This is a genomic window from Novipirellula galeiformis, assembly GCF_007860095.1.
Classification (GTDB): domain Bacteria; phylum Planctomycetota; class Planctomycetia; order Pirellulales; family Pirellulaceae; genus Novipirellula; species Novipirellula galeiformis.
On sequence record NZ_SJPT01000001.1, the window covers coordinates 62,544 to 120,214 of the forward strand.

49 protein-coding genes and 1 other RNA gene (1 of these 50 only partly in view) are annotated in these 57,671 nt (G+C 55.4%); 23 read left to right on the forward strand and 27 right to left on the reverse strand.

Annotation, left to right across the window (positions count from 1 at the left end; all coding sequences use genetic code 11):
• Nucleotides 1–199, forward strand: a 199-nt coding sequence (locus Pla52o_RS26545; RefSeq protein ID WP_197168908.1) for a hypothetical protein, incomplete at its 5' end; no start/stop codon positions are given.
• 316 nt (nt 200–515) lie between these two features.
• On the opposite strand, the gene Pla52o_RS00185 is transcribed toward Pla52o_RS26545, so the two are convergent.
• Complete coding sequence (locus Pla52o_RS00185; RefSeq protein WP_146592591.1) at nt 516–1,361, reverse strand: sugar phosphate isomerase/epimerase family protein; 846 nt, start codon at nt 1,359–1,361, stop codon at nt 516–518.
• A 449-nt stretch (nt 1,362–1,810) separates the two neighbouring features.
• Here Pla52o_RS00185 and Pla52o_RS00190 point away from each other — a divergent pair, with 449 nt between their 5' ends.
• Nucleotides 1,811–2,407, forward strand: coding sequence for a DUF2141 domain-containing protein (locus Pla52o_RS00190; protein ID WP_197168909.1), 597 nt, complete (start codon nt 1,811–1,813; stop codon nt 2,405–2,407).
• A gap of 18 nt (nt 2,408–2,425) precedes the next feature.
• Here the strand turns inward: Pla52o_RS00190 and Pla52o_RS00195 are convergent, their stop codons facing one another.
• Nucleotides 2,426–3,553 carry an EF-hand domain-containing protein gene (locus Pla52o_RS00195; protein WP_146592593.1) on the reverse strand — a complete coding sequence of 376 codons (1,128 nt, stop codon included), beginning with the start codon at nt 3,551–3,553 and terminating at the stop codon, nt 2,426–2,428.
• Between the two features lie 278 nt (nt 3,554–3,831).
• Nucleotides 3,832–4,578: a hypothetical protein gene (locus Pla52o_RS26550; protein WP_197168910.1), complete on the reverse strand. Its 747-nt coding sequence runs from the start codon at nt 4,576–4,578 to the stop codon at nt 3,832–3,834.
• A 253-nt stretch (nt 4,579–4,831) separates the two neighbouring features.
• Here Pla52o_RS26550 and Pla52o_RS00205 point away from each other — a divergent pair, with 253 nt between their 5' ends.
• The 3 genes from Pla52o_RS00205 (at nt 4,832) to rfbB (ending at nt 8,171) form a co-directional block, all read left to right on the forward strand.
• Complete coding sequence (locus tag Pla52o_RS00205) at nt 4,832–6,109, forward strand: prolipoprotein diacylglyceryl transferase (RefSeq protein WP_146592595.1); 1,278 nt, start codon at nt 4,832–4,834, stop codon at nt 6,107–6,109.
• A 15-nt stretch (nt 6,110–6,124) separates the two neighbouring features.
• Complete coding sequence (locus tag Pla52o_RS00210; protein ID WP_146592596.1) at nt 6,125–6,859, forward strand: methyltransferase domain-containing protein; 735 nt, start codon at nt 6,125–6,127, stop codon at nt 6,857–6,859.
• 253 nt (nt 6,860–7,112) lie between these two features.
• Complete coding sequence (rfbB, locus tag Pla52o_RS00215) at nt 7,113–8,171, forward strand: dTDP-glucose 4,6-dehydratase (protein WP_146592597.1); 1,059 nt, start codon at nt 7,113–7,115, stop codon at nt 8,169–8,171.
• A gap of 148 nt (nt 8,172–8,319) precedes the next feature.
• Here the strand turns inward: rfbB and rnpB are convergent.
• Nucleotides 8,320–8,754, reverse strand: an RNA gene (gene rnpB / locus Pla52o_RS00220) — RNase P RNA component class A.
• 239 nt (nt 8,755–8,993) lie between these two features.
• Between rnpB and Pla52o_RS00225 the strand changes: the two genes are divergently transcribed.
• Complete coding sequence (locus Pla52o_RS00225; RefSeq protein ID WP_231611983.1) at nt 8,994–10,376, forward strand: MerR family transcriptional regulator; 1,383 nt, start codon at nt 8,994–8,996, stop codon at nt 10,374–10,376.
• A gap of 26 nt (nt 10,377–10,402) precedes the next feature.
• Here Pla52o_RS00225 and Pla52o_RS00230 read toward each other — a convergent pair whose 3' ends face one another.
• The 4 genes from Pla52o_RS00230 to rsfS all read right to left on the reverse strand — a co-directional run bounded on the left by Pla52o_RS00230 (nt 10,403) and on the right by rsfS (nt 15,480).
• Complete coding sequence (locus Pla52o_RS00230) at nt 10,403–11,905, reverse strand: serine/threonine-protein kinase (RefSeq protein WP_146592598.1); 1,503 nt, start codon at nt 11,903–11,905, stop codon at nt 10,403–10,405.
• A gap of 246 nt (nt 11,906–12,151) precedes the next feature.
• Nucleotides 12,152–12,523 carry a hypothetical protein gene (locus Pla52o_RS00235; protein WP_146592599.1) on the reverse strand — a complete coding sequence of 124 codons (372 nt, stop codon included), beginning with the start codon at nt 12,521–12,523 and terminating at the stop codon, nt 12,152–12,154.
• Between the two features lie 165 nt (nt 12,524–12,688).
• Nucleotides 12,689–14,668: an arginine--tRNA ligase gene (gene argS, locus Pla52o_RS00240; protein ID WP_146592600.1), complete on the reverse strand. Its 1,980-nt coding sequence runs from the start codon at nt 14,666–14,668 to the stop codon at nt 12,689–12,691.
• A 287-nt stretch (nt 14,669–14,955) separates the two neighbouring features.
• Nucleotides 14,956–15,480 carry a ribosome silencing factor gene (rsfS, locus tag Pla52o_RS00245; RefSeq protein WP_231611984.1) on the reverse strand — a complete coding sequence of 175 codons (525 nt, stop codon included), beginning with the start codon at nt 15,478–15,480 and terminating at the stop codon, nt 14,956–14,958.
• A 597-nt stretch (nt 15,481–16,077) separates the two neighbouring features.
• Between rsfS and Pla52o_RS00250 the strand changes: the two genes are divergently transcribed.
• On the forward strand, nt 16,078–16,674 hold the full coding sequence (locus Pla52o_RS00250; protein WP_197168911.1) for a thioredoxin family protein: 597 nt from the start codon (nt 16,078–16,080) through the stop codon (nt 16,672–16,674).
• Between the two features lie 254 nt (nt 16,675–16,928).
• On the opposite strand, the gene Pla52o_RS00255 is transcribed toward Pla52o_RS00250, so the two are convergent.
• The 3 genes from Pla52o_RS00255 to nadB all read right to left on the reverse strand — a co-directional run bounded on the left by Pla52o_RS00255 (nt 16,929) and on the right by nadB (nt 20,748).
• Entirely contained in the window at nt 16,929–17,957 is a 1,029-nt protein-coding gene (locus Pla52o_RS00255) for an AAA family ATPase (protein ID WP_146592601.1), read from the reverse strand.
• Nucleotides 17,954–18,973 (reverse strand): lipase family protein, encoded by a 1,020-nt coding sequence (locus tag Pla52o_RS00260; RefSeq protein ID WP_146592602.1) that lies wholly within the window; start codon nt 18,971–18,973, stop codon nt 17,954–17,956. The genes Pla52o_RS00255 and Pla52o_RS00260 overlap by 4 nt, the downstream gene beginning before the upstream one ends.
• Nucleotides 18,974–19,089: 116 nt before the next feature.
• Entirely contained in the window at nt 19,090–20,748 is a 1,659-nt protein-coding gene (gene nadB / locus Pla52o_RS00265) for an L-aspartate oxidase (protein ID WP_146592603.1), read from the reverse strand.
• A 634-nt stretch (nt 20,749–21,382) separates the two neighbouring features.
• Here nadB and pssA point away from each other — a divergent pair.
• Nucleotides 21,383–22,417 carry a CDP-diacylglycerol--serine O-phosphatidyltransferase gene (gene pssA / locus Pla52o_RS00270; protein ID WP_231611985.1) on the forward strand — a complete coding sequence of 345 codons (1,035 nt, stop codon included), beginning with the start codon at nt 21,383–21,385 and terminating at the stop codon, nt 22,415–22,417.
• A 507-nt stretch (nt 22,418–22,924) separates the two neighbouring features.
• Nucleotides 22,925–23,584, forward strand: coding sequence for a class I SAM-dependent methyltransferase (locus tag Pla52o_RS00275; protein WP_146592604.1), 660 nt, complete (start codon nt 22,925–22,927; stop codon nt 23,582–23,584).
• A gap of 237 nt (nt 23,585–23,821) precedes the next feature.
• Here the strand turns inward: Pla52o_RS00275 and Pla52o_RS00280 are convergent, their stop codons facing one another.
• The 7 genes from Pla52o_RS00280 to Pla52o_RS00310 all read right to left on the reverse strand — a co-directional run bounded on the left by Pla52o_RS00280 (nt 23,822) and on the right by Pla52o_RS00310 (nt 32,862).
• Nucleotides 23,822–24,634: a tetratricopeptide repeat protein gene (locus tag Pla52o_RS00280; RefSeq protein WP_146592605.1), complete on the reverse strand. Its 813-nt coding sequence runs from the start codon at nt 24,632–24,634 to the stop codon at nt 23,822–23,824.
• A gap of 1 nt (nt 24,635) precedes the next feature.
• Nucleotides 24,636–25,259: a hypothetical protein gene (locus tag Pla52o_RS00285; protein ID WP_146592606.1), complete on the reverse strand. Its 624-nt coding sequence runs from the start codon at nt 25,257–25,259 to the stop codon at nt 24,636–24,638.
• A gap of 104 nt (nt 25,260–25,363) precedes the next feature.
• Nucleotides 25,364–27,262, reverse strand: coding sequence for a polyprenyl synthetase family protein (locus Pla52o_RS00290; RefSeq protein WP_146593462.1), 1,899 nt, complete (start codon nt 27,260–27,262; stop codon nt 25,364–25,366).
• A complete protein-coding gene (locus Pla52o_RS00295; RefSeq protein WP_146592607.1) occupies nt 27,249–29,231 on the reverse strand; it encodes a prenyltransferase/squalene oxidase repeat-containing protein in 1,983 nt (660 codons plus the stop codon). The genes Pla52o_RS00290 and Pla52o_RS00295 overlap by 14 nt, the downstream gene beginning before the upstream one ends.
• Nucleotides 29,232–29,472: 241 nt before the next feature.
• Nucleotides 29,473–30,870 carry an O-antigen ligase family protein gene (locus tag Pla52o_RS00300; protein WP_197168912.1) on the reverse strand — a complete coding sequence of 466 codons (1,398 nt, stop codon included), beginning with the start codon at nt 30,868–30,870 and terminating at the stop codon, nt 29,473–29,475.
• On the reverse strand, nt 30,867–32,033 hold the full coding sequence (locus Pla52o_RS00305; protein WP_197168913.1) for an acyltransferase family protein: 1,167 nt from the start codon (nt 32,031–32,033) through the stop codon (nt 30,867–30,869). The genes Pla52o_RS00300 and Pla52o_RS00305 overlap by 4 nt, the downstream gene beginning before the upstream one ends.
• A gap of 175 nt (nt 32,034–32,208) precedes the next feature.
• Nucleotides 32,209–32,862: a redox-sensing transcriptional repressor Rex gene (locus tag Pla52o_RS00310; protein WP_231611986.1), complete on the reverse strand. Its 654-nt coding sequence runs from the start codon at nt 32,860–32,862 to the stop codon at nt 32,209–32,211.
• Nucleotides 32,863–33,507: 645 nt separating this feature from the next.
• Between Pla52o_RS00310 and Pla52o_RS00315 the strand changes: the two genes are divergently transcribed.
• Nucleotides 33,508–33,759 (forward strand): hypothetical protein, encoded by a 252-nt coding sequence (locus Pla52o_RS00315; protein WP_146592610.1) that lies wholly within the window; start codon nt 33,508–33,510, stop codon nt 33,757–33,759.
• A gap of 120 nt (nt 33,760–33,879) precedes the next feature.
• Here the strand turns inward: Pla52o_RS00315 and Pla52o_RS00320 are convergent, their stop codons facing one another.
• Entirely contained in the window at nt 33,880–35,148 is a 1,269-nt protein-coding gene (locus tag Pla52o_RS00320; RefSeq protein WP_146592611.1) for a D-mannonate epimerase, read from the reverse strand.
• A 346-nt stretch (nt 35,149–35,494) separates the two neighbouring features.
• On the opposite strand from Pla52o_RS00320, the gene Pla52o_RS00325 reads away from it, so the two are divergent.
• Nucleotides 35,495–36,511 (forward strand): exo-alpha-sialidase, encoded by a 1,017-nt coding sequence (locus tag Pla52o_RS00325; protein WP_197168914.1) that lies wholly within the window; start codon nt 35,495–35,497, stop codon nt 36,509–36,511.
• A 328-nt stretch (nt 36,512–36,839) separates the two neighbouring features.
• Here Pla52o_RS00325 and Pla52o_RS00330 read toward each other — a convergent pair whose 3' ends face one another.
• Nucleotides 36,840–37,037 carry a hypothetical protein gene (locus tag Pla52o_RS00330; protein WP_146592612.1) on the reverse strand — a complete coding sequence of 66 codons (198 nt, stop codon included), beginning with the start codon at nt 37,035–37,037 and terminating at the stop codon, nt 36,840–36,842.
• 29 nt (nt 37,038–37,066) lie between these two features.
• Here Pla52o_RS00330 and Pla52o_RS00335 point away from each other — a divergent pair, with 29 nt between their 5' ends.
• The 6 genes from Pla52o_RS00335 (at nt 37,067) to mutY (ending at nt 43,712) form a co-directional block, all read left to right on the forward strand.
• Nucleotides 37,067–37,384, forward strand: a complete 318-nt coding sequence (locus Pla52o_RS00335) for a TraR/DksA family transcriptional regulator (protein ID WP_146592613.1) — start codon at nt 37,067–37,069, stop codon at nt 37,382–37,384.
• Nucleotides 37,385–37,487: 103 nt separating this feature from the next.
• Nucleotides 37,488–38,324: a phytanoyl-CoA dioxygenase family protein gene (locus tag Pla52o_RS00340; RefSeq protein ID WP_146592614.1), complete on the forward strand. Its 837-nt coding sequence runs from the start codon at nt 37,488–37,490 to the stop codon at nt 38,322–38,324.
• A gap of 128 nt (nt 38,325–38,452) precedes the next feature.
• Complete coding sequence (locus tag Pla52o_RS00345; protein ID WP_146592615.1) at nt 38,453–39,559, forward strand: Gfo/Idh/MocA family protein; 1,107 nt, start codon at nt 38,453–38,455, stop codon at nt 39,557–39,559.
• A gap of 188 nt (nt 39,560–39,747) precedes the next feature.
• Nucleotides 39,748–40,956 carry a hypothetical protein gene (locus tag Pla52o_RS00350; protein WP_146592616.1) on the forward strand — a complete coding sequence of 403 codons (1,209 nt, stop codon included), beginning with the start codon at nt 39,748–39,750 and terminating at the stop codon, nt 40,954–40,956.
• Nucleotides 40,957–41,313: 357 nt separating this feature from the next.
• Nucleotides 41,314–42,501: a PDZ domain-containing protein gene (locus Pla52o_RS00355; RefSeq protein WP_146592617.1), complete on the forward strand. Its 1,188-nt coding sequence runs from the start codon at nt 41,314–41,316 to the stop codon at nt 42,499–42,501.
• The gene (gene mutY / locus Pla52o_RS00360; RefSeq protein ID WP_146592618.1) at nt 42,498–43,712 is read left to right on the forward strand and encodes an A/G-specific adenine glycosylase; all 1,215 of its coding nucleotides are present in this window, start codon (nt 42,498–42,500) and stop codon (nt 43,710–43,712) included. The genes Pla52o_RS00355 and mutY overlap by 4 nt, the downstream gene beginning before the upstream one ends.
• Before the next feature lie 71 nt (nt 43,713–43,783).
• Here the strand turns inward: mutY and Pla52o_RS00365 are convergent, their stop codons facing one another.
• The 4 genes from Pla52o_RS00365 to Pla52o_RS00380 all read right to left on the reverse strand — a co-directional run bounded on the left by Pla52o_RS00365 (nt 43,784) and on the right by Pla52o_RS00380 (nt 49,785).
• Nucleotides 43,784–44,098, reverse strand: a complete 315-nt coding sequence (locus tag Pla52o_RS00365; RefSeq protein WP_146592619.1) for an ATP-binding protein — start codon at nt 44,096–44,098, stop codon at nt 43,784–43,786.
• A gap of 224 nt (nt 44,099–44,322) precedes the next feature.
• Nucleotides 44,323–46,767 carry a glycosyltransferase gene (locus Pla52o_RS00370; RefSeq protein ID WP_146592620.1) on the reverse strand — a complete coding sequence of 815 codons (2,445 nt, stop codon included), beginning with the start codon at nt 46,765–46,767 and terminating at the stop codon, nt 44,323–44,325.
• Nucleotides 46,768–47,226: 459 nt separating this feature from the next.
• Complete coding sequence (locus tag Pla52o_RS00375) at nt 47,227–48,498, reverse strand: DUF4832 domain-containing protein (RefSeq protein WP_146592621.1); 1,272 nt, start codon at nt 48,496–48,498, stop codon at nt 47,227–47,229.
• An 87-nt stretch (nt 48,499–48,585) separates the two neighbouring features.
• Entirely contained in the window at nt 48,586–49,785 is a 1,200-nt protein-coding gene (locus tag Pla52o_RS00380; RefSeq protein WP_146592622.1) for a tRNA-uridine aminocarboxypropyltransferase, read from the reverse strand.
• Between the two features lie 862 nt (nt 49,786–50,647).
• Here Pla52o_RS00380 and Pla52o_RS26555 point away from each other — a divergent pair.
• Nucleotides 50,648–50,797: a hypothetical protein gene (locus tag Pla52o_RS26555; RefSeq protein ID WP_197168915.1), complete on the forward strand. Its 150-nt coding sequence runs from the start codon at nt 50,648–50,650 to the stop codon at nt 50,795–50,797.
• A 41-nt stretch (nt 50,798–50,838) separates the two neighbouring features.
• Here the strand turns inward: Pla52o_RS26555 and Pla52o_RS00390 are convergent, their stop codons facing one another.
• The 3 genes from Pla52o_RS00390 to Pla52o_RS00400 form a co-directional block, all read right to left on the reverse strand.
• A complete protein-coding gene (locus Pla52o_RS00390) occupies nt 50,839–51,261 on the reverse strand; it encodes a hypothetical protein (protein ID WP_146592623.1) in 423 nt (140 codons plus the stop codon).
• Nucleotides 51,248–51,754: a putative molybdenum carrier protein gene (locus Pla52o_RS00395; protein WP_146592624.1), complete on the reverse strand. Its 507-nt coding sequence runs from the start codon at nt 51,752–51,754 to the stop codon at nt 51,248–51,250. The genes Pla52o_RS00390 and Pla52o_RS00395 overlap by 14 nt, the downstream gene beginning before the upstream one ends.
• 102 nt (nt 51,755–51,856) lie before the next feature.
• Nucleotides 51,857–52,597 carry an RluA family pseudouridine synthase gene (locus Pla52o_RS00400; protein ID WP_146592625.1) on the reverse strand — a complete coding sequence of 247 codons (741 nt, stop codon included), beginning with the start codon at nt 52,595–52,597 and terminating at the stop codon, nt 51,857–51,859.
• Between the two features lie 315 nt (nt 52,598–52,912).
• Here Pla52o_RS00400 and Pla52o_RS00405 point away from each other — a divergent pair, with 315 nt between their 5' ends.
• From Pla52o_RS00405 to Pla52o_RS26560, 5 genes are all read left to right on the forward strand, one after another.
• On the forward strand, nt 52,913–53,161 hold the full coding sequence (locus Pla52o_RS00405; RefSeq protein ID WP_146592626.1) for a FeoA family protein: 249 nt from the start codon (nt 52,913–52,915) through the stop codon (nt 53,159–53,161).
• Nucleotides 53,162–53,305: 144 nt separating this feature from the next.
• Entirely contained in the window at nt 53,306–55,666 is a 2,361-nt protein-coding gene (feoB, locus tag Pla52o_RS00410; protein ID WP_146592627.1) for a ferrous iron transport protein B, read from the forward strand.
• Nucleotides 55,667–55,679: 13 nt separating this feature from the next.
• Nucleotides 55,680–55,886, forward strand: a complete 207-nt coding sequence (locus tag Pla52o_RS00415; RefSeq protein WP_146592628.1) for a hypothetical protein — start codon at nt 55,680–55,682, stop codon at nt 55,884–55,886.
• Between the two features lie 192 nt (nt 55,887–56,078).
• Nucleotides 56,079–57,083 (forward strand): AAA family ATPase, encoded by a 1,005-nt coding sequence (locus tag Pla52o_RS00420; RefSeq protein ID WP_146592629.1) that lies wholly within the window; start codon nt 56,079–56,081, stop codon nt 57,081–57,083.
• 85 nt (nt 57,084–57,168) lie between these two features.
• Nucleotides 57,169–57,671: the beginning of a WD40 repeat domain-containing protein gene (locus tag Pla52o_RS26560; RefSeq protein WP_197168916.1), read on the forward strand. 856 nt of this gene lie beyond the right edge of the window; only the first 503 of its 1,359 coding nucleotides appear in the window; its start codon is at nt 57,169–57,171; its stop codon lies off the right edge, out of view.

Consider the following 57,671-nt stretch of genomic DNA (forward strand, 5'->3'; position numbering starts at 1 on the left):
TCGAGAGAATCGCGAATCCCAACAGATCAATTCCGAAGGCGGCAGCGAATTGCTGCAAATGCTGTTCGATCCAGACTTTGCGATGGTCGAAGTTTTTTCCCGAGTAAGGATCATCCCCCATCAAGAAACATCGCCGGACAGTTCGATTGTGAACGTGAGCGATCGCGATTTCGCCAGGATCGAAGACTTCGCAGCGTGACAAGCGCCCCATCTTGCACCTCGCCAGAGTTGAAGGAACCGTCCAATCTCCGCTAAGAGAATGGTTCCCCTGGCCCTGTCCAAAGTCAACCCCCGAAATGATGCTCTGTCCCTCAGATTCTGTCCCTCAGGTTCTGGTCCCTCAGGTTCGAGGAACGAGTTCCCCGGTGGGTGGCCACCCCCGAGAAAAGTGCTCTGTCCCTTCGCGACAGTCCCTTCGCGACACGTTTGCCGCAACGAAATTCGATTGAATTTCGTTAATTCTAATACATGGCGACAACCCGCGGCCGAAAACCGCGGAGCGTTTGTCGGCTGATTTAGCCTAGCAATTCCGCTTTTAGCGAAGTCAAAAGCTCGATTGCGTGACCGATTTCTTGCTTTTGACGCACTGGATCTTGCGGAATCTCACGCTCAATCGTCAACGGGCCGGTGTAGCCAATTTCCTTGAGCGTTTTCAAATACTCGCGGAAATTCACCGCTCCCTGCCCCAACGGCACCTCGGCTCCCCAAGTCTTGCCAGGCTGATCACTCCAGGTTCCATCTTTACAGTGGATGCTGCGAACGTGCTTGGCGACCTTCTTCAGCGCTTCGATTGGCTCACCGCTACCGTACAGGATCATGTTGGCGGGGTCGAAATTGATTTTCAAGTTTTCACGTTGCACTTGATGAATGAATTCGATCAATCCATCGGCCGTTTCTTGCCCCGTTTCGAGGTGCAGGTATTGTCCGTTTTTGCTGCAATAATCGCACAGTTTTCGCGTCACTTCCACAATCTCGGCATAACCGTCGTCGGAAGGCTCTTCGGGGACAAAACCGAGATGAAGTGCGATGGTGTCACAACCGAGGTTCTTGGCGAAATCGGAGATCTCAAACATCTCTTCGAGTCGGCTTTGTCGCGTTTCTGCGGGGACCAAACCGATCGTTTTTACCACCGTAGGAATGTCCGCGTAGCTCTCGCCCTCAAATCCACCGAACACGGCGGTGCAACGCACGCCAAGCTTCTCCAATTGAGCCTTTAAGGACTCCGCTGTCGCTGCGGTTCGGTTTCCAGGGTGTGGAGCGTGCAACTGGATCGTAGGAACCTTTAGTTCGGAAATGACGTTCCAGCCGACTCCAAGCCCCGCATCGACCGACGCGAACACACCAATAGGCCAAGTTTCCATAATGAAATCTCTGCTGCGAAATAGGACGGTTAATTTTCAACGCACAGCCTAATACTTCGCACCCGGGAAAACAATGAGATGCGTAACCGCGCGCTGATTGAAGCTTGCCGAGATTTCGGGAACACTAAAAGGTTTCGAGGAGGGTTGCGTGCGGTCGACAGCGGCAGTCCGACGAATAATCAGCTAGAACATGCGTGATGGAACGTCGGATTTGTCAATCACCGTCCACATTCTCGCTAGGCAGGACAAAGGGGAGCATTCCGTGGGGTGACGAAGTACCGGTCTCTCCATTGCAAGTCGACCCGAATCCTCGATTTCATAGCCATTTCAACAAAACGAAGACGGACCGCGGCGGTCGAAACATCTCCTTGGACTGCCCCAATGTCCCAAGGGCACCTCATGTGTGCCAATCCACTCCCTTAATCGATTCATCCCCTCGCAGCAAACCAATGCAAGAACTCGACGACGCGAAGCTTGACGATTCTCTTCCTAATTCCCAACCTGAGAGTTTGTGGGCTCAGAATCACGGTAACGTGCTACTTGTCTTTTTAGCCGGATTGATCGTGGCCGGGTCGGGCATGCTGCTGTACCGCCAATCACGGTCTGTCGCTCCCGGCTTTCCGAATGCAAGAAGAATTGCGGAATTGAATTCCTCGGAGATGCGAAATGTTTCAAGCGACATGGTTTTATTCAAAGTAGCAGGAGCCACTGATGACGAAGGCGCAATCGTGCTGGCGATCTACGATTCCGAAGCTTCGTTTGCGGATCTATCCCAAGCGAACTGGAGCCAGGAAATCACAGTCAGCAACGGACAAGCGAGCTGGACGCTCCCCTTTGTCGATTTACCCGAGAAGTTTGCCGTTGTGGCATTCCACGATAAAAACGGCGATCGTGAATTCAATCGCAATACATCGGAACAGGTGGGTTATTCGAGGCTGGAACCGAACGACAACGAGATCATCGAGCCCAATTTTCAGCAGTCGTTAATCTCGCGACCACCGGCAGGAGGCGAGACGATTCAGATTCAATTGCGGACCAATAGCTGATCCGCAACGACTCCTTGGCTATTGCTTGGACCGCGATTGCATCCAAGAAGCGTATTCCAACACGGTCACGCGGCCATCTCGGTTGAGATCTGCTGCGGCGGGACTCATCAACATCGGTGACCACTCCGATGCCGTTAAAGCTTGGTCGCTGTTCTTGTCATAACGCGAGATAATTCGCTCAGCGGTTTTGATTAACTTTTCACTGGGCTGTTCACCCGAAACCTTCGCAAGGGATGCGGTGGACGACGAGGCGGCGGTAGAACCCGAGGAAGCGGTTTCCGCAACCGGACTCATTTGGCTACCAAGCTCAACGGCTTGTCGAGCTTCCGCGCCGGTGATCACCCCATCGCGATTCAAATCCGATTTGAAAAATTCAGCCAGCACCTCATCAGACCATTCCGTTGCGAACTCGGCCATTTCAACTTGGCCATCGCCGTTACGGTCTTTATCGCTGAAGAAACCGGGAGTGCCTTCGGGTAGCGGTCGCGTTGTGGTGGCTCGATACGATTTACGTCCATGATAGAGGTCAACCTCCTTCACTTCTTTCTTGCCATCACGATTGCGATTACGGGCTTCCTCGCGTTTGCGTTCCGCTTCTTGAGTCTCATTGACCTCACGTCGCCGTGCGTAGCGGACCGCCAATTCGTTCACCGAGAGTTGGGCATCGCCATTGCGATCAAAATCGAGCGGGGTTCCACCGAATCGCCCTCGCGACAATTCATCCTTTGATAACTGACCATTGCGATCACGATCGTATCGCCGCAGCGTTTCTTCGGCTTCCTGTTTGTCCTTCTCACTAATTTGAACCGACATCAATTCCGATGCCGCCCCAAACCCCAACAGAGGCACGGGATCAGTTTCGACTCCGAAACCAGGGACGAGAAGTTCAGCGGTCCAGGCTTCAGCGCTACTATCGCCGCCCCGATCGCTGCCACCGCGGCTTCTTCCGCGGTCGTCCCCGTCTCCCCCTTCACGTTGTTCACGCATCTTCTCAAACGCCTTAGCGATCTTGTCGATGGGGATCGGCTTTCCTGGAACGACACTGCTGTCGACTTGCTGGACGCGGCCAAGAATGAATTGGGCAGGCCCCTGTTGCTCCTCCGGATCGAGCACGCCATTTTTGTTTGTATCAAAGCGACCTAGCATCGAACTGGCGTCGAATCCGCCTCGGCCACGACTAAATCCCCCCCGGCCTCCTTCGTCGCCTCCCCGACCACGGTCCCCCCCTCCTCGGCCACGGCCACCGTCATCACCCCCACGGCCGCGGTCAAAGCCGCGCTGGCCTAATGCGGGTGGAGCCAAACAGACACACGCAACCCATAGGATGCAAAATGACGCCGCGAAAGATCGTTTGATGTTCATGCTTGATTTAACCACGCCCGATGGAAAAGGTTCCGTGTCAGGCATTGTAATCGAGCCTGGGTTTACTCGCTGGTTTCGCTCAGTGGGACTTCGCTATAGAGAGCCAACATCCCGCCGATTTCCTCGATCCGTTTCTTGTCTTGCTGGCTCAAACTGGCAATCAATTCGTGTTGCGAGCGGAATCGATCGACCTTAACTCCCCTGCGAATCGTCAACGTCGTTTCTTTGGGAATCTTGCCGTCCGACGCGACGCGTTGACTAAGGGTCATCCGGGCGAAGGGGGGTAAGCCGCGGCGATGGACGAGATTTAGCCTCGAAGCAAGGTCGACGAATTGGCCATAACGAATCGCCATCGCGATATCGGCAGGTGTTTGAACGGTCGTTTCGTAGCGGGCGTCCCCATAGCTAATCCGGTAGCGATCCGACTCCAACTCGGGGGTTGCGAGGATCCCCAGACGCTCTTGTTGTTCGCGGGTTTCAGCCGCCGCACGAGCCTGCGCCGTGATTCGGATCATGTCTTCGGTGTCGATTGTGGTGCGGGTTTTCGCATGGCGATCGAGTAAAATCACTCGTTTTCGATCGGGGTCATAGACGGTGGCGTAGCGGCCTTCGATTTCCGCCAAATCGTAAGTCAAATTCCCCGCAAACAAAATGAGATGTTTTGCAGAGGGGTTTGAACTCCAATTCTCGTAAATTTCCGTCGTGATTCGGAAATCGGCCGTTTGCGCTGACGCGATGGAGGACATGCCCAAAAACATCATCATCACGATCCGAACGGTCGTGTAGCGGCATTGGGGTGGTTGAAGCATTGGAAGCATGACAATCCCGGATACGATAAAGGAAAGATCCTCAGAGTGAGTTGGATTCCAAGGCATCCACCTGGACGCTTTAGCGGCCCAGAGCGTAGAAAAGACGATAGGATCACGTCCAGACCAACTCCGATTCGGCGATTGACGCTTGTTGACGCACCGTTGTGGGGCAACCAACTCCACTCCGGTTGGCGATGACGTGTGAGACATGCCCCCCTTTGTCGACTTGCCCCTTTTGTAGAGACGATCGCAGATGCGCCGTACACTTTTTTTGATTCCTCACGAAATCGCTGGACTGCCAATTTTTGGCTTCGGCTGGGTGCTGATTCTGATGGTCATTGCCCTCCTGTTTCGAGTCGTGCAGGTCAAACGCAGTGGCGGTTCGGTGGGCGGATTCATGGCAACCGAAGGGCTGATGTGGGCTTTATTCGCCGCCGCAGTCGCAATTGTGTTGCCAAGCGTTGAACTTAAAAATGTGGCGGGCGAGCCTGTTGGGATGGCGATCCGAGGTTACGGCGTGATGTTGTTGCTCGGGGTGCTTTCCGCGGTGGGCTTGGCCATGGTTCGCGCCAAGCGACGTGGGATCGATCCCGATGCGATTTTGAATATGGCCCCCTGGGTGTTTATCGGGGGAATCGCCGGGGCTCGGTTATTCTACGTGGTTCAGTATCGCGACCACTTTTTGACCGACTCTCTGGCCGAGACGATCCGCCGCATGTTGACGTTTACCGAAGGGGGACTTGTCGTTTATGGCGCTTTCATATGCGGCTCCTTGGCGGGTGCCTACTACATTTCACGTCATCGCTTGCCGCTGTTAAAACTGGGGGATGCCATCGTTCCTTGTATGTTTCTCGGTTTGTTTTTTGGCCGCATCGGCTGTTTGATGAACGGATGCTGTTACGGCGGCCAATGCGAGAATTACTGGGCCGCGTTACAGTTTCCGCCAGGCAGTCCCGTTTATCAGGACCAGGCGACGCGAGGTGATCTGCTGGGGCTGCGATTTGATCCCACCTCGGGCAACGTCACCCGAATCTCACGTGGAGGACTCGCGGAGCAAGCGGGTATCGAACTGGGCAGCGTCGTTGAGCAAATTCGGATGGACGATGGCTACCAAGAGGCATTCACGAAAAGTCTGCCTCGCGAACAAGCACCGCTGGGCGTGATCGCCATGATCGATGGCAAGATTCACCGTTGGTCCCCCGACCAATTACCTCAACGCGCGATTCCGGTTCAACCGGCCCAATTGATTAGTAGTATCTCGGCAATCGTTTTGTGCCTGCTTCTCTGTGCGGCGTCTTATGTGGTGCGGCGTGACGGATTGGTGATGTTGCTGGGCTTTGCATCCTATGCGGTGCTACGGTTTGTGCTGGAAATCGTTCGCGTCGACGAGCAGGGGCAATTTGGTACCGATTTATCGATCTCTCAATGGGTTAGCATTGCAGTCTTGACCGGCTCACTTGCCGGAATGATTGCGTTGTATCGCCGAACGAACGATGCGGAACAAGCTTCGCTCGGCGAATCGGGTGGATGAAAGTGATGGAGGAACATGACTTTCGATCGAGTACGCAATTCGGTTTGGATCGATGATCCATCGCTAGACGCCGCTGAATATCAGCGAGCGAGAATCAGTATGGCGAGGTGGAATCGTTTTACGGGGATCGCCGATGGGCTCTATCGCCAAATCGCCCGCTACCAAATCGCTCATCGAGGGCGACGCCCGTTGAGGGTGTTGGATGTCTCCACCGGCAATGGAGATCTCGCGGTCCGTTGGGCGGTCCAGGCGGCTCGTCATCGTTGCGATCTTCACATCACCTCCGTCGATCCCAACGCTCACTCCATCGCCGAGCAACAACGTTTGGCGAAACAGTCGCAGGTCGAGGTGCAAAGTGTTCAACTCGATTGCATTGCCTCGCCGCTGCCCTGCGGTTTTGATGTCGTCGTATGCTCGATGCTCATGCACCGCTTGGACGAAGCACAGGCGTTCCGTTTGTTGCAATCGATACAGTTTTCGGCGCAGCAGGCGGTGATCGTCTGTGATTTAAATCGCAGTCGTTTAAATCATGCCTTGGTGAAGTTGGCTTCGCGTCTATGCACCCGTTCGCACGTCTATCGGCACGATGCGGTGGCCGGGATTCAAGCCGCGTTTAGCGAGCAAGAGATTTCTAGAATCGCGCAAAGTGCGCTGGCCCGCCCGATTCAGTTGCGTCCGCTGTTCCCATGCCATTTCCTATTGGTTGCCGACGAAACGGTCGATCCGGTCGTGGCGTCCGCTTTTGCTTGACCGGCTCGTCGTCGCCGCAGTCTGATCGCGATCGCAGAATTGGCTGTCTGACGGTGGTCGCCGCGTTGCGGAGCCGGCAACGCAACGCCCGCTCGCCGCGGTGATGCCGGCAAACGGCCTGATTTACCTCCCCTTTTTCGAACCTCGCGTCACGCCTTTGCTTTCCCTCGAAGCCGCTGGCGATTATGGTTGTCAGTGGTGTTTCTAAGCCGTATCCCGATCGCACTCATCGTACTCTTCCTCGACTTCAATCATGAAAATCCTTGTAACTGGCGGATGTGGTTTTATCGGAACCAATCTCGTTCGTCATCTGTTGGCCGATACCCATCACGACGTCGTTAATTTGGATAAATTGACTTACGCCGGGAATCCCCACTCCCTCGCCGATGTCGCGAATTCGCCACGCTATTCGTTCGTCCAAGCCGATTTGGCAGACCCCGTCGTGGTGGGTGAGGTGATGGAGTGTGTCGAGCCCGATGCGGTCATGCACTTGGCTGCGGAATCGCACGTGGACCGTTCGATCGATGGGCCCTCGGAATTCATCCAAACCAACGTCGTGGGCACCTTCAATCTGCTCGATTCCAGCCTGAGGCTTTTCAACCGTTTGTCACCCGAGCGGCGTGACGCGTTTCGCTTCCTGCACGTCTCCACAGATGAGGTCTATGGTTCGCTTGGCGATACCGGATTGTTTACCGAGACAACTCGCTACGATCCTCACTCGCCTTATTCGGCGACCAAGGCGGCTTCCGATCACTTGGCTCGCGCTTGGAAGTCGACCTATGGGTTACCGGTTCTCGTTACGAATTGCTCGAATAACTACGGTCCTTATCATTTTCCGGAGAAGCTGATTCCGTTGATGATTATCAAGTGCTTGAATGAGCAACCTCTGCCCGTTTACGGCGAAGGGTTGAACGTGCGTGATTGGTTGTACGTGGAGGATCATGCGCGTGCCTTGGTGACCGTGCTGACTCGAGGAACTCCTGGCGAAACCTACAATATCGGTGGTAACAGCGAACGACGAAACATTGATCTCGTGCATGCCATTGTCGGAATTCTCGATGCCATCCGGCCGCGGGCAAATGGAACCAGCTACGCCGAGCTGATCACCCATGTCGAAGATCGCCCGGGGCATGACTTTCGCTATGCCATCGACTCAAGCAAGATCCAGACTGAATTGGGATGGAAACCGCAACGCACGCTGGAAGAGCGGTTGCGAGAAACCGTCCAGTGGTACTTGGAGCACCAAACATGGTGGCAAGATATTCTGAACGGCAAGTATCAATTGCAGCGGCTTGGTGGCGGCGCAAGTTAGTTGCCCAGCGCTCGCAGCGCGACGTTCCCAAGGCTCTCGAGAACAGGGCCTAGCGGTGGCGGGGCAATTCGCACAGACGCGCGTTCCAGGAAGCGACCGTGCGCGATTCCCAGGTGAACCACGATTCGCATTTCGCCACGAAGAAAGTGCCGTGAGTGGGGTAGTAAGCCGGGTTCTGTGACGCGAGTTGCCTCGCGCCGACGACCATTTATCTGTGCACGACGATTGCTCGTCGCCTCGGTTGCGACCTACCCGAATGTCGATAGCGAAACGGATCGCTTCGCGGGAGTCAGCCCGAAAGCCAATCCCCTGCACTCTGTTTGGTCTAGCTCCGGATGGGGTTTACCAAGCCGATCGAGTCACCTCGACCGCTGGTGCGCTCTTACCGCACCGTTTCACCCTTACCACGCATTGAATTTGAAAGTCCCGAAAGACAATCGCCTGCAACCGTTCGGCGGTCTATTCTCTGCTGCACTTTCCCTAGCCTCGCGGCCGGTCGACGTTATCGACCATCCTATCCTGCGGAGCCCGGACTTTCCTCCAGTTTGCCCGAAGGCACCCCAGCGATCGTCTTGCCCACTCACGGCACTCGCCCAAGATGATAGATCCTGTCAAAGAGAACAAGGTTCGTCTCTAGAGTGTTAGCCCAGTTTGTGGATAATGAAGCGAGAAATGTTCCTGTTCCCTAGCGCGTTTCACCAAGGTGGGGGGCAAGCTACGCTCTGCTAACCTTCGCAGGGTGGGCGACGGATCATCAGAAGTGCTGGGAATCGTGAGTCCTGTTCCCCCCCTCGTTCCCATCCTTTTTCCCCGTACCACAAGATGACACGATTGAACGAGCCAATCGATGCGACCGACTTGGCCAATTCAAGTGATCGACCCGATCCCGACGGGGACACATTGGGGCCCGACGGGGTCTTGTCGGGGCCCGACGGGGTCTTGTCGGGGCCCGACGACCGCGATTCCGAGGGCGGTTATCCCAAGAGTGACGGCGATCACGATCCGCCCGCGGCATTGCTTCGCAACGTCAGCATCGCGTTAGTGGGGCGTTTCGGTAGTATGACGCGTCGAGAAGCAGCAAATCTGCTCCGCTCCTATGGCGCCACGATCGTGGAACAAAAGGCGACCGACGTCGACTGGGTCGTGATCGGCGCCGATCAATCGCCGGTGCTCGAAGCGGAGCTGCTTAGCGAAGCGACGCGGCACGCGATCGCGACGGGAAGTCGTGAAATCGTTTACGAATCGGAACTGTGGCAACGTCTCGGATTAGTTGACTTCGAGCGATCCGCCCAGCGGTTATACACTCCGGCCATGTTAGCCCACTTACTGGGGATCTCCGTCCGCGTCGTCCGGCGTTGGCAACGCCTTGGGCTGATCACGCCGGTCGAAACAATGCACCGCTTGCCGTACTTCGATTTTGCGGAAGTGGCGGTGGCAAAACGGTTGGCGAATTGGATTGCGGAGGGAGAAAGTTCGACCGCGATCGAGCAACGCTTAGCACAATGGGTCGAACTGTTACCGGAGATCCATCGGCCGCTAGAACAACTCTCGATTTTGGTCGAAGGCAAAACGGTATTGCTGCGACATGGCGAGGGGCTCGTCGAACCGGGAGGCCAGTTGCGGTTCGATTTCGATGCGTTCAACGAAACCGAGGTGCCTCTGTCAAGCGATGACATCGGCGCGGGACAAGTCTTGTCGATGGTGCGTGAAGATGACACCTCCTTCCCGCTCAGCGGACGTGCTCAGGACGAGAGGGACGAATTGCTGCAAGCCGCCTACCAAGCCGAGGATGAAGAGGACTTGCAACGAGCGATCGATTTCTATCACGCGATGCTGGCTCGAGACGGCCCTCGCGCGGATATCAATTTTCAAATGGGTGAGTTGTTGTACCGGTTGGGAGAAACGATCGCGTCACGCGAGCGTTATTATAGCGCGATTGAGATTGATCCCGAGTTTGTGGAGGCCCGGGCTAGTCTCGGTGTCGTGTTAGCCGAAACGGGGCAACCGGAACTGGGGGTCGCTTCGTTCCAAGGCGCGCTCGCCATTTTCGAGGACTATTCCGACGTGCACTACCATCTTGCCAAGACGCTTGATCAATTGGAACGAAGTGTCGAAGCGATTCACCACTGGACGCGTTTCCTTGAACTTTTCCCCGACAGTCCCTGGGCTGACGAAGCGCGACAACGACTCGCGCGGGGTGAATAAGAATCTCCCCCGCGTCCGCTTCGCGATCAATACGTCCCCATCGGCCGTCGATTAACGCCGACGAGCAACTGTTTCAACGCTTGACGCAGCTCCCGCACTTTCAGCGGCAAGCCGAGCATCTTGCGATTAGAACCACGCAGTGCTGCTTGGATCAAATGCGTTTGTCGCCGATCGATCAACAGGATACTAGGAATCCCGGCCGTCATTTCGTCTTGGGCAAATTGGTTATAGGCATCGACCGCATCGGCGCCGAGTTCCGATGCACCGAAGATGACACAGTCGGCGGGTTGTTCCTCGGCGTCCGCGAACCGGGCCAACGCACGATTGGGATCTTGGATGATCAAAACCCGATAGCCACGCGCCTTCAAGCGGTCACGAACCGCATTCTGTAATGCTGCTTTCGATTCGACTAGCAACACAACGTAGCCCTCTCCCTCGTTCGAAGGGATCTCGTCATCATCCTGATGCTCGGCCATCGGTTGGTGATAATTGTCCGCGGGAGAGCTCGTCACCCCTCGCTCAATCAACATGATCGCCTTGCGCACATCGGCCTGCATTTCAGCAGCGGATTGATAGCGTTGATTGACATCGAACCGCATCGCTTTCTGGACGATCTGGTTAGCCACACCGGGAACATCAGGAGCGAGTTCGTGGAGTGGTCTGATGTCAATGAATCGATTGACGTTCAAGCGTTGCAAGCGGTCGCGTGTTTCGGACAATGCAGGCTCGCCAGCGAGCATGTGGTACAACATGTTGCCGGCGAAGAACACATCGCTTCGCGGGTCATCTTTGCGAACACCGGAGCCACGCTCCAATGCGGCGTAATCGATCGCGCGAGCATTGGGACAATCAGCAATTTGTTCTGGGTTGTTGCGATCCGCCAATGCTGCCAAGCCAAAGTCAACGAGTTTTGCCTTGCCATCGGTCGAGATCAGTACGTTGGAAAGCTTCAAATCGCGGTGAGAGATCCCCAACGAAGCGGCGTGGGCCAACGCCGACGAAATGTCTTGGATCAGACTGAGCGACAAGTCGGCAGGCAGCTTGCCACGAATGCGAACCAATTCGCGCAACGTTTGCCCCTCGACAAATTCCATCACCAAGAAGGGGTTGCGAACATCCGGAACGACGTCGTAAATGCTGACGATGTTAGGGTGTCGGAGACGCAAACCCATACGGCCTTCACGCAGGAATTGCTCGAGTTCCTTCGGCTCGTCGCGAAATCGTTTGCGCAACACTTTGATGGCGAAGATGTTTCCATCGCGTTCGGCTCGATAAACGCGAGCAAACGTTCCTGCACCAATCAGATACTGGACCTTGTAGTCGCCGTAAAAGTAGCCGCTGCGGTCACCACGTAGCAGTTTTTCCGTCTGCAGCGTCGAAACAATTTCAAAACGCTGCATGGCGTCAATCATCTCCGCCAGCGTGACTTCTCCTGCGCCCACTTCATTGCGGACACGATCGACCGCACGCGGGTCCGCCAAGCCAAGGTCTTTGATACGTTGGACGAACTGATCGGGTGTCAAACTCATACAGATGGTTCAAGAACGAACGTGAAAAGACGACCAAGTGTTGGCAGGCAGAACGCAAAACTAGCATTCTACACCGAACCGAACTCGATTTATAGCAGCGGACGAGAGAATCGCTCCCGCAACAAGGGGGGGGCGTTCCTATTTTGCGGCCACCGCCGTCGCAACAACGCAAAGATTTCGAACCGACGCCCTCAGGGAAAAGTCGCGATCAAAATGGCGGTTAAGTCCCCCCCCCACAATCGCTTGCTAATCGGTGATCGCTTCGAGGGCGTCAAGCGCCGCTCGAGTTTGGGGGATCCCACCGAACTCGCGTGTCACTTCCTTCAAACGGACCAATGACTGGAAGTAAAGCTTTTGTTTCTCGCTGGCGGGCGAACGCGATGGGGTGGCTTCCGATGTCGCTCGAGTTCCCTTTCCCTGCGGTCGCCCCGGCTTGGATACGTTGCCTTTTTTCTTCTTTGAGTTCGAACGAATCGTGCTGATGTATTGAGTGCTAACCTCAATACCCTGCTTCTTCAGTTCGGCACTCACTTGAAGCGGTTTCGCTTTGGGGTGCGAATCGTAATAGTCTCGAATCGCTTTTGCACGATTCACCCTCTTCACTTGTGATTTGGCCATGATGCGAATTCACGGTAATGTGAAGCCTATTTCCAGGTTCTTGAAATGAACTGACAACAGGTAACAGTAAGGTAATTACCCAATCTGTCAATCATTGTTTCCGGCCGACATGAACCGAAAGAGCACGATAGCCCCTTCCCAATGGCTGCAAAATATACCTTAGTGTTACATCCGAGGAACCGTATTGATTCCCAACAAGGATAAAGCCAAGCGAATCACGCGGCCGGTTAATGCTACCAATGCCAAACGCAAGGAGGCGATGGCGTCGCTCTCCGCTTTCAAGACGTGACAATTGTCATTAAACACGGCGTACGCTTTGGCGGTTTCGTACAAGTAATCGACCAAGGCGTTAGGCGCGTAATCTTGGTGGACCGACACTAACGCCTCTTCGAAGCGGAGCAATTTCATTGCCAATGCCCGCTCGGCTGGATGAGTAAAATCGGTCACCTGGGGGTCGATCGATGTCACCTCTTGCTCCCTCTGACCGGCTTTACGCAAAATGCCTTGGGTGCGTGCATAAGCGTATTGGATATAGGCGGATGTATTCCCTTCGAGTGCCACCATTTTGTCCAAGCTGAAGCTGTAGTCGCTGGTGCGATGATGCGAAAGGTCCGCATACTTGATCGCCCCGTGTCCGACGGTTTGCGCGACGTTGGTCAGTTCGGCGTCATCCATCGGTGGGTCAATTTTATCCAGACGTTCGGGGTTGCAAACGACTTCGCGTGCGCGTTGCACCGCATCGTCGAGCAGTCCCTCGAGTCCAATCAAGGTCCCACTACGCGTTTTCAGTGGCTTACCGTTTTCCCCCAACACGGTTCCAAAATTAACGTGAACCATCTTCACGTCTTGCATGCCAATCCGCTTTGCGACGGCAAACAGTTTGTCAAAGTGTTCGCTTTGGCGCGAATCGACGACGTACAGAATCTCGTCGGGTTTAAATTCTTCGAGTCGATATTTCAGCGTCGCGATGTCAGTCGTCGCATACAGATACGCCCCGTCCTTTTTGCGAACGATCATGGGAGCATTGAACTCATCAAGAAAAACGCAGACGGCCCCTTCACTGTCGCGAGCGAGCCCCCGTTTCTCAAGCTCCTCGACAACGCCAGGAAGCAGCGGGTGGTAGAAACTCTCACCCAACGTGTGGTCAAACGTCACGTTCAAGCGTTTGTAGATGCGATTGATCTCGTCTTTGCAATGGGGCAAAAACTGAGTCCACAGCTCGAGATTCTCCGCATCACCTTGATGCAACTTGACGGTCTCTTCGAGAACGGCGTGATCGACATCGGAGTGGTCGTTGGCTTGTGCAAGCAGCGTAGGGTCACTTTCGACTTGCTCAATCTTTTCTGAGAGCGACTGGGCTTGCGATTGAAGTGCTTGCTGTTTCTTTTGGGCCGACGCAAGGCTCTTCTTGGCACTCTTGAGTGTTTTAGGATCGGTGGTCGCATCGACCGTTTGGCGGGCGTTCTCCACTTCGGATTTCGCCTCCGCCAACTGAGCTGGGAGCCCTTCGGCAGCCCGTTTTGCCTTTCGATACTCGATCAATTGATTCACCAATCGATACAGCGAGGCCAGCTCGGGGACCGGGTTTTTCGCAACTTTCTCTGGATCCCCAAAGTGCTTGTAACCATAGATAATGATGCCAAATTGAGTTCCCCAATCGCCCAGATGATTGTCCGTAATCACCTCATGCCCGAGGAATCCGATCGTGCGTGCCAACGCATCGCCGATGACGGTGCTGCGGATGTGCCCGACATGCATCGGCTTGGCAACGTTTGGCGAGGAGAAATCGACAATGACTTTGCGTTTTGGATTGGCAACCGAGACAAGGCATCGCTCATCGACGAGCATCGCACGCAGCTGTTGCAACAGAAACGAAGTCTTCAAACGCAGGTTGATAAAACCGGGTCCGGCGATCTCGGGCGGTTCGCAGCAAGTGTCGACGTCAAGGCGTTCAACAATCTCCGCGGCCAAATCGCGTGGATTCTTGCCAAGCTGTTTTGACAACGGCATCGCACAATTGGCTTGATAATCACCGAAGCTGGGATCATTGGTCGAACGGATCATCGACGCAAACGGAGCCGGATCGTCAACGAGCGTACGAAGGGCGTCGGCAAAGCGAACGCTTAGAAAGTTTGGGAGATGCATCGTGCAAAAATTCCAGCCAAGAAGCGATTAGAGGTTCTAAACCGTTTGATGTTTTCTCGTTTGCTCGCACCGCCAACGGCGGCTCCACGAATTGCCGGGCCTCGAAATTGCGTGGCCGTCAAAAATGTGGGCGAACGAGAGTGGGGGCAACGTTTGTGTGGGGTAACGGTTTTCGTGCAGCGTGCCGAGGTGGGCTTCGCCCCAGCTCTCTTCTCACGCCGGTTCACGAAAAGTACCTTGCCCTGACAACGCCAGCGGCACCCCAATTGATTCTCTTGACGCGGCCCCTAGCCCTGGGGCTTTAAACCAAGCTCTTCGAGCGGAATAGGCTTGCCATCGGCCCATAGCGACTCGAGATCGTAGTACTCGCGAGTTTCTTCATCAAACAAATGAATGACGACGCTGCCGTAATCCAAGACGATCCAACGGCTGTCCTGATAACCCTCGATCCCGAGGCGTTCGTCGCCCAACGTTTTTTCCAACACATCGTCAATTTGCTCGCTGATCGCGTGCAATTGTCGACGGCTCGATCCGGTGGCCAATACGAAGAGATCGAATTCGGCCGTTTGATCGCAAACGTCCAAGACCATCACGTCTTGCCCCTTGTTGTCCAGGGCGACTTGAGCCGCAGCGGCGGCCAACTTGCGGCTGTACTCCACTCCATGCGGGCGAATGGCACGCGATGGCTGGGACATGGGATTGGGATCCGCAGCGTCGCCCGGTGGAGTGGGGGCACTTGCGTTTTCGCTCGAGTTTTCCATCGGGAGTGCAGATTCAGCGTCTTGGTTGTTTTCGTTAGCTTGTTCGGTCATACCACGAAGTTTAATGTTTTTACGAATTCTGTCACGCACCAAGCAAGCAAAACGTAGCGAATATGCTTGGGATATTGTGTCGCCGAGCGTTAAGGTCCCCCCACGGCGGCTCTGATTGTGACTACGAGCCCCTCAAGCATCGTTGTTCTCCCGGTTTTAAGGCAAACAGCCCATTGGGTCCTACTGGGCCTATTCCTCCTGTTTCTCCTATCTCTCCGATGGCGTTTCGTTTGGCTGGGTGTCACTGCCTCCTTGACAGTGGGATGCATGGCTCTTGCCACGTGCTCCAGTCGAGGCGTTTTCTAAAAGTGTCCCCCCGGAGCGAAACATCCGCCCTCCAGAGAGACATTCACCCTCCGCAGAGACTTGTGTTCCCACTGGAAACGGGAACATCAAAACGAGGCGCAGGGGCGTGAGAGACGCCCGGCTCGTTGGCGATCCGTTGGCGTTGAGAGCTTCGAAATCGAGCAACGGCCAGCGGCGGATCACTCGGCCCAATGTCAATCACCCGATAGCGTGACTCGTCACTGCTGAGGATGAGGGTACACGAGGTTCCCTGCCCCCCCCAAATCGCACCTACGAAGGCCAGATATAAAAATGAAAAATCATCAACTGAATTTACTGGCGTTTTTACTCGTAATTGCGGTTGTCTCGGTCGGCTGCACTCAAGGAAGCTCCTTAGCATGGCGTCGCAACGTAGCAAGCAACGTAGCAAGCGATGTCATAAGCGATGTGATAAGTGATGCGGAACCGGCGAGCATCGATAGGATAGCGACTAGCCAACCTGTCATGGAGCGGCCTGCGATCGAGGAATCTCCCGCCGTCGTTGCGCCCACCACATTCGTTCGTGTGGCATCGGAGCCCGAATCGCTGCGTCCCACCCTAGTCACATTGCCCAGCGATGGCGATCTCACAGAATTGGTCCGCACGGCTACCGGGCCCGTCCTGCTCGATTTCTATGCCGATTGGTGTGGGCCATGTCGCGTCCAAGGCAAAATTTTGCATGACTTGGAAGAAACGGCCGCCGAACACAACACGACGATCATCAAGATCAACGTCGATGAACACCAACAAATCGCACAACAGCTTCAGGTTTCGAGCCTACCGACACTCGTGATGATCCGCGATGGCGAAATCGTGCAGCGGCAATCCGGAATCATGCGAAAGCCTCGTCTGGAAGACTGGATGCGATAGTTCGCGATGCGATGACGCCCGCCCCAATGTCGTTGTCATCATGGCGGACGATCTTGGTCATGGCGACATTTCCTGTTAAGGATCGAGCTCTCGGGCACCACCCAACATCGATCGATTGGCGAGCGATGGGCCCCAATTCACCAGCTGCGACTGCTCGGCATCGACTTGCACCCCGCCCCACGTTTCAATGCTGACGGGAAGCGATGCGTTTCGCAGAAGGTCGCAGTCGTTAAGACGGGCGTGATCCGTGTGGCTCAGAACTGAATGTCATCATCATCTTCATCCTCGTCGTCATCGCGATCGGGGTGAAGTGGGTCATCGGGATCGAAGAACAAATCGGCTAAACCGAGCGGTACGGCGTCACCGCCGAGCGTCCGCTTGCGACGCTGGGCTAGTGATTCCAAGTCAACCGCCTCTTCGCCGAGACACTTCTCCAACGCTTCCTGCCACGCTTCGTCGGCGTTGATCGGATGGCCACTGTCCTGCATCATTCGCTTGATCGCAAAACGAAGCAAATTGATGCCATCGCGAGGTGAAAAATCGAGTTTTAGCTCGTGCGAATGTTGTAGAAACTCTACCGTCATCGCCAGCATCTCGGGTTGCGCGAAGGGCAAATGGTATTGCAGGATCGACATTTCGTCTTGCTTGCTTGGAAAACCAACGCTGAGGGTGGGTTGCAAGCGACTCATAATGTAATCGGGGATTTCAAACGTCGATTCATCTTGGTTCATGGTCACCGTGGCGCGAAATTCCCGCTCGGCATGGATGGTAATTCCCGCGACGATGGATTCGACGTAACGGCGTCCATCGAGCAGCGGGGCAAGCGATGCCCACGACTTCTCGTTCATCCGATTACCTTCATCGAGGATACAGATGCCGCCGGTGATCATTGCGGTCACGAGCGGTGAGGCGTGATAAGCAATCTCGCCCCCTTGGCTGAGCACGGGGGTGACCAACAAATCCTCGGGACGCGTATCGGCGGTGCATTGATAAATGTAGAGCGGACGACCTTGAGCCTTTGCCGCAGCGATTGCCAATTGCGTCTTGCCCACCCCTGGTGATCCAATCAATCGCGGGGTCAGTGGCAAATCCGTTTCATCGACGGAAATCCAGCATGCCAACAATTGCATCAACACCTCCTGTTGACCAATCCATTGACCGGCAGCCTCGTAGGGATGCGAAAGTTTGAGTCGCACCCCATCGATTTCAATAAATCCACGTTCCGCGTTGTTGGCTGCGGCCGTGTCTCGTTGCTCATCAATTCTTGGATTCGAACCAGTCATCCCTGCAAACTCTTTTTGTGGGGGTCAGTGTCATCGTCGGATGACGTGTCAGGTGAAGGTTGGTCGCCATCGCGGCGTTTTAAATGCGGTAAATCGAGCTCCGCTTGATCGACGGTCCACTCGCGCTCGTCACAGGCAAACTCGGAGCCTGACTTGGCCACGCCGCCGCCGACCATTTCTTGCTGTTCGGCTTCCACCGCTCGATGAATCGCAGCAATATATTCGTGGATCGAATGGTCCGAAAAATGGTCAATTTTCCTGCGTCTTAGTCCATGGATGAAGCCCCACCATCGATCGCGACGCTTGAGGATCATCCCGAGTCGCCCAAGCTTGCCATTGCGGTCGATATAGACTTCATTGCCACAATGGCGATAACCAAGCAAAGCTGGCGGTACACGGGTGACAATATCGTTGTTGTTGACGAACCGAAAATGGTCAAGGTTGACGTAATTGACGTACCGGTTGTTACCCACACGAGGGCTGCCGTACGTGTAAAGTTGTTCGGGATTCGCGGGGATATGCGAAAGGAAGCAGCGTCCCGAACAAATCGTTGCCATCGCACCGCCGAGCGAGTGACCACAGAACCATAACGGTTGCTGGTTGCTCATCAATGCCGTTTCAATCATCGGCCACAGATCGTCCACTTCGCGTTTAAAACCGCGGTGCACTTTGCCGACGGTTTCGGCGACCACCGAAGCGGCATTCGCATCGGCTTGGATATCGTTCCATTCATTGGGCTCGGTACCGCGGCAGGCGATCACACAATCAAACTCATTGCGAAATCGAAACGCTTGGGAGCCATCGTGATCGTAGAAGGTGACATCATCAAAGCCAGCAACTTTTGCCGCGCGTCTCGCTTCGGCTTCATCGTTGTACGAAATCATCGACAATTCCGCGAACAGCAATGCACGCTGCAGAAACGTCAGATCGCGAATCGGGCCTTGGACGTTGGAATGAACAACAAATGCGACTTCACCTGGATCGCTAATGATGTTGTTGACCGTTTCTTCGATCATGAGAGTTGCTCCAGTGCGAGGCGTTTGTTTCCAATTCGATTAAGGAAGCGACAACGCCGCTTTGGTCTGAGCGGCGTTGTCGCTTCGCCAGGCTATCGACTCACGCGGCTGGTGATTTAGTTTGAACGCGAAATTTCGTTGGGTTCCAATGGGGGACCTATTTTGGGATGCCCGCCGTCGACGTCAATCTGTTGGCTGAGATGACGCCGCCAGTTTTCATCGTCGACCTGAGGAAAATCGGAGCGAAAATGGACGCCACGAGATTCTGTTCTTACCAGCGCCGCACGGACCGTGCATGACGCAACGAGCAACATATTTTGAAGCTCCCAGCCTTCAACGGTGTCAAATTGGCGTGCCATCACATAGGCTGCAAACGAGCGGATCGAGTCCTCGGCTTCACGCAGTCCCTCGGCATCACGCTCGACTCCGGCCCAACGCCCCATCAAGCTTTTCAGTGAGACGCGAACGTCCGCGACGTCAAAGGATTCATTGTGAGCGTGCACAGGATGCTGGATCGGCAACGCTTCAAGCTTATTGACGCTCTCGGCGGCGGATCGCGACGCAGCCTCCCCCGCGTGCGCCCCATACACGAGGCCTTCGAGAAGGCTGTTGCTGGCCAATCGATTCGCACCGTGAAGGCCGCTGCTCGTCGCTTCCCCGGCCGCCCATAACCCAGGCAAACTGGTCCGTCCTTGGCGGTCCACCGTCACGCCCCCAATCATGTAATGCGCCCCAGGACGAACCGGGATGCGATCGCTGGTAATGTCCAACCCGAACTTGGCACAGGCTTCGGCAATCCCGGGGAATCGTTTGAGCACATGCGCGGCGTCGAGATGTGCCAGATCCAAGTAGACACAGGGATGCTTGGTCGCGTCCATTTGGCGGATGATTGACTGGCTGACCACATCGCGCGGCGCCAATTCACCGCGGGAATCATATTCAGGCATAAAGCGGTGCCCGGTCGCATCGACCAAATACGCACCCTCACCCCTAATCGCTTCCGTGATCAACGAACGCGAGGAGCCGGCGATGTACAACACCGTGGGATGGAATTGAATGAATTCCATGTCACGCAACTGAACTCCCGCGCGATAGGCAATCGCCAGACCATCGCCCGTCGCAACCGGTGGGTTGGTCGATTCACGATAGATTTGACCGGCGCCTCCGGTACAAAGGATCGTTTCTTTCGCCCAAACCATCAACGGGCGATTGTCGGGACCGACAATGATGGCACCGCGACAGCGTCCTTCGTACGTCAATAAGTCGACCGTGAAGGCATTGTCCCAAATTTCCACATTGGGCAGACTGCGTGTGCGATCAATCACCGCTCGCATGATCTCCGCCCCGGTGGAGTCTCCTTGGGCGTGAACGATCCGCTCGCGACTGTGCCCCCCTTCGCGGCCCAGAGAGAGTTCACCGTCGGCTTCGTCAAAGCGCGTCCCCCAGCGAATCAATTCTTCGATTCGACGTGGCCCTTCACGGATCACCATGTCCACCGTGCTGATGTCACATAGATTGCCGCCGGCATGCAGCGTGTCGATCACATGGTCTTCGAAACGATCATCCGGATCGACCACGCCAGCGATTCCTCCTTGAGCATAATTGCTGTTCGATTCGCGGAGTTTGTCTTTGGTTACCACCAAGACTGAGCGATTGGATTCCACCGCGTTCGCCGCGCGCAGCCCCGCTAAACCACCCCCAATCACCAACACATCGGTAAATCGATGGAGGGAACGGCGTGTATCAATGGGCAATAAGTAACGGGGGGTCATCATCGACGTCGTCTTTCTCCGGTGGCTGCGCGTATCGACATCATGCTGTTATAGCGGATACGTTGGTGCACCATGAGTACGGGTGTCGAGCTTCGTTCATCGCCAACCGCTCGAGCGGATCGGAGGCCGCCGTGGCCCGCTACGCCCGCGTTTGGGTGGATTCAGCCCGCGAGCATCGAAGCCCCTGTCCGCCCTGGCCCCCATTAATCGCGTGATCGCAAGGAGACGTTTTTTTGCCAGACGTGAGGGTCGCTATGATTAAAATGCCTTGAACGACCAAATTCCTGGCCTCGGTAACCAAATTCATCGTTCCCGGTAATGGCACGCTTCCCATGGCGGCCAAAATCGGGGAAAAAACAGAGCGGTTAGCAAACTGCTTGGACACAATCTCCATCGGTGTAACGAAAACTCCCGTGGCGTAGCGACAATCGTGGCGCTACAAATCAATCCAGATAGCCTCTTAGCCCAAGTCACCCCCACGTGCATCGATGAGACGCCGTGAGCGGTGGCACCTAGGTTGCCGTTGGCGTCCCCCTCCGCCAGCGTGTGGCTTGACAATTTCGATGACGGCCGCAGCGACGAAATCGGTCACAATGCTTGCGAAACCTAATAAAGTTGGCAAAACAACGATAAATTCATGAGTGAACTCAAACGCAGTTTGTTCGGCAGCCGGTCGCAACAACGACCTCACGATGAGCCGATCAATGAAACCGATGAAACCAGCGAAACCGATGAAACCAGCGAGGAAGGATCGTCGCTCGACGAAGGGCAATCCGGATCAGAACGCCATTCCCATGCTCCCCAATTTGGCGGCAAAATCCGATTTGGCGAACGCTTGAGGCCCAAAAGACCTCGCAAACGTCGCAAGCGAAAAATTAATCTAGCCGTTTTGCCAACCTTGTTGACCCTCGGCAACGCAGTGTGTGGGATGGCGGCAATCTCGGTTGCAATGAGCGATTCACTGGCACGTGCCCCCGAAGAAAAGCTATTCCTCGCCGGAGTGCTGATCTTTATCGGCATGGTTTTTGACGCTTTAGACGGATCCGCCGCACGATTGACCGGACAAGAAAGTCGCTTTGGGGCGGAACTCGACAGCCTCTGTGACGCGATCACCTTTGGCACCGCGCCCGCCGTGATCGTGTGGCGAATTAGCGATGTGTTTCCGCAAAAATTAAGCTGGGCGATCGGCGTCTTGTTTACCTTGTGTGTGCTGATTCGCTTGGCCCGATTTAACGTTGAAACCGCTGACGATGATCCCCATGACGGCTTCGAAGGGCTTCCCAGCCCGGCGGCTGCGGGAGCCATCGCCGCGTTTGCGATCGCGATGCCCGACCTCGCCGCGATCGCGACGGACCCGTTCTATCCCGAATTTGCCCACAAAATTGCCCAATACGCCCTGCTGTCCTCTCACTACGTGATCCCTACCTTGGCGGTCGCTTTGGCCTATTTAATGACATCGCGGTTCCAATATCCCCACGTCTTCCAACAGCTTGTCAAAGGGCGTTGGTCGACGCATCAATTTGGCCAAGCGCTGTTTGCGATTGTTGCCGGATTCATTTTGCATTGGGTGGCGCTGCCGATCGCGTTCTGTTACTTCGCCTTCGGCCCCCCCTTGCGAGCGCTGATGGGACGTAAAACGAGCAAAATGGACCCTACCACCGCCGATTCATAGTGCGTGGTCCATTCGAGATCGAAGTCGCCGCCCATTCCCAGAGGTGCCGATTTCCCCAGGGGTGCCGATTTCGTCGCCCCCAATCCCGTTGGCGCCCGAAACGAACCGCCAGCGATGAACATCCGCACCCCGTTTTCGCGATCCGCGGCCTCCAGCGTTCCATTGGGTGGTGGTTCAAAACTAAATTTTGCGTATTTCAGCTGCAGTGGGGCGGTATAATTGCTCGATCATCAAAAATCCAACGGCGCGGAAACGTCGACCTAATTGCACCCGATTTGTATCAGCCGTGTAATAGATTCACGCAAATCGCGTTTAAGGGGTGTTTTTCAACAGACCCTAAAGGCTATCCTAGCAACGACTTAACAGACGTCTGAGCGTTGCGGTGCCTGAGATGGGACCGCGACGCCGAAACGGCAATGCTTCAATTCGACAGCGATGATACGTTTGGGCAGGCCGGCATTGATATCAAAACAGAATCACTGAGCATTTCACCGGGTTTCAAAATCGATGAGCACTGTTTCGCCAACAAAGGACGCCAAGTCCGCCGAGCCACATCGCAGCCGTTTGTACAACAATTTGGTCCCGGTTTACCAAGGATTGTGGCCAGCGGTTGCCAAGCGAAACATCCGCAGTGCAATCGCGGCGCTGAACATTTCCAGCGGCACCGAAGTGCTCGAAGTGGGTGTCGGCACCGGATTGTCGCTCGACAGCTATCCGCATGACATCCGTTTAACCGGGGTCGATCTTTCGGAGGCAATGTTGGCCGAAGCGGAACAGTTGGTCGCACAAAAGCAGTGGAGCCACATCAACGTGCTTCCCATGAATGCGGAACGGTTGACCTTTGAGGACAACGGCTACGACGTGGTCACGTCGTTTCACACGATTAGCGTGGTTTCCAAGCCGCGCTCGATGATGAGCGAGATGGTGCGAGTGTGTCGACCAGGTGGCAAAATCTTAATGGTCAACCATTTTCGTAGTGAAAATCCCTTGATCGCCAAAGTGGTCGACTCCGCGGGTAACATCACACGTCGCTTGGGGTGGCGCACCGATTTGAATCTCCAGGATGTGGTCGCCGGTTTACCGTTGCGTTTTGATCGCTGCTACAAACCGACTCCAATGTCCTTTTTCACGATCATGGAAGCGACCGTGACCAAAGGCGACGCCTAATCCGCTCGACAGCGAAGGGACTGGTCACCCCTGCCCCTTGATTGGCCCAGCCGAATCTATGATTGGCCCAGCCGAATCTAAATGACCGGCCCAGGGCTCTCCCTGGCCAGCCACTCGACCGGCCCTGTGGCCCCGCCAAACGGCCGTTGAATCGACCGCCAGCGGTGCTCGCTCTTTCTCGGCGCCCGCTTTTTTGGGGCCCTGTTCTTTTCTTGGCCCCGTTACTCCTTGGCCCCGTTACTTCTTGGTCCCGTCTTGGCCGATTCCCTCTTTGAGATGGGCTGCGTAAACACGCGCGATGTCTCCCATGTAATGGCGAGGTGCATCTTTCGCGGCGCGTTGCAGCAACTCAGATGCCTTCACTGATTCGCCCGCCGCATCGGCGTAAAGTCCAAGATAGAAATCGCCATAGAACGCCGCTTCAGCTCGCTCGCGTGTACCGACCTTCGTTTCGTTGACGCGTTGGTTCACCCCCTCGGTATTCCCGGTCGAAAGCAGTTCATGAATCTCGGCCATGGGAACCCGGGCGTCGTTAGGAGCCGGTAGGATCAACTTCCTTGCTTCTTCAAACGACTTTGCTTTTGCGACGCAGAGGAAATGCCAGGCCGCGTTTTCGACATCGTGCGGATTGACGGTGCGATGCGCTTCAAACTGCTTCGCCGCGTCTTCATATTGTCCAATCAAATACAGTGCGATCCCGCGTTGCCAAAGCTCGGGCATCTGCTCCGGGAACGCCTTGGCGTAGCGGTTGAAAATCCGCGCAGACCACTCTGGTTTTCCACTGCGGAGATAAATATCGGCTGCCAATCGCGTCGCGCGGGAATCCGTGTTGTGTTGGCGAACCATTGCATCGGCCGACGCAATCGCAAGCTCGGAGTTGCCTTCCTGCAATGCCTTTAATGCCGCAGCACGCAAGGATGACGCGGAAAGCGAGTCGGAATCTTGAGAATGACCACGCTGTGAAATGCAGGCGGAGTGCATCATCACGCAAGCCGCTACGAAAAACATCAATAGGAACCGCTGACTTTTAGAACGCAAACGCGATGGCATCTCAAGAGTCCTCCGACGCAAGGGAAGAAAATGAAGGGGGGGGAACTGGCGAGACGATCTCGAGCAATTCAATCGCCGGGTCGCCATCGCAATAGATTAATGCGGTACGCCCATAAAGCAGCTGTCCAATCGCGACTTGCATCCGAGAAGCGAGGGAGGGGCCCGCACTTACTCGCCATAATCCGCATAATTGAACCTGGCGAAGCACGTTATGTTCGATCAAGACTCGGCCCAGGGGCGTGCCTTCACTCTCGATTCGCTTCCACACCGGTTCGCTAAGCTGATCGACGTTCAAACGGACAATTCCGTATTGAACGATTTGTCGGTCTTGTTGTGTCACCAACGTGATTTCTCGCGAATACCAATTCGCATCTCGCTGCGTGCGGTGCACCACGACGTCAACGGCTTGTTCGTGAAATGCTTCCACGGTGACCGTCATGTGCTTGTGATGGTCGAGCAATTGATCATACGGGGGCGGTACCGAGGCGACCGACTCGAACTTGCCAAGATCGGAATCAAGCAGTCCCCGCTTCCCCTCATCCGAAGTGGAATCGACGTCCTCGCTCGGCGAATAAAACTGTCCGACGAGATGCTCGATTTCGATGCTGAGTTTTTTAGACGACATCGAACCCTTTGTGGTGGAGTGTATTGCGATCGAATTATCCGCAGCCCGCGGTTCTCAAATTTTTCGCTCCGAACGGGGACTGCATGTTTATTGCAGTCGCCGCGTCACACAATCGGCAACGTGTTGACCGGAATCGAGCTGAGCGAAATCAAGGTCGGAGTGGGCACTTCGGGACGCTCCAAAACGGTATCGACTAAGAAGTACATCAACCTTCGCAGCGACTCGGGTTCAAGCTCGTCGGCAATTTTTTCCGCTCGCGCCTGATGCTTGTCGACCAACTGCATCGCCGTTTCAAACACCCCTGCGGTGTGATACAAGCGAGTCGCGATGGTCAAGCGTTCGCTGTTACTGTACTTCTCAGGGCTCTCGACCACACTCATCAACAAGTCACGTTCGTCGCCTTGAAGCGTATCGAGTGCCAGCGCCCACAAGATCGTAGGACGTCCGCCGAACAGATCGCCGCCCGCAGAAAGTTTGTTGTCTTCGTCGCCGTTCCAATCCCCGATATCGTTCAGAATTTGGAAGGCCACCCCAAGGTTTCGACAAAAATCGCGGATTGGTTTGCGATACGCCTCGGCGTCGCCGGCCAAACGAATGCCGCTGAACAACGCCGCTTCAAAGGCAGGCGAAGTTTTCAACGCGTACACCTTCAAGGCGTCCAATGGCGAAAGTTGACGATTCTTTGAATCACGCCAAAGCAACTCCGCCCCCTGACCTTCCGCCAACCGCGTGTGCGCGGTCGCCAAGGCGTCGAGCACATCCACGCGAGCGTCCGCAGAAATCGCATCGTCCGCATCACGCCGACTGAGCAATCGATAACCAAGGCCGATCAAATAATCACCGACATTGATCGCGGTGGGCAAGCCAAAACGCTGGTGGACGGCCGGTTGTCCGTAGCGAAACCCGTCATCGTCTTCGATGTCATCGTGAACGAGACTCGCTTTGTGAAAGGTTTCGATGCTCATCGCCGCGCGCTGCACCGTCACCGGCAACGTTTTGACCGCATCGCTTCCCTCGCTGCCGGTGCACTCGGCGCCGGTCATCGCATCGTAAGCGGCCAACGTGATGAAGGGTCGTGAGTGTTTGCCACCCCGCGCCAAAAAGTCGTAGGCGATGTGCTCCGTGGCCGCGATCGTATCGAGGTTTTCAATCGATTCGGCGGTCACCGCATGCGATCCAATCGGCGATTGGTCGCGGATTCGAGGAGCCAATTTCTGCAGCGAATCGGATTCAAACAACTCGCTCGCGGCGCGCATCAAATGGACATAGCTTCGCGTTTTCTGGCTTGCCGCTACGTAGGGAGTGCGGATCATCTGCTCCACCCACGACTCGTCCACTTTGGTGTTTCGGCAATCGCTGCTCAACAACGGAACCGCCATACAGGGAATGCCGGCGAGCAGCACTTTATCGATCGCTTTTTCCAACACGTTCAAGCAGGCCACACCGACGACGGCATCCACGTAACCTCCGATGATGATCTTCAGCACGACCGGGGACCCCTCGGCTACCAGCACGCGGTACCCCATCTCTTCGGCGATCGAGCGAAAATCGGCAATGCTACAAGCACCGCACTCTTTACAGTTCATGCCAAATTGGTCGTACTCCGCCGGGCAACCCTCGGCATGTTTTAGGCAATGCGGAAGCAGGAACAAACGTCGTTCCGGTGGAACCGCAGCGAGCGATTCCTTCCAAAACTCACTGCTAATCATCACCATCATCCAGCCCAAGTAGCCTTCCGGTAGATCGGCTTCTTCAAGAAATCGTCGGGCGATCTGTTCCATTTGGTCCTTGTTCAACGGGACCGAGCGGTCGATGCGTTTGGCAACCTCGGCACAACGCGAACGTAGACTTTCGCGCAACTCGAGGGTGGGAGGAACATCTTTCAAATGGCTGGTTTTTCGACGGGTCGTGCGCGCAGACGAATCGCCTTGCGTACCAGCGGAATGGGACGTTGTATTTGAAGTGGTTGCGGTCGACAAACCAGATTCCTTAGGTGGGATCATCAATGGATGGAGCCGAGGGGACGTTTTGCCGCTTCATTTTGCTTGGGATCGAATCCGCTGAGGATCGTAGGTAGCTCGATAACGCAGCGACCGTAAACACCAGCGGATAGAGTTTTTCGTGATACCAAAGCTTGGCAAAATAAAATCCAATCGGCCAAGGCACACGATGACGCCCATCGTGGACACTTTGCAGCAGGAATTCAACGCCTCGGATTATAGCCTCTCGCTGGCCGTTCTTCCCACCGTGGGGACCGGTTTGTGCAAAGTCGGGCGAATCCTTGCCAAAATTTTTCAGGGCAGCCGCGCTAAAGCGTCCATTTTCACCGAAAATGGCGGTCAACGCTTCAATCGCGACTGCGGTTTCTTCCACGCTGCTGATTAAACGCGGCTCGGAATCGCCCCCCGCTCCCGCGGCCGATTGACGGTTCATCCACGGCAATAGCGAAGGTCCTCCCCCCCAACCACCGTCGAGATTTTGGCTGCGGATCAGATACTCGCATCCGCGCAATACCGCATCGTCGCTCAAGAAGCCGTCCGCCGCCGCCAATAGCACCCGCGCCGTTCCATAAACCGGGTTTTCCTCGTGCGGGTGATCTTGATTGCCAAACCAAAGCGCCAGCCAACTGCCGTCACTGCGTTGATGGCGTGTCAAGAAACGTTCCGCATTCGCTCTCGTTTTTGCACTGATTCCTTGTGCGCCCAGCGCACGGAGTGCATGAGCGGTCAAATCATTGCTGCTTCGATCAAAGGGCAACTTACCCCAACCCCGACAAAACGTCGGCCATCCCCCATCGCGATTTTGCAACTCGATTAACCACTGCCGTGCATCGGCAACCGCACGCTCCATGTCGCTACCCCGCCGCCCCGCGACGCGAGTTTGCATCTGTGTCACAGCCAGAATCGCCGCGGGAGTATCGTCGCTATCGGGAACCGCTCCGGACAAATCGGTCCATCCCCAACCGCCCGGCTGAGCGCCGGTGAAGGGATGACGTCGTCGATGTTGACACCCCAAATGCCAATCGACAAGCGATGCGGTGCACCAAGATCCGTCATCCTCGGGATCGCTGGCTAATGCAGAAATTGAAAGCGACGTGCCCCAGGTTGCCAAATTGGTATCGATCGGCCAGCTGCCATCGTCGCGGATCGAATCGGTCAGAAAGCGGATGGCATCTCGGCTGACCTCGCAATCACCACTCTGGATCGACGCCAAACTCATCAACACAAACGCAGTCAGCGGTGTCGCCTCTAAATAACCACCACTCTCAGGTTGCATGCGGCGCAGCACCTCCATCGATCGATTCAGCGACGCGGAGCGGACCAATCGAATCGGCAACCAAGCCTTCGCACCATGAAAGTGACGTGCTTGTCCGATCGCGACCAACGCAGGAATCGCGTAGCTGACCACCGGCATTTGCAACATCCGGTACATCGATTGCGGAAACACCGCCGCTTCGAATGGCAAACGGGGAACATCGTCCCACGAAACCAAACCCGCGATGGCCATGTTTGCCAAAATCGGAACCACAAACGTCTTGTCTTTGCCGTAGCGTTGGCGAAGCCCCGATATTTCACCCTGCGATCGAATGTACTCGGACAAGCGAGCTTCTTGATTCGAGTCGAGCCCCGCTCCTATCGTCTGTTGCGCAAGCGACGACGCGGCCTGTGCAAGATAGCTCGTCGCGATATTGGAGTGACTACGATCGGTGTCGCCGAAACCACCATCGTCGTTCTGTTGTTGACCAAGGTAGGTCATGCCGCGGCGAATCAGTTCGTGAATTTGGTCCGAGTTGGCGACCGGGCTGCGAGCGTGAACGAGCACGGCGGACAACGCACTGACCGCCGTCGCCGTGCTCAGTGCGGAGGCCGACAATTCGCCGACCCAATGTCCGGCATCGGTACGATGGTCCAAAAGTTCATGGCGCAGTTGGTTCAGCGTGCTACGAACACGTTGGCGAAGATTCGTTTTCATAACGTTGGGGCGTGCGGCAAGGTAGGCGCACGATCGGGTGAGTGTGCGATCAGGTGGGCGTACGGTTAGGTGGGCAGATGGTTGGGTGGGTAGGTGGTTGGGTGGGTAGGTGGGCAGATCGGGGACAGCGGTAATCCAACGCGTTGCTTGCCCGGCCGAGATCATTCTCGATCCCTTTACCACCGTCGGCGAGCCTCGCAAGGAGCGCAGCAAGATGCATCCTACACGCTGGAGACGCTTTTTACTGCGCCAACGAAACGGCGTGAACCTGTGGGCGCAACTGCGGTTGTTCAACGCGGCGGGTTTCCACACCACGCTCGTAGAGGGTTACCACGATCCCAGCAGCAAAGAACAAGTACATGTTGACCATCGGAATGATCGTGACGTCTTGGAACATACCGTTGCAAAAATAGGCAGCGAAGGTGCCTAACCAAATCAGTCCGCCATTGCGAATGGCGACGCTGTGCCCCTGATTGCGAGCGAGGTTCCATGCCATGCTTGAAACGATGACCAACACACCGATCAACATCGACAATCCAATCAATCCGGAATCGACTAAGATCGCGAGGAACACGTTGTGTTGAGCATAGGGGCGTGCATCCTCCAAAGGCATGTCGTAACTGCGGACGCTGTGGTACTTGCCGGAGTGGGTAAAGTATTGTCCAAAGCCATGCCCTTTGATCGGATGGTCCTTGAACATTTCCCAGGCCACCACCGCCAGCAGCGGTCTTAGCTGAATCGACTTTTCCGCATCTGCCGAAGTTAGATTCTTATCGCGTTTCATACGCAAAAATTGGTCCTTGAGCCCCAACACGCCCGCCCCTCCGACCAGAATCGCAGCGGCAAGTCCGAGCACACGCAGCCAGCGAGGCGAATAGACCAACGCCACCACCGCCACCACCGCGATGGCCCCCATCCATGCACTTCGTGTCAGCGTGCTGTACACGCCCGCCAAAATCACCAGCGATAGTATTGCGTAAAACAATCGCATCCGATGCGTCGAACGAATCACACCGAGAATCGAGACCACGAGCGCCACACACATCACAATGGCGTTGCCCGAAGGGTTCAGCAGCGGCCCCCGACCGCGACCCAAAAACTCCCAATCTTTGGGGTCGACGATATAACGAGGAAACACGAGGCCATGGACGCCCGAAACTTCGAAGATCGCCGTCACGGCGAGATAGACGCCGAGTCCCAGTAACAAGTGATAGGCCCAACGCAGGTCCGACTCTTTGACCTCGCTGACCCGAGCGACCACGTACATCCCGACCGGCATGGCGATAAAGAACAACCATTTCGCTAGCGGAGGTGTTTGGTTTTCCGGAACCGATGCCCCCATCAACGCACTGACGAGCAACCACACCGTGATCCCGGCGACCAAACAATCAACACGGTTGGGTTGCGGGATCGTAAGGTCACCACAGCGCCAACGGATCGCAACGATCGCAAACATGGCAACCCACAGCACGCGATCGAGACTGATTTGAATTGGGCCGTCGATCGAGAAAAACGCGGGACCAAACAGCGTCCCTGTGACCAGCACCAAAGTGGCGATGTGCAGCGTTCGCCTCGTTTGAATCAACGGTATCAACCAAACAAGTGCCGCGAGGGCAAACAGGACGACAAGAAATGTCATTGGGAGGATTGGCCTGGGTGAGGGGTGGGAGTCGAACTTCGAGGACGGGGTTTGGTGAAGCGAGCTTGTGCTTCCAGACTGCCGATCTTTGCCGCAGCATCCGGAGTGCGTCCGCCGGTCAACCACGCGATCACCGCAGGCGCGTAGCGATTCAAGCACATCGCTGCGGCGAAGCATCCACAGGTGACGATCGGGAACATCCCCCAGAACCACGCCCCCTTGTCCATCACCGGGCCTGCGATCCGCACGACCGCCGCCCGCAATGGAAATTCATGAACGAGGTAAACAAAAAAGGCCGCGCCCGATAACCGGCACAAAAATGGGCTGCGAAGTTTCCAGCACACCATCCACATCGACAAGCATCCCGCCACAATCGAAGCTTTATGAATCAACAGGCTTTCGACGCTGTAATCGGTGACGTACCAACAATCGAAATCGGGACGCAACAAGATTCGAGCCGCGATCAAATCAAACCACACCAAGACGAATCCGATCGTGGTCACCATGCTGACGCGGCCGAGTCGCTCGAGCCAATCGAGACGCGACTTCGCCGCACAACCAAGACAGAAAAAGAACAGCGTTTCTGTATGCAATAAGTACCATCCCCCCACAATCGGAAACGGTTGGTAGTGGCTCAGCCACACCGCCCCGACCAGCATCAAGCCGATTGCGTTGGGCAATCTCACGATCCGGCATATCAACGGTGCAGCCACCACCAACACCATCAAGTCACGCAGAAACCACAACTGTTCCGCAGGCGGGCGAAGCAGCCAGGTACCGGCGATTTGAAGGGACGTCATTTCGTAGGGTTTGTCCTCCACATAACGAATCGCCATCCAGCACAGCGTCGCTCCCAAACCGATGATCAAATAGGGAGTCAACACGCTACGCAAACGTTGACGCAGTTTCCGCAGGTAGGTGCGCAGCGATCCGTCGTCGCTGAAAAAATAAAAGAAACCCGCTGCAAAGGCGAACATCGGAACCGCGAAGCGAGCCACGCCGCCGACCAAGAATTCTTGAGCCAATTGATTCGCTGTGGCGTGCTCAATCGCGGCCGATTTCGGCGCCGCCGATTGATAATGGATCGCGACCACGAAAATCGTGGCCACGAGGGCAACAACTTGAAAGGTCTGCTTCGCTTCGGCGGACAATTCCGTTCGCACGTATTCGGTTCCGGTCGTGACGGTTTCAATGGTTAAGCGGGCTCTCCTCAATGAAAACCCACGGCAACGGACGGACCTTGGGCCGGTCCTTGTTGAAACATAGTTCACGGTGGAACGCAGGAGCGGGGAATTATCACTCGAGCTTCGGAGTGTTTCCCAGGCTGCAATCAGGACGTTACGTCCCGCTCTGAACGGCAAACGCCAATCGTTGCAACTCGCTCGCCAAATCGACATTGACGACCGCGATTCGTGGCGGAAGCCTCAGGGTCGTGGGGGCAAAATTGAGGATCCCCGAAACGCCTAGCCGCACGAGCAGCGAAGCGACTTCGGCGGCGTTGTCCGCCGGCACGGCCAAGATCGCTAGATGGGGCGGTGTTGCCGTGAGCACGCGCTCAAGCTCCTTCGCATCAAGCACCTCGACCCCGCCGATCGTCGAACCAATTCGCCCTGGGTCGATGTCAAAAGCGGCGGTCAGCTTGAATCCCAAACGGCTGAACCCTCGGTAACGCAACAAAGCATCCCCGAGTGATCCGACCCCCACCAACACGACCTCCCACTGTTGCCCCGATCCGAGAACTTGCCCGATCCGGTCGATCAACGCATCGACCGAATAACCCACTCCACGCTGACCGATCGTCCCGAGCGCACTTAAATCACGGCGGACCACCGGAGGTGAAACATTCACCAGCTTGCCGAGCTCTTTGCTGTTCGTTGTCGTGATCTCGGCTTCGCGTAATCGGTAAAGCTCACGAAAATAGAGACTCAGCCGCCCCACCGCAGGCTGTGGGATCTGAGCTGGAACGTCCTTTGCAGACTCTGGTTCAGACAAGTGGTCGTACCTCGGTGAAAAACAGCCCTCAGGGGTGAAGAGCCTTCGTTGACGTACTCCGTTGATGCACAACATCCGGTCATCAACGGGCGACGTTATCGTACACGTTTACCGAGGCAACCAACACTTTGGATCCATTTTTTGTAACGAATCTCAAACGAGATTTGAATATCCAGTGGTGGCGGAGACATTCAACGATGTTGGCCGCCCCACACCCAAACACATCAACCGTGAGGCCTAGTTTTACAGCACTAACGAGATCACTGCCTGAATCGTGTGCAGAGTTCAATCAACGCGGATGATTTTGATGCACCCGGCCTAAAAAACCGCTTGAAGCAAAATCATTGCATCGTAAACCCTATCGTCTTGACTATCACTCGCCCCCCTAATTGGGACGCGATAAATAAGACGCGCGATGAAACGTGCCGCGTGGGCTCCAAGAAAAGAGTGCCGTGAAAGGGAAATTCATCCATGAATTTAGTTCGGAACAACTCCTTTACTGAATTCTGTTGGATTTATTGTCCACAACACGTAACTCTGACGAATTCTTAACAGAGCGTCGATTTTCTAGACACATTCTTGCATCAATTCTCGCTTAGTGGTGGTAGAGCCACCCCACAAACCGCGAATTCGGAGGCAAACACGATGGTTGCGATCAATAACGCAAGCCCTAATACAAAAGCCAAGGCCAATCGAACGCTTGAGCGGATTCAATCCATGCTCAGCGTTCATCGTCAATTGGGGCGTTATCTGGCATCGTTAGAGATTTCGATTGAGAACCGCTCAATCGTGCTCCGAGGCGAATTGCCCTCGGACGAACTGCGCGGCGAATTGGTTCCCACAATTCGACAAGCGGGAATCCTTTGCCACGTCTCGAACCAAGTCCAAGTGGGCTAGAGCCGGTTCAAAATTGAGATGGGATATAGGGCCGGTTCCCACCGAGCCCTATCGAAGTTGTCGCCGCGGGGAACCGGGCTACGACCGATCTCAAAATGCATTCGCTATCTAAAAACGGCGTTAGTTGCGGTCGGCTTGCCAGAGACCGAGCGACGGATTTTGGATGAAGTAGAATTCACTTCCATCAATATCCGTGTGGACACCGTTTTGAAGCGTGTCGACATCGTAGCGTTTCATCAATTCCGACAAATTCCCGGGCGTGTAGCCCACCGATCGGATCTCCTCGTCGGACAGATTTCCGGCGGCATACACCACCTCGAAGCGATTTTCCGGTGAACCATGGATCAAATGGGCCGCTGCGGAAAGGTTGGCCGCCAAGTCTTCATTCTCGGCCACCAATGCAATCACTTCTTCGCGAGTGCGATAGCCGTACTTTCGAATCAAATGGTCAATTTGCTGGTCTTCGCCGAACTCTTCCACCGCCGGACCGAGCACGGTCAAGCGTCCCCCGGTGGCGATTGCTAAACGGGTGCGATAAATCGCTTTATTGCCTAGCCATGTGCTCTTGAACTCGTTGGGATCCAAGTAAGCCACCACATGCTTGGGGGCCTGTGGGATCATCGTGATGTTCACTTGACGAGCCAATTCAGCGGCCTGGAAGAAGGTGTCGTGGTCGTCGCCGATAAACAATCCGCGTGTGTGCAGACTGCGGTCGGGCATCTGTTCGATCACCGTTAACGCATAGAGTAGCGGGAGGCCGCTACAAAAATGATCGGATGCGTAATTCAAAATCTGGCGAAGCGGCGTATTGGCTTGGCCGAGCGTCTCCTCAATGCCATAGACCGCGCTGAGATAATGGCTTTCGTTGATACCATCCTTTCCTCCCGTTCCCACGAACACGTTCTTGTTGTAGTTGGCCATCCCAATGACCTCGTGAGGAACGACTTGGCCGATCGAAAAAATCAGGTCATGACCGCCATCACGCAACATTTTGTTGACCTGGGCTTCCCAAGGACGGTCGTACATTCCGCCAGTCACTTTGGAGACGAACTCCGAGGGCACCGTGCCCAGTCGAACAACATCGTCACGCCACAGATGCGGACGAAACAGATCGTGCGGAATGCCCGGAAACATATGATCCAACTTGTCTGGCTTCATCGGGGTATGCGTCCCCAATGCCGGCATGATGTCGGTCACACGATCGCCGAGAATCTGATGGGACAATACGGTCAACTCACCCGCACGACTGAACAGTCGCGTTGCGTCGGGAGGCAACAGCAGGGCGCGTTCCGGCATGCCAATCGCAGCAAACGTTTGCAAAAGGGCGTCGCGCAGATCCTCGCTCGTTAAAGAGGTGGTCTTGGATCCTTTAGCGAAAAATGTCGTCATGGTCTGTTCTTACGAAAAAAGCGGGTGGGAGCATCGGCCAAGATTGTAAAGTATCACGCATCGCGTCGTCGACAAGTCTGGCTTGCCACGCCGATCGGCGTACGCCGCAGAAAATGGCTGCGATCCCCGTGAAATTCGATCGCCGCGATGGGTAGCAACGAAAATGGAATTCCCAGGAGGTGGGATTCTCGGGCATGCGCGCAACAAGCCAGCGAAACTCGGCAAACCCAAACCCGTTGTGATAAAGTGTTCATGCACCTAGCGATTGGGGGGGCCCACGCCGTTGAAGTTCTCCTGTCCGACCTTCCCGCCCTCCCTTCAAATCATCTCTCACGGGACCCCCAACATGAAATTAGCGAACAACTTGCTTTTGCTCGCCTGCCTGGTTATTCCGACCGCCGCGGTTGCGGCCGCAGAAGCCGATGCCGCGAAACAGGAGTCCCAGCCTGTGCTCGTCAGTGCCGAGCGGATTTGGGATGCCGCGCCACACAATGCGTTCACCGACTTGATTCGCTTCAAAGACCGTTGGTTTTGTGCCTTTCGCGAAGGCCAAGGGCATGTCTCGCCCGATGGGGCGCTGCGTGTGTTGACCTCATCCGATGGAAAAAAATGGGAGTCCGCGGCGTTGGTCACCTCGGCCAATTCCGATCTGCGCGATGCCAAACTCAGTGTGACGGCCGAGGGACAGCTGATGTTGGCGGGAGCCGAAGCGATCCAAACGCCCTCCGGACGTCACCATCAATCACTGGTTTGGTTTTCCGACGATGGCAAGACTTGGACGCCGAAACACAACGTGGGTGATCTCGACAATTGGCTGTGGCGAATCACGTGGCATCAAGGCCAAGCCTACGGATTCGGCTACGGTTGTGTTGCAACCGAGCGAACGCTTCGTTTTTTCCAAAGCTCTGATGGAAAAAAGTTTGACGCCGTGATCGATAAGGTTGACGTCGAGGGAACGTATCCCAATGAAACCGCCCTGATCTTCCTACCCGACGATACGGGCTATTGCTTGTTGCGTCAGGATGGCAAACCCAACGCGGGCTACGTTGGCACGTCCCAGCCGCCCTATACGCATTGGAATTGGAAAAGCCTTGGAGTGCGAATCGGCGGTCCTGAGATGATCCAATTGCCCGATGGACGCTTTCTTGCGGCAGTTCGTTTGTATGATGCCCCGGTGCGCACCTCGCTCTGCTGGGTCGATCCCGCGAAAGGAACGTTAACCGAGACCCTTGCCTTGCCCTCCGGCGGAGACACTAGCTATGCCGGCATGGTCTGGCATGACGATCTACTTTGGGTCAGTTACTATTCGTCGCACGAAAGCAAAACGAGCATCTATCTGGCGAAGGTGCGGCTGGAAGGCTAAACCGAACTCAACCGAGCCCCGGCATTGAAGTCGCTGTCCCGCAATCAAAATCGCCAGCACCGACCATCGTCGCAGACGCTCAGCATCGTGGCCATCGGTGAAATTGGTGCCCTCGGTTCTCTGGCCAATCGTTTTGCCGTTGGCCCTGGTAGCCTGGGAACGGTCGGCGGATGCGAGGATGACGTTGCCGCGGCGCATGACATTTTCTCGGCGACGCCCCAAATTCTGAGATGGCATTGGCCGAAGTCCCACAGGGTCTCGCGTCTGGCGCAAGTACCATTCTCGAGGGTGGCGATCTGTTATACTTAGAAGGACGACGGTGGTGATTCTAACTCGATTGTCTTGGCTCCACAGTTGTCTTGACCCCATAGTAGATTCGGAACGGTTCGCGTTCGGAACGGCGAATCGCATGTGCGGCTTCGCCTTGCCAAGTCAGCGTCGCATTGCCTGCAACGCTTGACCCGACGCACCTGATTCGCTTGGTCGGTTTGGTGTTGATTCCTGTCCATTCCTCGTGCGTGTTCATCACGTGCGTTTTATAAAACCGAGAAAATCATGAAGTCTGACTACACCGAGCTACGGGCGGAGCTTGAAGAAAAGCTTCGAGAACTCATCGTTCGTGCTCAAAACATCGACAACGACCTGCGTAAGCCAGGCGACGAGGATTGGGAAGAGCGAGCCTCGGAAACCGAAAGCGACGAAGTGCTCGCGTCGGTCGGCAATCTCGCACTGAACGAGATTGAGAAAATCAAACATGCATTACGTCAGATCGATGATGGCTCGTACGGCAAATGTGCGAGGTGTGGCAAGAAGATTCCCAAGGCTCGACTCAAAGCGATTCCTTACGCCAGCACTTGCACCGCGTGCGCTTAACAAGCGATGGGTTTAAGTGAAAAATCCAAGCTTCCTTAGTTTGCTGCGACAACGTTGCGTTTTGAAATGACTTTTAGCGAATTTCAACTTGGATCGAGAAACCATGTCCTTGGCATTAAGCGACGATCAACTTGCGATGTACCAGCGAGACGGTTTTCTTCTCCAAAGCCAACTTTTTGATATTGAAGAAATTGAATTGCTACGTCGCTCGGCAAAGGCCGACAAGCAACTCGATGATCATTCGTTCGGTCGCGGCGATGGCGAAGGAGGCACCGTCCGGCTCGCGCTCTGGAATCACCCCGGACAAGGTATCTACGGCGCATTCGCACGATGCGAGCGATTGGTTTCCGCTGCGGAGCAGATTCTACGCGATGAGCCGTACCATTATCATTCGAAGATGATCATGAAAGACGCACGCGTCGGCGGGGCGTGGGCGTGGCATCAAGACTACGGATATTGGTACGGCAACGGTGTGTTGACCCCAAACTTGGTCAGTTGTTTTATCGCGGTCGATCCCTCGACGCATGAGAATGGCTGTCTGCAGGTCATCCGTGGATCGCACCTCTGCGGACGCATTCACCACAAACTCACTGGCGAGCAAGCCGGTGCGGACGCGGAACGCGTCGCCGAAGTGGCGAAACGGTTTGAGCATCGGTATGTGGAAATGGCCCCCGGTGACGTACTCTTCTTCCATGCGAATCTATTGCACCGCAGCGACCAAAATCATAGCGAGCATCCCCGTTGGTCGATGATATGTTGCTACAACGCGAAGAGCAACGATCCTTACAAAGATTCGCACCACCCTCGCTACACCCCGCTCTCGCGTTTGCCCGATTCGGCGATCAAGGAGGTCGGAGCCCAGCGTTTTAGCAGTGACGAGCACGCCATGGCTTGGTTGGATCCTAACCGCGAGGCCTCTGCGAGCCGCCTCGAAGAATGACGAAACACCCGCTACGACCTTGCCTGCATCGCTTGGGCGATGCAGGCGGTCATTTGCGGCCAAGTGGTTCCTTGCTCTCGACGTTTTTGATCTTGCTAGCCCCTTCAGTTTTGGACGTAGACGCCCTGATGGATATTAGCGACGACCTCGACTTTTTACCTGCGTTGCCGTCGCACCGCGACGTTCCCATCGGATGCATCGGCAGCGGTTTCATCATGGCGGATTGCCACTTGGTGGCCTATCGTCAAGCCGGATTTAACCCCATTGCGATTGCGTCACGTTCTCGGAAGCATGCTCAAGAGGTAGCGGACCGGCATCATCTCGAGTCATCCTACGATTCCTACCATGCGATGTTGAGCGACACGCGGATTCGAGTCGTCGACATCGCTGTTCCACCGGACATTCAGTTGCAAGTCGTTCATGACGTGGTGCGTTATCCGCACGTTCGAGGCATCTTGGCTCAGAAACCCTTGGCCGCAAACTACGACGATGCGCAACGGGTCGTCCAGCTTTGCGCCGACGCGGGCATCACGCTCTGTGTGAATCAGAACATGCGTTACGACCAATCGGTTCGAGCTTGCCAATCCGCGATCCGTCGTGGCTACCTTGGCGATCCTGTCCTAGCCACCCTGGACATGCGGGCGATACCACACTGGAAGCCCTGGCAATCGCGTCAAGGATGGATGACCTGCCGGATCATGTCAATTCACCATCTCGATACGATGCGATTTTGGTTCGGCGAACCGGAACGTGTGTTCGCAAGTTTTCGCACCGATCCAAGAACCAAATTTACCCACGTCGATGGTATCGGGCTCTATATCTTGGAATACAAAAATGGATTGCGATGCATGATCTGTGACGACGTATGGACCGGTCCCGCCCGCGAAGGAGCCGCCGAGGATCTTGGTATCCGTTGGCGCGTCGAGGGAACGGAGGGGTTGGCCAGGGGAACGATCGGTTGGCCCAAGTACCCGCTGCGTGAACCGAGCACGATCGATTTCACCAACATCAGCACAGGGATTTGGCATCAACCTCGATGGGAGCAAGCTTGGTTTCCCGATGCCTTTGTCGGCCCCATGGCTGAGTTATTGATCGCCTTGGAATCAGGAACCGCTCCCACGATGAGCGGCCGCGATCACTTAAAGACAATGGCGTTGGTGGATGCGTGTTACCAATCCGCCCAACAGCACCGTGCGATTTTGTTGCCGAGTGACATGGATTGCCCAATTCGCTAACAGCCCCGTTCGATAACAGCCCCCTTCGCAAGCGGGCCCATTCGCAAACGCGCCAATCGGACGGCCGTTACGTTCGTGCCCAGGCTCCCCATTGTGACCTATCCACCATGTAAACTGCCTCTCACCTCTCTCCCCCTCCGCAGGCGAAGCCTATTCGCGTGCCGCACCCCCGTCGTGCATTACCTCAGATGTGTTTCCAATTCCCTCTGCCCAACGAGCGAACGATCTCAACTCCGTCATTCAATCCGTACGAGCCTCCCGCCGCCGAGCTTTCCAGCGAGGAATCGGCTAGCGTTGAATCAGCCGAGCTTGAGGCGTTGTTGGAATCACTTGAGCGAATGGAATTTGAAACCGATTTGACTCGCGCCGATCTCGCGGACGGCATCGGCCAGACCCATGTTCGGACGGATTTCGTCAACCTGCGCACCCTAGCGGCGATCGTCATTTTTCTGTGTCTCTTTGTCGCGTTGCTGTATTTGATGGTGATTCCAAATTCAGCCGCCCTGATCGTGTTTTCGTTTCCCATTGTCGTGACGTTCGCGTTGTTGGTGCTTCGTCATCGTGCACTGCGACGCGCGGTCGATTTGAATGTCCACCGCTGTGGCGCAATCCACGGCTATCTCGATCGCGATTACTTCTGTGTCGTGCATGCCAATCAAACGCGTTTGATGCGCATGGACCACTTGGTCTGTGCGGGACGCAACGCCCAAACGATGACGCTCTGTTTCGACGCGACGCAGATGCAAATGGAAGTATTGCCGTTTCGTGCATTCGCCGATCATGAGCAAGCGAAAATGCTGGCCGATCGACTGATCGCAGCGCGGCCGTCGTGTGCTCTGCAGCTCGTTGACCGTCGACGCCAACTATTGCCAAATGCAGAGCCGTTATTTAGCCCCCAAGCGAACGCGGTGTTCTACTCGGGGGCAATTTATGCCTCGCAACTCCAAGGCACCAAGCTTGGGCATCAATGGAAGACCGAGCTTAGGCGATTTGCATTGACCTTGGCCCTCTGCAGCACCACCACGATCGTTGCCTGGTTCTATTTTGCGGGATTCACCTGGTTCGGAATTGGTGTCGGATTGGTCTTGCTTCATCTCTTCTGGAAACCGGTCCAATCGCTGATCAAGGCGCGCCAAGCAACGCTTTCCAATAACGCCCCCTTGATGATGTCATCGGGATGGTTTGACGATTCAGGACAATTCAGCATGGCGACCACGGGCCAATCCAAATCAAATTGGAAACTGTTCGACGAATCCGAAGTGAGTGAACGGATGATTCTGTTGAAAATCAACCGTGCCAATATTTGGCACCTCGTCGCGCGCCCCCAGTTCGAAGACGACGACGCTTGGGAATCCGCGTGCCGTTTCGTCCGACGGTATGGCCCCCCCGCGAATTAGATTGGCGCTGCCCCTGTTCCCCCCGGCCATGTGCTAAGTCTCCCTCGTTGCATCGAACCTCACTAAACCCAGTGCGTGAGTTAATGACGTGACGTCTTTTTCCCGGGTTGACTCGCTTTGACGCTACGATTTCACCTTTTTTGCCAGCAAACCCGAACCCCAGGCGTTAGCTTAGGACCGAGTCGACCGTCATAATCCCTCGCGGACACTTCGGGTTATGAAAGCCTCACAACGTTGGTGTTACCTAGCGGGGGATCGTCACGCAAACGCGGCTTCGACTTAGGGCTGACGTCGTCCTAGGTAACCCGGTACCATAAAAGCATCTCGATTTCTGGTCCACGTTGTAAGCGTCTTCGAATGAATTACATTCCGTTCCGATTCGTGCCTTTGTTCCTCGTGTCCATGTCGTGGAATTTGCCAGCGGTGGCTCAAAACGAAGCACCGGCCGATCCCAACACACAAAATGAACCCCAGACCGAGAGCAACGCCACACCCTACAACCGCGAAGCCAAGCCTCTATCGTACTGGGTCGAGCAACTAAACAGCGACCAATTTCACCGTCGCAAACTGGCCACGCAACAGCTAATCGATGCGGGTTCCGATGCGGTTTCGCCGCTAGTTGCGGCTCTAAAAGATGGCGATCTGGAGACGGTCGAGCGAGCGGTCCATGCGCTCCGTGCGATCGCGTTAAAACAAGCTCCCAACGACGAAGGGGGGGCGTGGGGTGAATTACAATTGCTCCGCAACCATGGAGCGGGAAGTCGCGCCGCATTGGCGCAAGCCGCGGTCGAAGAAATCCATGACGTGCGGGGGACTCAGGCCAAAGAAGCACTCGTGCGAGCCGGGGTATCAATCGGTGTCGACGAATTCCTAGTCCGCGCGATCAGCACACCCCAAATCGTGGTCCAAATCGATGAGCAATGGAATGGGGATGTTGAACCTCTGCAGTGGCTGCGATGGATTCAATCGATCGAATATGCACGCGTCAAAGGTCCAGCGGTTCGCGCCGACGTGCTTCGTTTTCTCGTTACGATGCCCGACCTAAAAACGATCGCGGTGGTCGAAGGCACCGTAGACGCGGAAACGCTGAAACCCTTGCAGGAAATGAAGCATGTCAACTCGCTGGAGTTTCGCTACGTGAAGTTGACCCCGGAACTGGGTGACGAAATCGCCAAAATTCCGATGCGAATTTCCTTGAACTTGATGGGGACCGGCATTTCCAAGGAAAAAGTCGAAGCGTTGCGTCAACAGTTGCCCGGTTTAACGATCGATCATCGACAAGGTGGTTTCCTCGGCGTCAGTTGCATCAACGGCTTCGATGTCTGTCGAATCAATGAAGTGATTGCGGGGAGTGCCGCAGAGAAATCGGGGCTGCGACGAGGTGATGAAATCATCCAAATCGACGAGACTGAGATCGGCAAGTTCGAGGATCTTCAGAACGCGGTCAACCAAAAAATGCCTGGTGACGACATCCAAGTCAAGTTTCGTCGTGGGGATGCAACGGAAACCGTGAAACTAAAACTCGGAAAGCTGAACCAGCGGTGACGTCCAAACGCAAGCCGACAACGAAGTCAACTCCCAAATTGTCGCGTCCCAAACCGGAACCGCCTCCGCATGATCCGATCTGGGAACAATCGGCGTGGCGCAGCCGCACGCGCCAACGTTTGCTCGATTGGTTTCTTGAAAATCATCGCGTCTTGCCCTGGCGTTCGGACCCGCAACCCTATCATGTTTGGGTTAGCGAAATCATGCTGCAACAAACTCAAGTTGCGACGGTGATTCCCTACTATGAACGTTTTCTCAAAACGTTCCCCACAGTCAGCGCCCTGGCCGCGGCCGACGAGGAGACGTTGTTATCGCATTGGGAAGGTCTCGGCTACTACCGCCGCGCCCGCTCGATGCATGCCGCAGCAAAACAAATCTGTCAACGGCATGACGAGGTCTTCCCCGATACCTTCGAAGCGGTCTTGGATTTACCAGGAATCGGTCGCTACACGGCCGGGGCGATTTTATCGATTTCTCAAGGCCAAGCGTTTCCGGTGCTCGAAGGAAATACGCAACGCGTCTTTAGCCGTTGGGTCGCGATGCAGGGCGTGCTCTCCGAAAAGCCAACCTTGGATCTGCTTTGGAACATCGCCGGCGCGATGTTGCCAAGATCGAACGCAAAGCGTCGGGACCAGAAGCCGTCACACCTGCCGGATCGAGGTCCTGGGATTTTCAACCAAGCGGCCATGGAACTCGGAGCCCTGATTTGTACGCCGCGTTCCCCGAAGTGCGATCAGTGTCCAGTTCGCGCAGGGTGCTGTGCCAGAAAACTGGGCATCCAAGAAACGATTCCCGGTAAAGTCAAGAAAATCAAATACGAAGATCGCACCGAGTTCGCCTTTGTGATCGCCAACGACGACCACTCAAAATTTCTGGTTCGCCCGATTCCTGCTGGCCAGCGGTGGGCAGGGCTTTGGGACTTCCCTCGCTTGACCACAGGCGAAGTGGAAAATGCGTCGGTAGCGGCAAGCCAATTGAACGAGACATTGTCGGGTACGATCTCCGTTGGCGAACCCTTGATTACGATGAAACACGCGGTCACGAAATACCGAATCCGCTTAGACGTGATGCGAGCCACCATTTCCCATGGAGCGACGCGCCGATGGAAACCGCCATCGCCCTGGAAGTTTGCCACGCTCGCGGAGATCGACGAACTTCCAATGAGCATGACTGGTCGCAAAATTGCCAAGGAATTAAGCAAGTGTTCCTGATCACTCTCCGAGCTTGCCTTTTGATCCGCAAGTGATCAAAAACGATCCCGACGCTGCGCTCCCATCTACTCCTAACCGATCTGTTTCATGTAATCGGGAACCACCCCAATGAAACACTGGCAATGATTGCAAACCGAAACCTCCACACTGACTTCGAGACGACATCGGGGGCACGGACGCTGTGGGGGTGGCTCGACCGCAGGCGGGGCAGCGAGTGTCGCCAAGTCGCCAAGAATGCGCATCACGCCGGTATCCGAAAGCGTGTCCTTCGGTTGGGGCACCACCACATCGGCTCGACATTTTGGGCACGCTAACGTGCGTCCTCGCAAATGGGTCCCTGCTTTCAAGCGATGACCGGCCGAACATTCAACGTGCACGAATTCCATTTGCGCAAATCCTTTTTTTCAGCGTAAGAAAGACGCTCCATGAAACAGAGCGTTTGGCGGGAAGGAGCAAGACGGGATGTTGTTAATCGTCTCGACACGCTGATAGAACCCCAGCGCGGCGCTCAGGTTCCGAAATTTTCACTAGGCTTAGACTTGGCTTACATGCCCCCTCCTCGGCAAGACGGTGATGCGGGATCGTGAGCGAGGCGATCGCATCGAGCTTCTTATCTCACCACCAAGTCGCGTTTTTGCTCCACTCGCTGGGCAACCACACTGGGGTTAAAAACGACGAATAGTTGCGATTGGCCTCGAGATCCAAGTCGTTTGAGTCGCATCCCAGAGGGCAAACAGGGTTCCACTTGTGCTCTCCCGATTCGCTTTTCCACCACCAACACCGTTTGCTCATTCGCAGCGACGAAGCCGCGCAAACGTGGATCCGTTAGACCGCCGAAATGAGCGATGTCTGAGCGAGCTAAGTAAAACGGAACCTCCGAGAACTCATGTGCAATCGTGGCAATCGCTGGATTCGACTTCAACGCGATCTGCTCCGCCAGCGGAGAGGCTTGGCCAAACAACGTTTGGCTTTGACTATACGCCGGCACCATTTGATGCATCACCATGAACGTAAATAAGAAAGCAGTCCCCATCGACGTCGGCCAAGCAAACTTCGTGTCGCGACGCTTGCCCAACATGAATATTGCGTGACACAAAAGAGCGGTCCAAAGCGTCACCCAAAAATAGTTCCAAACGGATGCATCCTCGGCAAAAGAGACCGTAAAGATCACAAATCCCAAGGCCGCTACACAGGTGGTCACCGTCGCTGTGCGTGGCGACCAAACTCGAGCGAACCCAACATGTGCATGATCAAATGACTCACCCAGGACATAGTTCAAGTATTGCCCGATCATCAACGCAAACGCGGGTGCGGCGGGCAGCAAATACGTGGGCAATTTACATTTGGAGAGCGAAAAGAAAACAAAACACCAAAGACTCCAAAGCAGCAAATAGCCTACCGCCGGAGGCCGCTGGAAACGGGCTTTCCCCGTTTGTCGAAACAGGAAATGAACATACGGAATCGTCAAGAACGACCACGGATGCCCTGCGATTAACAACACCGGTACGAAATACCAAATCGGTTGATGATGAAATTCACCGGCAAAGCGAAGTAGATTGTGAGTGAACAGAAACTCCGACAAAAAAGTTGCGTCTTGCCACGACACCGCAATCATCCAAGGAGCGACCATCACCAATACCACGCCGCTAACCAGCCCATAATGCCACCAACGTGGCTTGGCATACGAATCCGATAACCACGCAAACGCAAACACCGGCGGCAACCACAACACCATGGCAATGGGCCCCTTGGTCAAAAAACCTAGTCCACAAAAAACGCCGGACAATAGCCACCATTTTAACTTCATCTCACCGCTACGAATCCCCTCGTAGGCCGTGAATAACGAAAGCGACAAAAACAACGTCATCACACCGTCGAGCAGTAGGTAACGACTGGTGAATGCAAAACCCGCCGATAACATCAACACCACTCCCGCAATCAAACCGATTCGCTGGCCAAACATTCGTGATCCAAACCACATCGTCGATGCAATGGTTGCCAACGCGGCCAACGCTGGCACCAGTCGGGCCGTGGTTTCAGTAATCCCGAACAACTTGAAGCTGATCGCACACAACCAGTAAACCAAGGGTGGTTTATCGTAGTAGGTTTGAAAGTTGAGTTGCGGCAAAACCCAATTGCCAGTCGCGATCATTTCACGTGGAATTTCGGCATAACGCGTTTCGTCGCGATCGATCAGTGGATAACCAAGATTTGTTAAAATGAAGATGGCAGCGATCAACAACAAACCGCACTGAGCCCACCCGTAGCGGCGCTGCATCAACGCACACTGTGGCTTCTCGGCCAACGCCGCGGCAGCGTCCGTCGACCCGGCGATTGTAGGAAACTGGACTTCGTTCCACCAAAATCGTGCCAGACCACAGAGCACCTTGGGAATATGGGTGATCGAAACCGTACTTGTTCCATCAGTCCGTGGGCGATGCGATACGCCAACTTCGACAATGCGATAGCCACCCTGTTTCGCTCGTGTCAGGATTTCAGAATTGACTAAAAATCCATTTCCGGAAATATCGAGATTCTGCACGACATCACGGTGAAACATCTTCAGCGCACAATCCACATCACGCACTTCGATTCGCAGCAGAATCCGAACCAATTGGTTATAGACACGCGAATACAAACACCTCAGTGCGGTGTCCTTGCGGTCAATGCGATATCCACAGACGATGTCGTAGCGTTTCGAAAGCAATACAAAGCGATCTAATTCTGTCAGATCAAATTGACAATCCGCGTCAGTGAAAACCACCAAGTCCATTTCCGCGGCGGCAAAACCACTCCGGATCGATGCCCCGTAGCCCTGGTTCGGATGGTGCTCTACGAGCCTAACGTGCGGATTCTGTTGGGCCGCTTGCTTCACCAATCCCCCCATGCCATCGGTGCTGCCATCGTCGACGACAATGATTTCGTAGTCGCGCGCCACTTGGCGTAGCGCCGAGTCGGCCTCATCAATCGCTTTGCGAATCACTTCGCTCTCATTCCAAGCTGGCAGAATGAGCGAGACGGTGACGGGGGGCCCCGCGGAGGGATTGGCGTACATCCTTGCACTTTCAAAAAAAAGATCATCCTTTGACTACGAGCGAAGAATAAATCGAAAGCGAAAATGCCGGCAAGCCCAACTACTAACAAAGCCGGAGTTTAATTCCGAAAACCACCGTAGTTAAATCGACACCCCCGATGACTTGCTAGCATCAAGGTGACCAGCGGGGGGGCGTTTTCACCTTAGGTCGATTCTCTGGGAAGTGCACGACGGTGCGAACGAACCCGAGAATCCCACGGGAGTGTTTTGGGACCGCTTGCGATGCTTGGCTCAGAGACTGGCCGGCTTCGGGGAATAGTGACTCAGGAGACTGGGTACTTTCCTAGGGCACGCGTGCTTCCCTCGGCCGCCCCCGCCGCAAACAACACTTCAACAATGGCAATCCGCCATTGCGCAATGCAACGATCGAGAATTGCAAATACCGTGGATCTGAGTCCAACGAGCCCCCCCGGTCAGTTACTAGCGCAGATCGGCATCAAAACCGATTGCTTGGCCAGCAACAAGACGATCACACTGGATCGTCAATTGGGGCGCAGAACCACCAGCGGCGACGTCAAAAACGGCTCGTTGCTGCGGCAGCAACCCTTTCAAGGATTTTTGCGAGCGGACTCCCTCGATCGCAGGAAAGGCATCGTAGTAAATCGGCGCAATGCCAACATTCTCGATCTCAATTCGGGCGGCTTGACCGGACGCCTCGAACCGTGTGACACGAAACCGATAACCGCACCCCATGCCAGCGGACCGAATCCGTGCCGCTTTCTGAAACCGAGGTTGAGCATCACCAAGGATAAAGGAAATGTGAAAGTCGGCTGCCTGGTTTTCAAACGACGTGCCATGCGGCCCAGAGGGCGCAAGCGCTTGACTCTGATCTTTGTTGCTGAAAAAGCTGAACTCCCCTCCCGTCGGCGCTACCTTCCAGCGATCACGACGCAGCGTATTCCAATTGGGCTCATTCTGTTTCGCATGCGCGGCATGATTGAAGGAATCGTCGAACACGCCAAAGGGCAACGCGAGGAGATCGACATTTCCGGAAAAAGGCCCCCAATCTCCGGCCGCGTCGACCGAGATCATCCAACGTGTCTGACGCAACGTCTTGTGCAAATGTTGTACAAATTCGGTTTGAAATTCAAGACTCGGAAACGTCACCCCCATTTTCATGGGGCCATCATAAAGATGGTACTCCGACCACAATCCAAAGCCGACCTGTAAGTAGGCAATGCGAGGATCTTGATCGTACTTTTCCGAATAGCGATCGAAAAATTCGAGAATGAAACGTCGAAGTTCTGGCTGGGACCAGTCGGGGAACTCCGTGGGTTTCCCCTCACTCGTTCCCCGTGTGACTTGGTAACCTGGCAATTTGGTAATCGACTCAGGCACCCCCGTTGGTTTGCCCACATAAGTATCGTACCAGCGGAGGACTAGTTGATGTCGTCGGTCCGCAACTCCCTCCAACACGTTCTCCAGCGGTGACCAATCGTACTCACCCTGGGCAGAGACAATCTGTTTGTAACTGAGGTAAACAAATTCAAGCTGAATCGGAGCATGGTTGGCGGCGTGATTGTCGGACCATAGCACAATTCCTGTCAGCGGTTGCACCTCGTCGACTTTCGATTGCAGCGGCACGCGGCGAAACTCTTCCGCGATCGAGTCCGGGTTCGCGAAAACCACCCCCAACGTTATCAACAAGCACGTTGGTAACCAAACATCCGAACAAGGGCGTGAGCTAGTCATGGGTGGAAACTCGCGTCGCATTGTCTCGCTCCTTATCATCGGGCCAATCGCTCGGTATTCGCGGTTACCGCTGTTGCATCCTAGCCACTAAGTTTGCGGCGTGAATTCGTGCTCGTTGAGGTGCCGGGCGAATGCAATCGCGTTGGCGAGTCGCAACGACGCTCGTGAATTACCTTCCACTCGCGAAACGATCGCTTGCGAATTCAAAAACGACTCGAGCGAATCCGATGGAGTGTGTGACTTGATATGGATTGATTTCAGGATCAAGGTGTCCGAGAATTCGGCGTCGACATTTCGTAGCAGTTTCGCAGTATTGGGATGGTAGACCGCCACATGGTCGCTGGGACGAAGGAACGCTCTCCACTGCTCACGAAAGGTGTCGATCGATACCGCGTCGGCAAAATGATTTTCCGTCAATTGTAAACGTTTAAGGAAATCGTGTTCGAGGCCTGAGTCGGACTGAATCATGCACTCGAATCGCTCGCCGCTGACGAGTCGCTCGGCGGTCCATGAAATGGGCTTGGCGCGAAAGCGATTTCGCACTCCTCGCCGAGCTCCTCGATCGAGTCGCTCTCCCTTCTCCTGTTCGCCATAGGCCACGACGACGTTCTGGAGTTCGCGGGTCAAGACGCGTGGAACATTGGGCGAGCCACGTCGTCGCGATTGATTGGCTCGCCAATGCTTCGCCGACGGGGTGTGGTTGAGTTGGTCGTCAACCATCCGTTCAAACGCGTCGAGCAAGCGATCAAGCCCGTCGGTGTCCGGTTCAATCGCCTTGAGCGCCGAGACGGTCGCTTCGAGGGTCGAGAGCGCGTGCTCGTTCGGTTCTCGCCGGATCCGATAACGACCGGGGGTTTCCGGAGCCAAGCGGTAGCGTGGCAACGTTTGCAGTCGTGGGATATCTCGCATCAAGGTTTTCGCATGATGCCATGTGCCATCGATCACGATCAATTGCTCAGGACGCGCCGCTGGCGAAAGTTCACTCAACAGTTTCGCCTCCTTGCCGGGGTACAGCACGCCCACGCTTTGGCTCAGCGACATTGTTTCAAAGCGACGGTTCAAGTCGAGATTATGCTCGGAAATCAAATCGCATCGAGAGAGCGCTTGATTGACAATCCGAGCGGTATTGAACGGATGAAAACGCTCGCGGCGATGCTGAAGGATCAGCACCTTGGTGCGATTATCGACCGCTGGGATGGAGTCGCAAAAACAGGCTTTCTCGGGACGAAAACAGCGATAACAACGAGGGGCCGTGTTGGTTTGAGGGCGAGTTTCCGAAGCGGACATAGAGGACACAAAGGGAGGGGAGTGGGATAAAGCGTGTGAGAGGGGTTGGCGAAGCCGGACGAGTGTCAGTGATCAGCGTGGGCGTAGTGTACTGTAAAATGCTTGTTTGACTTCCCCTAAAATGTTCGCGAATCACTTCTCGCTTGCCTGCATCACGTCCTCGTTTCACCGCGTTAATCACCGTCTCAAACGCTGGCTTTAAATTGCATGCACGGTTCCCTTTGGAACCGTGGCCCTTGTCGGCTGGCTCTGGTTTTCGCAATGCACACTGCCCAAGCCCCAGGCTTAGCCATGAGCTCATTGGCGTGGGCTTATTGGCGTGGTCCCCAAGGCAACGCAGTTGCCACGAATTCCAATCCGCCAGTCGAGTTCTGCGACAAAACCAACGTGATATGAAAGGTCCTCCTTCCCGGTCGAGGATCCGGATCGCCCATGGTTTGAGGCGCCCGTGGTTTGGGGCGAGCGTGTGTTCGTGGTCACTACAGAGCGGGCCGAACGCACGGGCGCCGAACGCATGGGCGCCGAACGGGCGGGCCGAGTCGCCCGCAGCCACTCTGGGCAGCCACTCTGGGCAGCCACTCTGGGCTGCGACTCTGGGCTGCCACTCTGGGCTGCCACTTTTGAGCTTCAAACTATTGTGTTTTGATCGCGGCACGGGGGATATGTTGTGGCAGCGGATCGCGACCACGTCCACACCTCATGACCCCACGCATGCGACGCATGGATTTGCCTCGGCGTCGCGATGTACTGATGCCCAGTGGGTCTACGCCCACTTCGGTTCTGGCGGGCTGTACTGTTACACCATCGACGGCAAACTGGTTTGGCAGCGAGACGAATCGATTTCCACCAAGGAAAATCGGGTTTGTTGTCATGTGTCGATGCAGCGACGGGAGGCCACGTCTACTTAACCGATCGCGGCGGCACCATCGTTGTGTTCGAAGATTCCGCAACGTTCAAGGTGGTCGCGACCAACGTGATGGACGAAACGCATCTGTGTTGTCTGGCGAAGTAGGCGTGAGGGTGCGTCGTTGACGCCGATGATGCCAGCACGAATCAGATTCGAGTATACAGATCCAGCACGAACACGGTCGTCCAGGCTACCGTGCGAAGCCAGTTTGTCTTGACCAGTCGACGAATCGTGGCAACATCATAACCCGAACGCTGCAAACGGTGGTGGCAGGGAACACTCAGGACAAACGTCGCGATCCAAGCGGTCGCAATCAACGAAGCCGCAAATAGCGAGAGAGCGTTGAGGTTGTGCACGATGAGCCAACCATGAACACCGAGCTGGCAGAACATCAACGGAACGACAAACCACGAGATCCGCTGAGTGTAACGCGAATGCCAATACTTGAATTGTTTGACATCACAAAACTCAAACGACGGATAAATGATCACTTGGACCAACCATATCAGCACGCACAATCCTGCGTCGACAAGTGGTTTAAGTTGGTTAACGATGTCAGGGATGTTCATTAAAGACGTTGATCAAGAAAGCAAACGAGCGATCGTAAATGCCACGAGCGGAGCTTTCCCGCGGTCCAGCGATGTTGAGCGTGGCGGGTTGGTGGATGGCAAGCCAATCGGCAATCGAAGCGGGCTCGTCCACCTCCAGACGCACCAACAAGTATGCCTTGCCAAGTCGATCGCAAATGCGCCGCGTCAGTAGCGTGCCGCTACGAAGTTTTTTTTCATATAGGATCAACGTCGCGTCGCTGTCGATCACATTTTGCTCGGTCCGCGGCGGATACTCGCTCGATGCCATCTCCTGTAACTCATAGCGACTTGGAATGCTGCCGTCCTCGGACAACCGCCCCGCCGGACACCAGCCACCGTGCCCAATTCCCAGGGCAATGGCCACATCCAAACCGGCTCGATCGACGCCCGTTTGTCCGCCGGAAATGATCTTCGTCGGCAACGTGAGTTGCCGTGAGATGCGTTGGGAATGCGACGAACCTGATTTGCTCATGGCTTCGGGTGCCCTGATCTCTTCTTCCCTCTGCTCATCGATTTACCCCTTGGCGTCCAATGATCTGGCGTCAAACGAGATCTGGCGTCAAACGAAACGACGTTAACGACTGGAACTCAATCTCTCTTCGCTTGCCTTATCGAGCACTAGGTTGCGTCGTGAAGGAATTAGTTTACCAAACTTTTGCCATGATTCGGGCAGCGGAGCGGACCAACCGATGCGTTCACGCAGCGTCGGGTGGGTGATTTCGAGCTTCCAGCTGTGCAGTCCGATGCCCGGTTCAAATTCATTTTTGGCGTCGTATTTGCGATCGCCCCAAACCGGGAAGCCCAGGTTCTCGAATTGCAAACGGATCTGGTGCTTGCGTCCGGTCAAGAGGCGAACCGCAACGAGCGACGCGGTCGGTGTGGCGGCCAGACAGACGTAGCGCAACCGAGCCAGTTGGGCGCCGTCGCGTTGCTGCGGAACCGTTTCCATCCGCCGCGCGGCATCGTTCTTCGCAACGTGATCGACCAATTCGCCATACTCGTTATCCAAGCAACCTTCGAGCACCGCCAAATAGGTCTTCGCGGCGAGATCTTTACCTTGCCCGGAAAACTGGGGAGTCAATCGTGATGCCGCTTTGCTGGTTTTCGCCATCACGATAATGCCGCTGGTCATCGAATCGAGTCGGCTCACGATGCCGAGATAGGCGCGGCCCGGTTTGTTGTAGCGTTTACGAAGGTATTCGGTTGCCTGGATATGCAACGTGGGCCCCGTTTCCGCTCCCATCGTGATCAATTCAGCGGGCTTGTTGAGCACCAGGAGGTGATTGTCTTCGAAGATAATCTCGAGTTCGGACATGGGTGGCGTGAGGGGTTGGAAATGATAAAGAGCAGGGAGAGAACGACTGGGAATTGCCAGTGGATGGAACGATGGTTGTAGTGGGGCGCGAAGCGAAAACGTAGGCCAGGGACGATTTTGCGTCCTCTCCCTCGCTTCACGAGGGGGCAAAATCAAGCGGACGACCTTCAATTTTGCCAACTGACGTCACTCTACCCCGAACCTAATAGATCAAAGAAATGCCTCGCCGTGTCGCCCCCGTTCTATTGACAATGAAGAACGATACGTCCAAAATACCCTTACTGAGACTGATTCTCAATAAAAGGACTCCCGCCTGTGACGACACTTGATCAGCTGAAACCCGGCCAAATGGCTCAAATTGTCCGGATTGAAGGATTTGATGGCATTGCCTCGCGTTTGCGTGAGATGGGCTTCGTACCGGGACAGGCGGTACAGTTTCTCCGCAGCGCTCCGTTAGGGGATCCGCTAAAGTGCTCGGTCCAAGGCAGTCGAATCGCAGTTCGTTGCGGCGAAGCGCGTCGTGTCTTTATCGAACCGATTGCTGAGCCTGCGTTTGCCTCGTAGTTCGTGATCTCGAGTCGATGATCGCACTCGACACGAAAATTTCTTTTGCCAGCAACCATGTTGCTGGCACGACCATTTTAGGGCGTACTTTATCCAATGGCGAGCTCCGCCAAACGCACTTCGTCCCGTTCGGGAAAGTCGGCTATGAAAGCCGCATCCCGCGTCGCACTCGTTGGCAACCCGAATACGGGGAAGAGCACGCTCTTCAACGCCTTGGCGGGCATGCATGTCCGCACCGGCAACTATGCGGGGGTGACGATCGAGAAGAAGATCGGCCGTTGTGACCTCGGTAGTTCAACGGCCGACGACGCCATCGCCAGCGATCACGACGCTTGCGTGGTCGACCTTGTCGATCTTCCGGGCACCTATAGTTTGGCGCCACGTTCGCCCGACGAATTGGTTGCCGTCGAAGTATTGACCGGAGATGTCGAGTCGGAACCGCCAATCGACGTGATCGTCTGTGTGGTCAACGCCACGGTGCTGCAGCGTAATTTGTTTCTCGTCAGCCAAGTGCTCGAGTTGGGCAAACCGACGATCGTCGCGTTGAACATGATCGACACCGCAGAGGCGCGTGGTTTGGCGATCGATGTCGATCAACTATCAAAAAATCTTGGCGTGCCCGTGGTTTGCACGAGCGCGTCACGTCGCACAGGAATCGACGCCTTAAAATCAGCGATTCGCGCCGAGCTCGATCGCATCGAACGGGATCGTGTCGACGGGGAGCCTGTCAAGACGATTGAGCGTGACCGTCCGCTACCAAGCGAGTTTTACGAAGTCTGTAACGAATTGCGTGGCGAGTTAATCACGCGAGCGTGCACAAACGATTCATTGGCAAGCCGGACGCCGTGGGAATCGGTATTGCCAGACCAATATTTGATTGAGCGGATGCTGTTGGATCGCGGCGGAGAAGCGGAACGGCGAGCGGTGCGGCGTTTGGGCGCCGCAGTGCTGCCCGCGATCAGTGCTTCGCGTGAAAAGTTGGCGACACTCGTGGGCGATCCGGTCGACATGGAGTGCAGCGCACGCTATTCCTGGGCGGCACAAAGTCTGAAGCAAGTGGTGTCGACGAAACTCGCCAAGCCACGCAACGCCACCGATTGGTTGGACGCAATCTTAACGCATCGAGTGGCGGGATTGGTTTGCTTCTTTGCAACGATGTTCTTGATCTTTCAGTGCATCTATTCGTTTTCGTCCTATCCGATGGACGCGATCGAGTTTTGCACCGGGGCCGTTTCCGATCTTGTCGCATCGATCGTGCCCCCGGGGATGTTGCAAAGTTTGTTGGTCGACGGCGTGATCGCCGGCGTCGGTGGCGTGTTAATCTTTTTGCCTCAGATCGCGTTATTGTTCTTCTTTTTGGCGTTGTTAGAGGATTGCGGCTACATGTCGCGAGCCGCGTTTTTGGTCGATCGCGTGATGACGCTATTCGGGCTCAGTGGCAAATCGTTCTTGCCGATGATGAGTTCGTTTGCCTGTGCGGTGCCGGGGGTGATGGCAACGCGCGTGATTGAAAATCGTCGTGACCGATTTGCCACGATCATGGTGGCGCCGCTGATGAGCTGCAGTGCTCGCTTGCCAGTCTATTTGCTGTTGATCGGCGCGTTCATTCCCAGTGCCAGTTATGTTGGCGGTTTATTGTCGACTCAGGCGTTGGTACTGATGGCGATGTATCTGGTCGGCGTGGGCGTTGCGATCCCGGTAGCGTGGCTGCTCAAGCGAACGCTACTGCGCGGCGAAGTCGCCCCGTTTGTGTTGGAGCTCCCCGAATACAAAGTCCCCTCGGCAAGGGTGATTCTGGCACGCGTCTGGGAGGCCAGCAAAGCGTTTGTCGTACGTGCGGGGACAATGATTTTTGCTGCTTCGATCGTGATTTGGTTCGCCGGTTTCTGGCCCGGGGATCACACGCGGCAATTTGAAATTGAGCGTGAGATCGAACGCCTGGAAACGCTCCAAGCGTCGGCGGCCCCCGTTTCGACAGCACAAGCGGAGCAAAGTGAAGCGTCCGCCGTCACCGAGCCGGGGATGGATGAAATTTCCGCGACGCTTGAAACGCTACGGGCCGAACATCGCGTGTTGAGTGCGACATTGTTGGAAAACAGTGTTTTGGGCCGAGTGGGTCACGTGATCGAACCGGTCGTCAAACCGCTCGGATGGGATTGGCGCATCGGCGTCGGAGCGGTTGCAAGTTTTCCGGCCCGCGAGGTGATCATTGCGACGCTCGGGACGATCTACAGCCTCGGTGGGGAGGTGGACGAAGAGGACGACAGTTTGATGGCAGCCCTTCGCGCATCCAAATGGCCCGACGGAAGCCCGGTCTTTACGGTCCCGGTGGCCTTGTCGGTGATGGTCTTCTTCGCCCTTTGTGCACAATGCGTCAGTACCTTGTTGGTAATCAAACGTGAAACAAATTCATGGTTCTGGCCCGTGCTTAGTTTTTCCTACATGACGGTGCTCGCCTACATCGGGGCATTCGTCACGTATCAAGTCGGCGTGCGATTCTTCTGAGGTATTCGATAAAGTGTTCGATTGGCAATCCGTGGTTGCACTATCGGTTGTTTGCCTGGCTGCGTTGTGGTTGTTGCGTGGGATGGTGGCGACGATCCGCAAGTGCTTGAGCGACGATCCGGCCGACGCGGTTGGGTGTGGGAATTGCCCTAAGAATCCAGCGACGAAGCCCGAGAACAATCTGGTTCAACTGAGTCGCCCCAAACGGGATCACGGCTAAGCGGATCGCCCGCGATCAGGCTACGAAACGGCCTTTGCTTTGACGGCCCTGAGGCACCGGGTAACCTGCGTGATCTGGGCGTTCGTCCGCTCGACCAAAAAGCATTGGTGCGATCCCCCACACCTCTGGGAATTCCGTTAGAATCGTGCTCCAAGCGCAGGTCCCATTCGAATCCCCTTTGCAAACCGCAACATGAGCACCACAGTCGAGTCGATGCAGAGCCAGGCTGACGAGTTTCGGGAGCGATACGCTTCGGTGCGTGAGATGATCGGACGTGTGATCGTTGGTCACGACGAGATCGTGCATGGCGTATTGACCGCCATGCTCTGTGGTGGCCACTGTTTGCTTGAGGGCGTTCCGGGGCTCGGGAAAACGATGCTCGTGAGAACGCTTGCCGAAGTGCTCCACCTGAACTTCAACCGTATCCAATTCACCCCCGACTTGATGCCAGCGGACATCCTCGGCACCAACTTGATCAACGAAGACGAGCACGGCCATCGTAAGTTCGAGTTCCAAAAGGGACCCGTCTTTACCCAAATCCTGCTGGCCGACGAAATCAACCGGGCGACTCCCAAAACCCAATCGGCGATGCTGGAAACGATGCAAGAAGGAACCGTCACGGCGGCGGGACATCGATTCATTCTCGATAAACCCTTCTTTGTTTTGGCGACCCAAAACCCGATCGAACAAGAGGGGACGTACCCGTTGCCGGAAGCGCAGATGGACCGCTTTCTGTTCAAATTGGTCGTCGGATACAGTTCGCGAGAAGATTTAAACGAGATCGTCGATCGCACGACGCGCGGTGTCAAAACCGAAATCGAAAAAGTGATGGATGGCGCGGAAATCATGAAGTGGCAATCGCTTGTCCGCGAGGTGATTCTTGCACCGCACGTCCAGGACTACCTGGTGCGATTGACATTGGCGACCCATCCCGAGGGCGCTCACAGCGTCAAAGCGACCAACGACTACATCCGCTGGGGCAGCAGCCCACGCGGTGCTCAAACCTTGGCCTTGGCATCGAAAGTTCGCGCCTTGCTTGATGGACGCTATAACGTCAGTTTCGAGGACATCCGTCGCGTCTACTTGCCCGCGATGCGACATCGCGTGTTGCTGAATTTCGAAGCGCAAGCCGAAGGGATCCAGCCGGACCAAGTGCTCTTGGACGTGCTCGAAAAAGTCCCCGAAAAAGCCGACTGAGACTCGCTCCATGAGCGTCCTGGCCTGCCTCCCCTTCCTTCCTTTCCCACCCCTGCCACCTTTCTACCCATCAAGAGCGGATTCGATGAACAAACGATTTGTTGATTTGGTTTCCCTAACCACCTTATTGCTGTGTTTGGGTGTTTCCATTGGTCATGCCGAAGACAAAACCGACAAAAAAGCAGACGCCCCTGAGGTTTGGGTGACATCGATCGCGCCGCTTACCGGCGACACGTATGTTGCCGCAACCGCAGATGGATTGCTGCTTCGCGATGCCTCGGTGAAATCGTTTACGATCGCAGCCCCGCAAACGATGACCGATTTGTACACTCACCCGGCAGCAGTTTGGTGCGTCGATGCGACTGCCGATGGCAGCGTGGTCGCGAGTGTCGATTATCGCGGCAATCTCGTAATTTATGACGTCGCGTCAAAGCAACCGACGACTCACGAGAAAGCGCTTGAGCGTTGGTGCCAAGCGATGCAGTTTGCTCCCGACGATAAAACCATTGTTGCCGGCAACGAAACAGGAAAGATCTTGGTCTGGGATCGGGGCGAAAACAAGGTCACCAAGTCGCTTGAACTCGATGG

What these genes read in the sequence shown, in the direction of transcription:
- Pla52o_RS00185 (WP_146592591.1), bottom strand. Translation starts at nt 1,361, where the DNA reads ATGGAAACTTGGCCTATTGGTGTGTTCGCGTCGGTCGATGCGGGGCTT.
- Pla52o_RS00190 (WP_197168909.1), top strand. Translation starts at nt 1,811, where the DNA reads ATGCAAGAACTCGACGACGCGAAGCTTGACGATTCTCTTCCTAATTCC.
- Pla52o_RS00195 (WP_146592593.1), bottom strand. Translation starts at nt 3,553, where the DNA reads ATGCTAGGTCGCTTTGATACAAACAAAAATGGCGTGCTCGATCCGGAG.
- Pla52o_RS26550 (WP_197168910.1), bottom strand. Translation starts at nt 4,578, where the DNA reads ATGCTTCAACCACCCCAATGCCGCTACACGACCGTTCGGATCGTGATG.
- Pla52o_RS00205 (WP_146592595.1), top strand. Translation starts at nt 4,832, where the DNA reads ATGCGCCGTACACTTTTTTTGATTCCTCACGAAATCGCTGGACTGCCA.
- Pla52o_RS00210 (WP_146592596.1), top strand. Translation starts at nt 6,125, where the DNA reads ATGACTTTCGATCGAGTACGCAATTCGGTTTGGATCGATGATCCATCG.
- rfbB (WP_146592597.1), top strand. Translation starts at nt 7,113, where the DNA reads ATGAAAATCCTTGTAACTGGCGGATGTGGTTTTATCGGAACCAATCTC.
- Pla52o_RS00225 (WP_231611983.1), top strand. Translation starts at nt 8,994, where the DNA reads ATGACACGATTGAACGAGCCAATCGATGCGACCGACTTGGCCAATTCA.
- Pla52o_RS00230 (WP_146592598.1), bottom strand. Translation starts at nt 11,905, where the DNA reads ATGAGTTTGACACCCGATCAGTTCGTCCAACGTATCAAAGACCTTGGC.
- Pla52o_RS00235 (WP_146592599.1), bottom strand. Translation starts at nt 12,523, where the DNA reads ATGGCCAAATCACAAGTGAAGAGGGTGAATCGTGCAAAAGCGATTCGA.
- argS (WP_146592600.1), bottom strand. Translation starts at nt 14,668, where the DNA reads ATGCATCTCCCAAACTTTCTAAGCGTTCGCTTTGCCGACGCCCTTCGT.
- rsfS (WP_231611984.1), bottom strand. Translation starts at nt 15,480, where the DNA reads ATGACCGAACAAGCTAACGAAAACAACCAAGACGCTGAATCTGCACTC.
- Pla52o_RS00250 (WP_197168911.1), top strand. Translation starts at nt 16,078, where the DNA reads ATGAAAAATCATCAACTGAATTTACTGGCGTTTTTACTCGTAATTGCG.
- Pla52o_RS00255 (WP_146592601.1), bottom strand. Translation starts at nt 17,957, where the DNA reads ATGACTGGTTCGAATCCAAGAATTGATGAGCAACGAGACACGGCCGCA.
- Pla52o_RS00260 (WP_146592602.1), bottom strand. Translation starts at nt 18,973, where the DNA reads ATGATCGAAGAAACGGTCAACAACATCATTAGCGATCCAGGTGAAGTC.
- nadB (WP_146592603.1), bottom strand. Translation starts at nt 20,748, where the DNA reads ATGATGACCCCCCGTTACTTATTGCCCATTGATACACGCCGTTCCCTC.
- pssA (WP_231611985.1), top strand. Translation starts at nt 21,383, where the DNA reads ATGAGTGAACTCAAACGCAGTTTGTTCGGCAGCCGGTCGCAACAACGA.
- Pla52o_RS00275 (WP_146592604.1), top strand. Translation starts at nt 22,925, where the DNA reads ATGAGCACTGTTTCGCCAACAAAGGACGCCAAGTCCGCCGAGCCACAT.
- Pla52o_RS00280 (WP_146592605.1), bottom strand. Translation starts at nt 24,634, where the DNA reads ATGCCATCGCGTTTGCGTTCTAAAAGTCAGCGGTTCCTATTGATGTTT.
- Pla52o_RS00285 (WP_146592606.1), bottom strand. Translation starts at nt 25,259, where the DNA reads ATGTCGTCTAAAAAACTCAGCATCGAAATCGAGCATCTCGTCGGACAG.
- Pla52o_RS00290 (WP_146593462.1), bottom strand. Translation starts at nt 27,262, where the DNA reads ATGATCCCACCTAAGGAATCTGGTTTGTCGACCGCAACCACTTCAAAT.
- Pla52o_RS00295 (WP_146592607.1), bottom strand. Translation starts at nt 29,231, where the DNA reads ATGAAAACGAATCTTCGCCAACGTGTTCGTAGCACGCTGAACCAACTG.
- Pla52o_RS00300 (WP_197168912.1), bottom strand. Translation starts at nt 30,870, where the DNA reads ATGACATTTCTTGTCGTCCTGTTTGCCCTCGCGGCACTTGTTTGGTTG.
- Pla52o_RS00315 (WP_146592610.1), top strand. Translation starts at nt 33,508, where the DNA reads ATGGTTGCGATCAATAACGCAAGCCCTAATACAAAAGCCAAGGCCAAT.
- Pla52o_RS00320 (WP_146592611.1), bottom strand. Translation starts at nt 35,148, where the DNA reads ATGACGACATTTTTCGCTAAAGGATCCAAGACCACCTCTTTAACGAGC.
- Pla52o_RS00325 (WP_197168914.1), top strand. Translation starts at nt 35,495, where the DNA reads ATGAAATTAGCGAACAACTTGCTTTTGCTCGCCTGCCTGGTTATTCCG.
- Pla52o_RS00330 (WP_146592612.1), bottom strand. Translation starts at nt 37,037, where the DNA reads ATGAACACGCACGAGGAATGGACAGGAATCAACACCAAACCGACCAAG.
- Pla52o_RS00335 (WP_146592613.1), top strand. Translation starts at nt 37,067, where the DNA reads ATGAAGTCTGACTACACCGAGCTACGGGCGGAGCTTGAAGAAAAGCTT.
- Pla52o_RS00340 (WP_146592614.1), top strand. Translation starts at nt 37,488, where the DNA reads ATGTCCTTGGCATTAAGCGACGATCAACTTGCGATGTACCAGCGAGAC.
- Pla52o_RS00345 (WP_146592615.1), top strand. Translation starts at nt 38,453, where the DNA reads ATGGATATTAGCGACGACCTCGACTTTTTACCTGCGTTGCCGTCGCAC.
- Pla52o_RS00350 (WP_146592616.1), top strand. Translation starts at nt 39,748, where the DNA reads ATGTGTTTCCAATTCCCTCTGCCCAACGAGCGAACGATCTCAACTCCG.
- Pla52o_RS00355 (WP_146592617.1), top strand. Translation starts at nt 41,314, where the DNA reads ATGAATTACATTCCGTTCCGATTCGTGCCTTTGTTCCTCGTGTCCATG.
- Pla52o_RS00365 (WP_146592619.1), bottom strand. Translation starts at nt 44,098, where the DNA reads ATGGAATTCGTGCACGTTGAATGTTCGGCCGGTCATCGCTTGAAAGCA.
- Pla52o_RS00370 (WP_146592620.1), bottom strand. Translation starts at nt 46,767, where the DNA reads ATGTACGCCAATCCCTCCGCGGGGCCCCCCGTCACCGTCTCGCTCATT.
- Pla52o_RS00375 (WP_146592621.1), bottom strand. Translation starts at nt 48,498, where the DNA reads ATGACTAGCTCACGCCCTTGTTCGGATGTTTGGTTACCAACGTGCTTG.
- Pla52o_RS00380 (WP_146592622.1), bottom strand. Translation starts at nt 49,785, where the DNA reads ATGTCCGCTTCGGAAACTCGCCCTCAAACCAACACGGCCCCTCGTTGT.
- Pla52o_RS00390 (WP_146592623.1), bottom strand. Translation starts at nt 51,261, where the DNA reads ATGAACATCCCTGACATCGTTAACCAACTTAAACCACTTGTCGACGCA.
- Pla52o_RS00395 (WP_146592624.1), bottom strand. Translation starts at nt 51,754, where the DNA reads ATGAGCAAATCAGGTTCGTCGCATTCCCAACGCATCTCACGGCAACTC.
- Pla52o_RS00400 (WP_146592625.1), bottom strand. Translation starts at nt 52,597, where the DNA reads ATGTCCGAACTCGAGATTATCTTCGAAGACAATCACCTCCTGGTGCTC.
- feoB (WP_146592627.1), top strand. Translation starts at nt 53,306, where the DNA reads ATGAAAGCCGCATCCCGCGTCGCACTCGTTGGCAACCCGAATACGGGG.
- Pla52o_RS00420 (WP_146592629.1), top strand. Translation starts at nt 56,079, where the DNA reads ATGAGCACCACAGTCGAGTCGATGCAGAGCCAGGCTGACGAGTTTCGG.